Origin of the sequence: Vreelandella indica (assembly GCF_037070225.1) — a bacterium.
GTDB classification, from domain to species: domain Bacteria; phylum Pseudomonadota; class Gammaproteobacteria; order Pseudomonadales; family Halomonadaceae; genus Vreelandella; species Vreelandella arctica.
This window is the reverse complement of record NZ_JBANSO010000013.1, coordinates 57672-113788: the sequence shown is the minus strand read 5'-3', so window position 1 is coordinate 113788 and position 56117 is coordinate 57672. Positions and strand designations below refer to the sequence as shown.

The following is a 56117-nucleotide window of genomic DNA, read 5'->3' as shown; positions in this document are numbered from 1 at the left end:
GGCCAGCGCGACGGTAGTGGATCGCTATGCGGTTCATAACGACCCCGAAGCGGTTGAAAAATTGATGGGCGGCCACTAACCAACGCAAGGAGCGCAACATGACAGATCAAGTATTAGCCGCTATTGACGGCTCCCAGTTTTCAGAAGGCGTCTGCGATTACGCCGCCTGGGCAAGCTTGGCCATGGATGCACCGTTAACCTTTGTGCATGTGGTCGACAATCATTCAGGCGTACCCGAAGAGCAGAACCTTTCCGGCAACCTGCGTTTCGGCGCCCGCGAACGGCTGATGAAAGAGCTTTCCGAACTTGATGAGCAGCGCGCGAAGGTGAATCGCGAGCAAGGCAAGTTGATGTTGGAAGCCGCCAAAGAGCGCGCAATAGAAGATGGGGTCAGCGACCCCGCCACGCGCCAGCGCAATGGCACCCTGGTGGAAAGCCTGTTAGAGCTTGAGAAAGACATACGTTTGCTGGTAGTGGGCAAGCGCGGTGAAACCGCCCACCAAGCCAGTGGGCATCTGGGTTCTAACCTTGAGCGGGTGGTGCGTGAACTGCACCGCCCGATCCTGATGGTGCCGAAAACCTTCAAGCGGCCTGAAAAGATATTGATAGCCTTTGACGGCAGCAAAACCGCCCGAAAAGGCGTCGAGATGCTGGCCCGTTCGCCGCTGTTTGCAGGCACCGAGTGCCATGTGCTGATCGTGGGTGCAGAAACGGCTGAACGCCGCTCCGAGCTTGAGTGGGCGTTAAGCACGTTGCGTGAAGCTGGCCACCAGGCCGAAGGCGCTATTCGTGCTGGCGAGGTAGATGAAGCCCTGCAAGCCTACGAAAAAGAGCACAGCATTGACCTGCTGGTGATGGGCGCCTACGGGCACTCGCGTATTCGCCACTTGCTGGTAGGTAGCACAACCACGGCCATGCTACGTGGTAGCCGCATACCGGTACTGATTTTGCGCTAAGGCTCACTAAACAGCAGCGCATCACCGTTTAGCTCGCATTGCGACTTCTTCTCTGCAGCCGGCCCTCGTAATTTGAGTGGCCGGTTTTTTTGTATTTAATTAGCGTTAAGGTGGCTTATTTAACAATGCTAATGTTGCAATGCGGTTCTATGCTGATAGTCAGGTTGTTATCTATTCACACACTGGAATAGTGCGAGGAGCCTGCCTTGAATATGCCTACCTTAGAGAGAACAGTCCCTGTTGGCTTCGATGAAGCCTCTCCTTCCCATCGTTTTGTCGCCGAGTTGCTGGCCCAAGCCGATATTCAGTTGGATGGCCGACGATCCTGGGACATACAGCTAAAAGCACCCGGTGTTATCGATAGCGCCCTTTCGCGAGGTAACCTCGGGCTTGGCGAAAGCTATATGAAAGGGGATTGGGACGCTGCGCAACTAGACGAGCTGTTTTACCGCTTAATGCGTGCTCAGCTTGGGCAGCGTATCAAGCCTACCCAACTAGTGTATTACTCGTTACGTTCGCGCCTGCTGAATCGCCAAACCGTTAAGCGCGCATGGGAAGTGGGCGAAAAGCATTACGATCTGGGTAATGACTTCTATGCTGCCATGCTTGATCAACGCATGACGTATACCTGCGGTTACTGGAAACATGCTCAAACGTTGGATGAAGCCCAGGAAGCCAAGCTAGATCTCATTTGTCGAAAACTTCAATTGAAACCAGGTATGCGCGTGCTGGATATCGGCTGCGGTTGGGGAAGCTTTATGGCCTACGCTGCCGAGCATTACGGCGTTGAATGCGTGGGCCTTACGATCTCTAAGGAGCAAGCCGAGTTCGGGCAGCGGCTGATCAAAAAAGGCCTGCCGGTTGAGTTTCGCTTGCAGGATTACCGTAATGAGCACGAGCAGTTTGACCGCATTGTCAGCATCGGCATGTTTGAGCACGTGGGGCATAAAAACTATCGTGAATTTATGAGTGTCGCCAACCGTTGCTTAAAAGATGATGGGCTGTTTTTGCTGCATACCATTGGCAAAAATCTAAGTAATACGGTCACCGACCCCTGGATTGATAAGTACATTTTCCCCAATGGGGAGCTGCCCACCATGGGGCAAGTCACGGACGCTGCTGAAGCGCTTTTCGTGGTAGAGGATGTACATAACTTTGGGGCTGATTACGACCGTACGCTGATGGCTTGGCATCAAAACTTTGAGGCTCACTGGCCGACGTTTAAAGACCAGTATGGCGAGGGGTTTTATCGCATGTGGCGCTACTATTTATTAAGCTGCGCTGGTGCTTTCCGCGCTCGGGAAATCCATCTCTGGCAGTTGGTGATGAGCAAGCAGGGGGTGTTGGGGGGCTATCACCGCATCAGTTAATGTATTTTCTCTGGCAATAGCTTGCTAGGCACCCAGCGTAAGAATGCCACCATGCCAAAGAGTTCGATGAGTGATTGAAACACAATCACGACTACCGCGGCCTGCCAAGCGCTGGGTAGCGTCAGGGCGATAGGCAGCATTACAAAGGAGTTACGCGTGCCAAAGCTAAAGGCCAGGGTTCGGGCGCTAGCGGTGGGCAATGCAAACAGCTTGCCTAGCCCTTTGCCCAGCAGTGCCGCGAAGAGTAAAAAACCGATAAAGATAAAGACGACCTGAGCCAACACCTCGCTAAGCTCGATCACAGTGTGAACCTGCGAAGCGGCAATCATAAACACCACCAGCGCCAATAGCGGCACGGGCAGCAGCCCCAGGCAGGCAACGCTGCGTTTAATGCTGCGGCGGCCTTGGGCTAGGTATTCAGTCAGCCAAGCGAGCACTAACGGCGTAATAATAAGGCCGGTAAAGGCACTCAGTAGCTCTTTAGAAAGCGTTAACTGAAACCATTCACTGCCTAAAAACAGCCAAAGATAAATCGGTAGCGCAACCATCTGCACCAGCAGCAGTAGCGGGGTGGCAGCCATCGCCCGGGCGGCATCGCCTTTGCCTAAATGCGTAAAGGTGATAAACCAATCGGTGCAGGGTACTAGCAGTACCAGCAGAACGCCTGCCAGCACTGCGGAAGAAAGCGGTAGCCACAAAACGAAAAGCGCTAAAAAAGCGGGAATGGCGATAAAGTTGCCGGTTAGTAACGCCGCCATAAAGCGCTTGTCAGTGAAGCTGCGGGCAATGTTCAGTAAGGGGATTTGAGTAAAGGTGGCATACAGTAGTATGCCTAATAGAGGCCATACTAACGGCGCTAGGCGCTGAGCAAATCCCGGCGCCCCGATGCCTAGTGCTAAACCCAAGCCAATGAATACCAGATAGAGCCAAGACTGATACTGTTCCATCTGATCGCGCATACTGGATCGTCCTTTGGCTGACGGTTTTGCTAGGGTTTGTACGAAAAGTCGGCGAGCGATGGCTAGACAAGGCAAAAATCAACGAAAAAGCGGAGTTTACAGGGTGTAAATGAGCATTTTGATCGGACTCGCGCACGAGATGATTTTTAACGCCGTATAGACGAGCGCAGGCAGTTTTCGTACAAAGCCTAACGAGAAAGCGCCATGCGTTCACCCACAACGGCGGCACCCAGCCAAAGCGGCAGGCTGACCACTATATAAACCAGCGCCATAGCTGGTTTGCCCACCTGCACCAGATACAGCGTCTCTAAGCTAAACAGCGAAAAGGTGGTAAAGCCCCCGCAAAACCCGGCGACCAGTAACGGTTGCAAACGCGCGAGTGGGCTGTGGGGTGAGCGCGAGAAGGTGGCAGCCAACCAGCCGATTAAACAAGAACCCAGCACGTTGACGATAAGTGTTCCCCACGGGAAATAACCCCCTAATGCCGCCTGCGATAACAGCGAAACGCCGTAACGTAGCACGCTGCCGACGCCGCTGCCGATGCCCACCGCAAGGTACGCTCTCCAGGCACTCATAAGTTCGCTCCTGACAGAGAAGCGCCTGATAACAACCAGCCAAAGGTGACCATGGCTAAGCCAAACAGCAGCGTGGCCCCTACATTCACGCTGGCGCGCAGTTGCTGGCCGCCTTGCCATAGCTCGATGGTCTGCAAGCTAAAAGAAGAAACGGTGGTGTAGCCACCCAGTAAACCGGCGACAGTGAACAGCCATAAAGGTGAGGGGGCGTTGGCGATACCTAGGCTGCCGAGTAGCCAGCCCGCTAGAAACGCGCCGCTGGCATTAACCGCCAGGGTTCCCCAGGGAAAGGCCTTACCGAGATAGCGGGCCAGTAGATTGGAAACCGCAAACCGCCCCATGCCACCCAGCGCGCCGCCGAGTGCGACTAACAGTACGCTTGTTAAGCCATCACTCATGCTTCCCCCTTAGGCGCTCAATAAATAGGCCGCCCAGTTTAGCATGTGCGTTTTATAGCGTCCGAAGCACGCAAGAGCGTTTTAGGGTGTCGCACGTCAATCAGTTGGTGTAGAAAAGGTCGAGAATATAACAACAATGTTGATGCCCCCGCTCAAGGAGAAGTACTCCATGTCAGATCGCGTGTTGGCCGCTATCGATAGTTCTCAGTTTTCAGAAGGTGTGTGTGATTATGCGGCCTGGGCCGCTAAAGCGCTGAATGCGCCGCTTAGTTTTATCCACACCGTCGATAATCATCACGCCCAGGTAACCGAGCCGGATTTAACCGGTAACCTAGGATTAGGTACCCGAGAGCACCTGCTGGAAAAACTCTCGGGTATAGAAGAGCAGCATGCCAAAGTCTCCCGTGAACGCGGGCGACTACTGTTAGACGCCGCCAAAGAGCGTGCGATAAGCGCGGGCGTTGCCGAGCCGCAGTGCTTGCAGCGCAACGGTACGCTGGTGGAAACGTTAGTCGAGAACGAAAAAGAGGTGCGCTTGCTGGTAGTCGGCAAGCGGGGCGAAACGGCGCACCAAGCCAGCGGCCATTTAGGCTCCAACCTTGAGCGTGTGGTGCGGGAAATGCACCCGCCGATTCTTATGGTGCCGAAACAGTTTACCCAGCCGCATAACGTGAGCTTGAGTCAGGCTACATCGCCAGTTGAGGTTTAGGTGGCAGCGGCGGTTACAGCGTCAGCTCTGCTTCCTTGGAAGATGATCCCTTTGCCACTGTTTGAGCGGCGAAATTGATACCCGCGATGATCGCCTTGAGCGATGCACTTACTGTATCGCTGTCCTCGGCTACCGCGCAGAGCCGCTGACCATCGATATTAAGCTGCACAAAGGCAATGGCATTGGCCTCGCTGCTGGCACCGAGAGAGTGCTCGCTGTAATCGATAATGCCTACGCTGCTGCCGGAGTGACGTTGCCACGCATCGGTAAACGCGGACATCGCGCCGTTGCCCTTGCCTGAAAGGCGTAGCGTTTCGCTACCTTGTTGCAGCGTGACTTCAATGCCTTCCTGCTGACCCTTGGAAAGCCGGTAGTCGACTAGCGAGAGCGGTGCTTCCTGGGTGAAGTGATCAAACATCACCTGGCGAATCATTTCGCTGGAGAGTTCGCTGGCGCGTTTTTCGCTCTCTTGCTGCACGTAAGGCGCCAAGGCCAGCATCATCCAACGCGGCAGGTTAATGCCGTAATCGCGTTCCAGCAGGAAGGCCATGCCCCCCTTACCGGACTGGCTGTTGACGCGAATGACGGCCTGATAGTCGCGACCGATGTCATGGGGATCAATGGGCAAATAGGCCACTTGCCACGGCTCGTCGGGCTTCTGGTGCTTGAGTGATTTACGGATCGCATCTTGGTGACTGCCTGAGAAAGCGGTGTAGACCATCTCGCCCACCCAGGGGTGGCGTGGGTGAATCGCAATCCCGGTGCACTCGTTGACGACCTGAATGATTTCATCAGGATTGGAAAGATCCAGCTCAGGATCAATGCCTTGGCTATAAAGGTTCATCGCCAGGGTGACGATATCCATATTACCGGTACGCTCGCCATTGCCCAGCAGGGTGCCTTCTACCCGCTCGGCACCGGCCAGCAGGGCAAGCTCGGCGGAGGCGACAGCGCCACCGCGGTCGTTGTGGGTATGCACCGAGATGATCACACTGTCGCGGCGGCTGATGTGCTGGCAGAAGTACTCAATCTGGTCGGCGTGATGGTGCGGCCCAGCCACTTCCACCGTGGTCGGCAGGTTGAGAATGCATTTGTTGTCCGGCGTTGGCTGCCAAACATCCAAGACTGCTTCGCAGACCTCCAGGGAAAAATCGATTTCGGTGCTGGAAAAGCTTTCCGGTGAGTACTGAAAGCGCCAGTCAATGTCCGGGTAACGGTCGGCGTAGGTCTTAACCCAGGTGGCGCCCTGTACCGCGATATCCACAATACCGGCGCGATCCATCTCAAAGACACGTTCGCGCTGAACCGTTGAGGTGGAGTTGTAGAGGTGAACAATGGCGCGTTTGGCGCCTACCAGCGAGGCAAAGGTCTTTTCGATCAGGTGTTCGCGACACTGCACCAGCACCGCAATGGTGACGTCATCGGGAATTTGATCCTCTTCGATCAGCCAGCGCACGAAGTCGTAGTCCGGTTGGCTGGCCGAAGGAAAGCCCACCATGACTTCTTTGATACCTACTTTAACGATCTGATGCCAGAAGCGCTGTTTCTGCTCAACGGTCATCGGCTCAAGTAACGCCTGGTTACCGTCGCGTAGGTCTTCGCTCACCCAGATCGGGGCGTGATCAAGGTCACGATCCGGCCATTGGCGATTGAAGGCAGGCACACGGGGCGCAGGGCGATATTTGCGATGATCAAAAGCAGACATGGTGGTTTCCTAATCGTAGCTGGGTGATTGAGTCGGCTGCTTGTGGCGACCGTGCTAACGTGTTCACTGCTTTTGGCAGCTTCCTTAGTGTAAAAGGTTTGCCGCGCTAGGTTCTTGCGAAGATAGGGTTAACAAGAACATAATTGGCATAATATATCGTTTTGATTAACTATTTTGGTAGGAGCTGCCTGTTATGTCCGTGTCGCCATTGGTGTTGGATCGTTTCGATCGTCATATCTTGGATATAGTGCAGCAGGAGGGGCGTATCAGTAATCAGGAGTTGGCCGACCGCATTGGGCTTTCACCTTCGCCGTGTTTGCGCCGGGTGAGGGCACTGGAAGAGCATGGCTTAATCCTGCATTACCGTGCCGAGGTAGATTCCCGCCAGCTGGGTTATCAACTGATGGCGCTTTTGCATATTTCCATGGATCAGCACACGCCGGAGCGCTTCGATAATTTTGAGCGCCATATTCGCGAGATACCCAACGTCATTGAGTGTTTGATTATTACCGGTCAGGCGGCGGATTTTCAGCTCAAGATTCTGGTGCGCGATATGGATGACTATCAGCACCTGCTCCTGCACGTGATCAACCGGATTGAAGGCGTGACGGGGGCGCACACCAGCTTTGTCCTGCGGCGGGTCTTTGAACATCGCCCGGTGCCTACCGATCGGCTTTGATAGCCTTAATGCTTTTGGCATGGTCAAAGGTAAGCTAAGCGGTTTAGACTGCTTTTTTTCTACTTATTGGGAGTTTGCACTATGACGATTCAGCGCCACGATACGAAAGCCCGCATGAGCCGTGCGGTGATTCACCAAGGGGTTGCCTATTTGTGTGGTCAAGTGGCTGGCCCTGAGGCCCGTAATGGCGATATTACCGCGCAAACCGAAAGCATGCTGGCGCGGGTAGATGCGCTACTGAAAGAGATTGGTTCAAGCCGTGAACAGTTGCTTAGCGCGACGGTTTACCTAAAAGACGGCAGCGACGTTGCTGCCATGAACGAAGTATGGGACGCCTGGGTACCGGTAGGCTACGCCCCGGCGCGCACCTGCGTGTGCGCACCGCTGCCAGCTGATGAGCTGAAAGTGGAAATTACCGTCACCACCGCCGTCAGTGAGTAAACACCCACTACTCACTTGCCGGGCTTTTCCACCGGAAAGCGGGTGTCGCGCAGGCTGTCTTTGATTTTCTTGAGGTGGGGTAAGAAGTCTTCACCACGCCTCAGGGTCACTCCGGTGGCCAGCGCATCAATCAGCGTTAATTGGATTACCCGCGAGGTCATCGGCATGTAGTGGTCGGTGTCTTCGGGCGTGGCCACTTCAAGCGTGGCAGTACACTCATGCGCTAACGGTGAATTGGGCGCGGTGATGCCCAGAACCACGGCGCCGGCATCCCTCGCCAAGCGGGCAATATCCACTAGTTCCCGGGTGCGGCCGGTGTAGGAGATAATCACTACCACATCACCGGTATGGCAGGCGGCGGCGACCATGCGTTGCATCAGCACGTCTATGTAGGCCATCACCGGCAGGTTGAAGCGGAAGAACTTGTGTTGGGCATCCTGGGCCACTGCGCCAGAAGCGCCCAAACCAAAAATGTGGATCTGTTTTGCCTGGGTGAGGTAGTCGACCATGCGCTCGATGGCGGCCATGTCGATTTCACGCTGTGCTTCGTCTAGTGCGGCTATGGTGGCGCCAAAAATTTTTTGGGTGTACTGGGTGGCGGTGTCGCCGGGCTCCACGGCTCGGGTGACATAGGGCGTGCCTCCGGCCAAACTCTGAGCGAGTTTGATTTTGAAATCAGGGTAGCCTTTGGCGCCAAAGTTGCGGCAAAAACGGTTTACCGTGGGCTCACTAACGCTTGCCGCCTGCGCTAGGCTGGCAATGCTAAGGCTGGTAGCGACCGTCGGGTCCTCAAGAATTACATTGGCGACTTTACGCTCCGAGCGGTTGAGTTCTTCTAAACGTTCGCGTAAGCGGTCAAGTAAGTCATGAGCCATTAACGGCCTCCCTAGGAGAAGTAGAAAGAAGCGGCTGCCATTCGCTGCACCAGGTCACAAAGGCCTCGGCAGGCAGCGGGCGAGCATAAAAGTAACCTTGTGCAGCCTCACAGCCAATTGAGCTTAAATACGCCGCTTGGGCGGAGTTTTCGATGCCTTCTGCCACCACATCGCAGCCTACACTATGCGCAAGCTGGGTAATCGTTTGCGCCAGTTGGCGATCAATGGCGCTGGTTTCCAGATCCATCACAAAGGCACGATCGATTTTGAGTGTCGAAAAGGGCAGCGTTTTAATATACGCCAGCGACGACTGGCCTGTACCAAAATCATCAATAGCGACAGCGATATTCATTTTGGCCAGCTGCGCGAGCTGTTGGCGAGCGTGATCCATATCGCTCATCAGCCCGGATTCTGTCACTTCCAGAGCAAAAAAGCGCTGGGGAATCTGCTGCTCTTCAAGCCGCGCCAGTAGCTGTTGGGCAAAGTCTTTACGCGTTAGCTGGCGTGCGGCCACGTTGACGGCAATATGGAAGTCATCATTGAGCAGCCCTTGCGCCCGCCAAAGGTTGATGTAGCGCATCGCCTCATTGAGCACCCAGTCACCGATGGCAAGAATATCACCGCTGGCTTCTGCCAGTGGAATAAACTCGCCTGGGGAGATAAGACCGAGCTCTGGATGGTGCCAGCGCAGGAGTGCTTCTGCGCCTATAATTTTGTGATCGGCCAGCGATAGTTTGGGCTGGAAAGCGAGCGACATTTCACCTCGTTCGGTGGCGCCGCGTATCGCCTGCTGAATATGTAGCTGATGGCGCTGCTTCTCCTCAATCGCTGGCGTATAGCATTGGATGCGTAGCGACCCTTGGGGCGGCAACGCTAAGGCGGCCATATGCACCAGGCGTTCAGTCTCAAAATGGCCCGTTTCACCGCTAATCCCGATACGTGCGCTAAGGGGAAGCAGCAGCTCATCCAATGCCTGATCTTGCTCAAAGCAGCCCAGTAGCTGTTCAGCCAGTTGCGTCAGCTTGGCTGAATCTGCCGTTGGTGTGATAACCAGGAGTTCGCTGCCACCCCACAAGCCGAGCAGGCAATCAGCGCTAAGCTGTTGTCGCAGCTGCTGGCTAATGTGACGCAGCAATTGGTCGGCGACCTGGTAGCCGTGCAGGCGCACCACATCATCTAATTTATCAAGCGCAATAAACAATACCCCTGTGCCGGAGGCTTGAAGGGCTGCCGCTTGCAATGCCTGGTTTAATCCGCGGCGATTGGGTAATTGGGTAATTGAGTCAGTGCGCGACTGGCTATCAAGCTCTTGGGTGCGTTTAGCGACCGTCAGTTCTAACGTATCGGCCTGCTTGTCGCGTATTTGATAGCGGTGCTCAATGTTCAACGTATTGCGTATACGCTGGAGGACTTCATCCTGCTTAAAGGGTTTGGTGATAAAATCACGAACGCCCAAAGCGAGAGCACGTTGACGGGTGGCGTCGTCGATTTGTGCGGTGAGCACAATGATCGGAGGCATCTGCTCTTTAAAGTGGGCACTCAATTGCTCGATAACCGCGTAGCCATCTAAATGGGGCATACGGATATCCAGCAGTAGCAGGTCAGGCATCTGCAACTGACAGTGGCCAAGCACTTCCCGTGAATCATTGATACCGTGAACATTCTCGAAGCCATACTCGTCAAGTAGGTCGAGCAATAATTCGATATTAACCGTATTGTCATCAATAACTAGCAGGTGTTTTTCGGTAAGGCTCATGGCACCTTCCTTAACACAGTCGGTAAAAACTGGTGAAGCGTACGGCTTAGCTTCTCGATATCGATGGGTTTCGTCAGGTAATCAGCAAAACCGGCGGCTAAACCATAGCGAAGATCGCGATCCATCGCATTGGCCGACAGGGCAATCACATTAATATGCTGGAGTGCGGGGGTGTTCTGTATCTCCGCTAACGCTTGATAGCCATTCATACCGGGTAAATGAATATCCATTAACACTAAATCAGGCGGCGAGTGTCGCATGATTTCAAGCCCTAGTTCTGCACTGGACACCGTCTGAAGCTCAATATTGGGATAGTCTTCTATAATGTCATCCATCAACCGTTGGTTAGTTGGATTGTCCTCAATATAAAGCAGCTGGAAGATGTGCTCAGTCTCGTTGGCGGTCTCTGAGATTTCGCTAGGCAGCATGTTTTCTTGCGGTAGGCTCTGTTCGTTGATAGGTAACGTAAACCAGAAGCTGGATCCTTCTCCTGGTGCACTTTCCACACCGATTCGCCCTTGCATCCGCCCAATGAGTTCGCGGGTGATGGCTAAGCCGATACCCGTACCTTCCGTTGTGCTCTGCTCGGCATCAAGGCGATTAAACGGTTCAAATAGCTCATGTTGGCGCTCGGCAGCAATCCCTTTTCCCGAATCGGTAACGCTAATACATAGCTCATCGCTCTCTTGCGTTACTGCGATTTCGATAGTCCCGTAATGACTATTATATTTAATCGCATTGGAGAGCAGGTTAAGCAGCACTTGTTTGGTGCGGGTGTAGTCTGCGCTGACTTGCCAGTGGGGAGGGTGGGGTGTGCGAAGTAACGTAATACCCGCCGCTTCAATATTGGCCTCAAGCGTACTGCAAGCATCATCAATCACGTTGGCCACTACGATTGCCTCAATGGATAGCGACAGATGACCGGCTTCTATTTTGGCGAGATCGAGTACCTCATTGATTAAACTCAGTAAATGAAGCCCGCTTTTCTCAATTTGTATTACTTGCCGCTGCTGTTTTTCAGTGAGTGGGTCGCGCCGCCCTTTGGCGAGTAACTGAGAAAATCCAATGATGGCATTGAGCGGTGTGCGCAATTCATGGCTCATTGATGAGAGAAATTCACTTTTCGCCTGATTGGCTATTTCTGCTTGATCTCTGGCGTTAGCCAAATCTTTGGTTACCTTTTCGCGCTCAGCCATTTGGCTGTAAAGGTTGATCAGCAGAGCGCAGGTATCGGTAAACGGCTGAAGCCAATCCAGCAGTGCCTGGTTGAGCGGCTGTTTGCTGTTGGCGATGGCAAACATACCGATCAGCCGCTCGCCGCTGAATATCGGCACACCGAGGTAATTATGCAGCGGTGGGTGGCCCGGGGGGAAACCGCCGCGTTTGGTGTGACTATAAACGTCATTGGTCATGATCACTTCGCCAAACGCAAACACGCGGCCAAGTAGCGATTTTGGGTTGGTAAGCGTCATATCGCCGCTACGCAGTCGTTCCATCAGGTGGCGAGACTCTTCACTCCAGGACAGGTCGGTAATCGCATGGATTTTAAGCGCATTGGTGGTCGTGGTGGGCATTACTTCACCGATCAGCGCGTAGTCACTGTCGGTAAGGTCGCGAAGCGCCTCCATTAAGAAGGTCCATAGGCGTTTTCCCGACATTAATGCTTGATAGTCGGTAACGCCCTGGTGGAGCACTTTGAGCAAGTTCTGCTCTTTACGTATTCTGCGGTTGGCGTTGTAAACATCGGTTAAATCGGTGAGTACGCCTAAAAACTCGACCACTTTTCCGTGATCATCGTGGATGGCATTAATCGCGAGATGAACCGGTATGTAATGCCCCTCTTTATGTAATGCCTCGACTTCACGGCCACGCCCAATGACTTTGGGCTCGTGACCAGCAATATAGCGGGCGATAAACGAATCGTGCTGTGAGCTAATGTCTGGGGGCGTGAGTACAGCGACATTTTTTCCGAGTAGCTCGCTCTCTTCATAACCGAGAAGGTTCAGGGCGAAGGGGTTGATACCAATAATCAGGCCCGCGTGATCAATACGTATCTTGGCGGTGGCGCTTTTGTTGAACAGCGCCTCAAAACGGCGCGCGGTATGGGTAAGGTCCACCTGCAACTTATGCTGGTGTAATAGCTCTTCTACTTGACCGGCCAAGCTACCGAGTAACATTAAGTCACGTTCGCTGAAGTCGCGAGGCTGGCGATCAATGATGCACAGTGTGCCTACCGGCATGCCATTTAATGGCCGTAGTGGGTAACCTGCGTAAAAGCGGATATGTGGCAGGTCGCCGACCAGTGGGTTATCTCTAAAGCGCTCGTCGTGAAGCGTATCTTCGATCACCAGTGGCGCATCAAGTGCAATGGCATGGGCGCAGAAAGAGACTTCCCGGCTGGTTTCACAGGTATCAAGTCCCTGATGCGATTTAAACCATTGGCGCTCTTGATCGACTAATGAAACCAGCGCAATAGGCACATCGAACAAGTCACGGGCCAATTGCGTCATCCGCTCAAAAGCCGTGTCGAGAGGGGTATCGAGTACCTGTAAAGCATGCAAAGCCGCCAAACGCTGTGTTTCATTATCAGGTGTTTCTGTGGCTTGCATGACTATTCCAAAGCTGAGAATTAATAAAACATACCATAAGGGTTTTATGCCAATGTATAACTAAATATCGGACATTAACCCGTAAGCTTTAACCAAGCCCAATCAGTTTCATTAACCAACGCCGGTAAGGCGGATAAAGCATGTGGCTAGGTGTGCGTTTTGATTGATAAAAAACACTACGTAAATGACTAAATCGCTCAAAGCCGTGGCGGCCGTGATAGGCGCCCATGCCACTTTCTCCTACACCACCAAAAGGTAAAGATGGCACTGCGTGATGCAGCAGCGTCGTATTAAACACCAGTGCCCCAGAACGAGTGGTTTCCAGCAACTGTTGCTGTAAACCTTTATCGTGAGTAAATGCGTAAAGGGCTAATGGGTGGGGGCGGGCATTCACAACGTTCATAGCTGCCGATATATCACTGACGCCAATCACCGGTAGGCAGCGGTTAAACGTTTCTTCACGCATCACCTGAAGGCCTTGATGGGGATCGATAATCAGTGCAGGCGCATGCGGGCCGTGGTCAATAATTCTACAGCCATGATCGTGGGCTTCTTGGAGCATGGCCTCTTGCCGCTGTTCATGAGCTGCATCAATGGCAGACGTGGCTGCATGATCGTCGGGCCGCTGCTGTTGAATGGCGTGGCTTAACGCCTTAACCAAGCCGCTAATATGGCGGCTCTCTACCAGCACATAGTCAGGAGCAATACAGGTTTGCCCGCCGTTCATGCCTTTGCCGAAAATAATCGCTGCGGCCGCTTGATCCAGGTCGGCATCGCCCGCCACGATAGCAGGCGATTTACCGCCCAGCTCTAGCGTGATTGGAGTTAAATTCGCCGCCGCCGCTTGGGCGACTTGCCGTCCCACCGCGGTAGAGCCAGTGAATATTAAGTGATCAAACGGTAAGCCGCTAAAGCGACGCGCGACCTCCTCATCGCCCTCCACCACGTTGAACTCTTCAGGGGTGAAGTATTGCGGCACTAATCGCTTCAATAGAGCGCTGGTAGCGGGGGAGTGCTTGCTAGGTTTGAGTAACACCCTATTACCGGCTGCAAAGGCGTCAACCACCGGCATTAACGACAAACACCATGGGTAGTTCCAGGGCGATATCACGCCGACAACGCCCAGTGGCTGAGGCGCAATGCGAGCCCGTGCCGGCAGTAGCCGCCAGGGCATGCTGACCGCCCAAGGGCGCATCCAGCGCCATAGATTGAGTCTTGCGTGACGAATGGCGTCTAGTACCGCGCTGATCTCGGCTATGCGTATTTCTACGTCGCTGCGCTGACCAAAATCAGTTTGAATCGCACGGATAATCTCTAGCTGGTGATGCTTGGTCATGCGCGCAAGGCGGGCCAGTCGTTCACGTCGCACCGTTAGCGTCGGGTAGGGCATTTGATCGGCAGCATGACGCTGCGTTTGGAAGTCACCCGTTAGGTCGCGCTTCATGGCCTCTCCTTGTACGCCGCTATCGGCGCGAGTGATAAGCGTGGGTATCAATGTCGGTATAGTTGGTCGGTAGAGATGGTCGCTATAAACGGCTGACGACAATGATTAATGTAAACGGTTAATGCAGTCAGTTAGTGTAAAGTGGTGCTGGCAACTTATATTGCGTTAGCCCCACACTCCCTGGAAGGTGCTATGCCGTTAGATCCACTGTCGCTCACTATTCTACCCACCATTGGGGCCGTCACGGCAAGCCAGTGGGATGCACTCGTCGATAATGATCAGCCCTTTTTACGCCATGCTTTTTTACACGCACTTGAAGCCAGCGGCTCGGTCAGCGTGGCTACCGGCTGGGAGCCTTGTCATCTGAGTGTATGGCAAGGCGAGCAGCTAGTCGCGGCGATGCCCATGTACCGCAAGCATCACTCCTACGGTGAGTATGTGTTTGATTGGGGCTGGGCGGAAGCGTTAGAACACGCCGGTGGTCGTTATTATCCTAAAGCGCTTAGCGCGGTGCCGTTCACACCGGTACCCGGCGTGCGCACGCTGATCGCTGAGCACGCTGATGCCACGGCAGTGCGAGCGTTTCTTGCCGAGGCATGGCGTGAACAGTGCACAAGCCAAGCCCTTTCAAGCTGGCATTTGCTGTTTGCCAATGAAGCGGATGTTACCGCTTGGCAGGCACAGTGCCCAGAGCTTATCACCCGTGAAGGCGTCCAGTTTCAGTGGCGTGATCGTGGCTTTGGCGACTTTGATGGCTTCTTGGCCAGCCTGACCTCAAAGCGACGCAAAATGATCAAGCGCGAGCGGCGCTTAGTCGCTGAGCAAGGCTTAACGGTATCGCGTTTGGAAGGTGAAGCGATTACCTTCGCCGATATGGCACATTTCTATCGCTGCTATGCGATTACCTACCATGAGCGTGGCCGTCCGCCTTATTTAAACCATGATTTTTTTGAACAACTACGCCAAACCATGCCTGACGCGCTAGTGCTGGTACAGGCCCACAGTGAAGGCCGCCCGGTAGCCGCAGCGCTCTATTTTCGTGGCAGTAGCACATTATATGGCCGCTACTGGGGAAGCGAGGTAGTCGCTGACTGCCTCCACTTTGAGGCGTGCTACTACCAGGGGATTGAATACTGTTTGCAGCATGGCTTAACGCTGTTTGATCCAGGCACCCAGGGTGAGCACAAGCTGGTGCGTGGCTTTGCCCCTCAACGAGTGCGCTCGCTGCACTATATTCGCCATCCGGGGCTTGCCGCCGGTGTTGCTCAGTTTTGTCAGGAAGAGGGCGAACATGTCAGCGCCTATCGCGAAGCGGCCCATCAAGCGCTGCCTTTTAAGCAGTGATTTGAACCATCATTACGCCGTCATTTAATCCGACACTTAAACCGATACTAAAACTGTTATTAAAACCGACATTAAAGTAAGGCGCGGCTCGCTGGTGTTGCCCCTTAATGGCATAATGCGCGCCGATAAGCGCTCTTTAGCGGATCAGCGCAGAGGTTGATTCAGCCAGTGCTTTTAATAAACCCAGCCGATATACCAAGGGAGAGCAATGATGCGCAAATGGCTAGTGATAACATTGCTCGCGGTGTTGGCACTGCTTCAATACGAATTGTGGCTAGGTAACGGCGGCTGGAGCGATTTACAGCGTGTGGAGCAGCGTGTGGCGGTGCAAGAAGCGGCCAATGTACCCATGCGCGAGCGCAATGCGCGGCTGGCGGCCGAAGTGACGGATTTAAAAAACGGTTTAGACGCCATAGAAGAACGGGCGCGTAGCGATATGGGCATGGTGCGTACTGATGAACAATTTTTCTGGGTGCCTGGTGTGGCAATTGAGAATGAGCTGATCGGTATCAATGCTGGCTTAGTCGCTCCCCAGGAGCCTGCGCAGTGAGCCAAACCTGGCTAATCGTTCCTGCGGCGGGCCAAGGTCGCCGCATGGGGGCAGACAAGCCTAAACAGTATTTAACCTTGGCCGATGAACAGCCGGTGTTGGCGCATACCTTGGCTCGGCTGCATCACGCCTTTCCCCACGCCCGCTTGGTACTCTGTTTAGATGCTGATGACCGCTGGTTTTCACCAGGCTGGGTACCTTTTGCGGACTGGCAGCGAGTGCCAGGTGGCAACGAGCGAATGGACAGCGTGTTAAATGCGCTGCACGCCATGGCGGCTGAGGGTGATGATGTAGTGATGGTGCATGATGTGGCACGTCCCTGTATTACCGTGAACGACCTGCAGGCGCTCTATCAAGCCGCGTCGACACACCCCGCTGGCGCGCTCTTGGCGATGCCGGTAGCCGATACCATGAAGCGTGCCGATAACCATCGCCTGAGCTCGCGAACAGAACCCCGGGATGGCTTATGGCATGCGCTAACGCCCCAAGGTTTTCGTTACGCGCTGCTGCGGCGTGCACTGGAAACCGCCCGCCAGCAGCAAACACTGGTAACTGATGAAGCCTCGGCAGTCGAAGCCCTGGGCGAATGGCCGCAATTAGTAAGCGGGCGGCGCGATAACCTGAAAATTACCCACCCAGACGACTTGGCGCTGGCAGCTGCGATTATAGCGGCGCAAGCCGCTAACCTGCCTGACAGGCTTTAATCCTTAGGAGCTTAGTAATGCGTATTGGCCACGGATTCGATGTCCACCGTTTCGGCCCCGGCGATCACCTGATGATCGGTGGCGTTAAGCTACCGTTTGACCATGGCTTCGTGGCTCACTCCGACGGCGATGTGCTGCTGCACGCTGTGAGCGATGCGCTGTTAGGTGCCTGTGCGCTGGGCGATATTGGCCGTCATTTTCCCGATACCGACCCAGCGTGGGCGGGGGCTGATAGCCGCGAACTGTTGCGCCATGTGGTCACTCTTGTTCAGGGCCAGGGTTATGGCGTGGTCAATATCGACGCCACATTAATGGCGCAAGCACCTAAAATGGCGCCTCATGTTGATGCAATGCGGGCCATCATTGCCGCTGACTTAGGCGTCGCGCTTAGCCAGGTTAACGTTAAAGCCACCACTACCGAGCGGCTGGGCTTTACCGGGCGCGGTGAGGGTATTGCTGCTGAGGCAGTGGTGCTGCTAAACCGTGCAGAGGCGCTTAATGATTAATATGCCTGTCTGGCAGCGTTGCTTAGATCCTCTGTTCGGCCCGCCTAAAGCCGGTCAATATCGTGCTCAGGCGGAAGACTTCTGGGTTGACGAACAGCTTGATTTTACGCCCGAGGCGCACGGGGAACACCTGTGGTTGCGGGTTGAAAAACGCAACCAATCCACGTTAGAAGTGGCTAAGTTATTAAGTCGGCTTTGTGACGTAACACCCCGTGATATTGGTTACTCCGGGATGAAGGATCGTATTGCCGTGACCCGCCAGTGGCTGAGCGTGCACCTGCCAGGGCGCGATGCGCCGCCTGACTTAGAGCAATCGCTTAATGCCCAGGGCATCACGGTGGTTGAGCAGGCGCGCCATCCGCGTAAGCTTAAGCGCGGGGTTCACCGCACTAATCGATTCGTCTTACGCCTAAGCGGTGAGGCCATAGCAAGCGACGACTTTATCAGCCGCTGGGAAGCGCTTTGTCAGTCTGGTGTGCCCAACTATTTCGGCCCCCAGCGCTTTGGTCATGAAGGGCATAATCTTCAGCGCGCAGAAGCACTACTTAACAGAGGTTGGCGTAAACGGGACGACCGTCAAGGTATGATGCTTTCTACCGCGCGCAGCTTTTTGTTTAACGAACTGCTCAGCACTCGCATTGCGGATGGCACTTGGACGCAACCCCTGGCGGGCGACACCTTAATGCTGGACGGCACGCAAAGCGTGTTTCATATCGACGCCACCGATGCGACGCTTCAGGCCCGCGCCATGGCGCTGGATGTGCATCCAACGGGGGTGCTCTGGGGCGTTGGCGAAGCCGGTCAGGGTGACGCTGCTAGCTATGAAACGTATTTGCAGCAGCAGTATCCCGGCTTGTGTAGTGGTTTGGAGCGCAGCGGGGTTAAGCAGGCACGCCGTGCGCTGCGGATGCGGCTGCTGGAACCACAGCTTACTTGGGAAGCTGACGCCGTACGGCTTTCTTTTTTGTTGCCTCGCGGTAGCTTTGCTACCGCTGTGCTTGGTGAGCTGATAGAGATGAGTGGATAGCGGTGGGCGACGTCGGTCGTCAGAACGGTTATAAGTCGTCAGAATAGCTATAAGACGTTAAAAAGTTTACTAAAAGTGATGGATAGGAGTTGTCACCTTTCGCGTTTATGCTGTGTGCTTATGACGCTGGCGCTAATGACTCTTGTGCATATAACTTGTGCATATAAAAAAGGGAGAGCCACTATGCGGCGACTACTGCTTTCAAATGATGACGGTGTTTACGCGCCTGGGTTGCGTGCGCTACACGATGCGCTGCTGTCGCACGCCAATATGCGCGTGGTGGCGCCTGACCGAGACCGCAGCGGTGCCAGTAATTCGCTTACCTTGTCACGGCCGCTTTCATTGACGGCGCTTGATAACGGCTTTTATAGCGTTGATGGTACCCCTGCCGACTGCGTCTATTTAGGCGTTCACGGCGTATGGGATGAAAAACCTGATTTAGTGATCTCAGGGATTAATCACGGCAGTAACCTGGGCGACGATGTGCTCTATTCCGGCACCGTTGCGGCGGCGATGGAAGGGCGCAACCTAGGCATGACCGCGATTGCCATGTCGCTATGCGGCGAGCGCCACTTCGCTACCGCCGGAAGAGTGGCCGCCACCTTGATTGGCGCCGCGGACCAACTTTCGCTACCGCCGCGTACGCTGCTTAATGTCAATGTCCCCGATGTACCCTGGGAAGAGATCAAAGGCGTTAAAGTTACCCGCCTGGGCTACCGCGGACCAGCCGAAAAACCGTTGCCGGTAAAAGACCCGCGAGGGCGTACCCGCTATTGGATTGCGCCGGTAGCAGCCAATGCCGATGATGGTGAAGATACCGATTTTGCCGCTGTTGAAGCGGGCTTTGTATCGATTACACCGTTACAAACAGACCTGACGCGCCACCCCGCGCTTAACGATGTGCAGGATTGGTTGGATGTTTTTGCCTGATATCTCCCCTGCTGAGCTGCGCGGTCGCGGCATGACCTCCCAGCGTACCCGCGACCGAATGGTCGAGCGCCTCATGCAGCAAGGCATCAACGATGCCCGCGTGCTGGAGGTCATGGCCAGTGAACCGCGTCATCTGTTTGTGGATGAGGCGCTGGCGCACCGCGCCTATGAAGATACCGCCTTACCGATTGGCTTTGGCCAAACGCTATCGCAGCCGTTCATTGTGGCGCGGATGACCGAGCTTGTGCTGCGCGCCGGGCCCCGCCGGGTATTGGAACTGGGCACCGGGTCTGGCTATCAAACGTTAATATTGTCGCGCTTGGTAGAAGAGCTCTACTCCATTGAACGCATTGGTGCGTTGTACGAGCGTGCGGCTGAGCGGTTACGGCGGCTTACGGCCCCCGCCACACTAGCAGTAGCGGATGGAGGCTATGGTTGGCCTGAAGTGGCACCGTTTGATGTTATTTTGCTAACCGCCTGCGCTCATACACTGCCCACATCGCTACTAGAGCAATTGAGTTACGACGGGGTGTTGATCGCCCCCTTGGAAGATCCCGATGGCAGCCAGTGGCTTACTCAGGTAAAGCGCATCGGCAGTGCCTTTGAAAAACGGCGGCTTGAGCCCGTACGTTTTGTACCTTTACTACAAGGAGTAGTGGATTGAAGCGGCAACCCTTGGGAATATTTTTACGTGGCGCAGGGATGGGCGCCGCCGATGCGGTACCCGGTGTGTCGGGAGGTACGATTGCGTTTATTAGCGGTATTTATGAAGAGCTGATTAACACAATCAAGCAATTTGGCCCAAGTGCGATTGGTGTATGGCGTCAAGGTGGCTGGAAAGCCCTGAGTCTCCATCTGAATCTAGCTTTTCTGGTGCCGCTATTGGCGGGTGTTGCGGTTAGTCTATTTAGCGTTGCGCATTTAGCACTGTGGTTGATGGAAGCGCATCCACTGCTGTTAGACGGGTTCTTTTTTGGCCTTGTAGCGGCCTCCGCATTGGTGGTCGGGCAGGCAAGTAGCGGCTGGAAGCTATGGTATCTGCTGCCGTTATTGGTGGGGTTAGTGCTGGCCCAAGCGTTACCAGGCATGATGCCGCTGGTGCTGCTGCTGGGCAACGAGGCGCTGGTAGTGATGGTGGCAGGCTGCATTGCCATCAGCGCCATGCTACTGCCAGGGGTATCAGGCAGCTTTCTATTGCTGACAATGGGGCTCTACGGCACCATCATGGGGGCAATTCGCAGCTTTGATCTGGGCATTATTATTCTGTTTGGAATGGGCTGTGTGGTGGGTTTAGCGTTGTTTTCACGCTTGTTGTCCTGGTTGTTACGGCGCCACCATACCTCGACCATGCAACTGCTACTGGGGTTTATTGTCGGTTCGTTACCGGTTCTCTGGCCATGGCGTGAACTGTTACGCTATCAAATAGGGCCAGAAGGGCAAATGATCCCTTTGGAGCACCGTTATTTGTTGCCCGCTGACTATGCCGTATTGACCGGTGCCTCGGCACAAGTAGCTGGCGTTGTCGCGCTAATGGCCTTGGGGGCACTCATTGTTGTGTTACTCAACCGGCACGCGGATCGTCGGCCCATCGATACCAAGCTTGGCGCTGAAAAGGAGTAAGGTTTATATGCGTAAAGGTTATAGTCTTAAAGTACTGATGATGTCGGCGCTGGCATTAACAATTGCGGGTTGTGCCAGCCAACAAGGCGGAAGCCCTCAAGTGCGTGATTTAAGCCAAGCACGCCAAGCGGTGGAAAACTCACCCCAGTACACCGTTAAAGCGGGCGACACGCTGTATGGCATCGCATGGCAGCACAATTTGGATTATCGCCAGTTGGCGGCAATGAACAATATTGATGCGCCGTACCAAATTCGGCCAGGGCAAACCATTGCCCTGCGCGAAGGCGCCTCAACGTCATCAGTCGCCAGTAGCCAGCCTGCCGCTAATAACAATGGTGGTGGCGCCGTGGCGACCGGACTGAATCCGCAAGCAGCCTCTGTTGCGAGTGATGACCAGGAACTCGACTGGCTGTTGCCCGACGAATCCGCGATTCAACGTAACCAGCGCCTAACCGCTGAACGCGATGCCGTAGAGGCTGCGGAACAAGTGGCTGATTCTTCGCCTAGCAGTGAAGAAAATACCTCTTCCTCCACGCCTGAGCCTGAAGTGGTCGCAGCTGCCGAACCTGAGCCTGCCGCTCAGCCGGAACCTGAGCCAGCGTCAGAACCTGAACCGCAGCCAGTATCAGAACCCGAGCCACAGCCTGAAGCTGCTCCAGCTACACAAAGTGCCAGCGTTGACCGCTCTTCGCGTACCTATACGCCTGCTGAAACGATCAATTGGCAATGGCCTGCCGATGGCAACGTCGTCGGGGCATTTGGACAAGGCGATAGCATCACTGCCGGGATTGATATCACCGGTGAAAAGGGGCAACCTGTTAAAGCAGCTGGGCCCGGTATTGTGGTTTATGCGGGCAGCGGCGTCAGGGGTTATGGCAACCTCATCCTTCTCAAGCACAACGACCAATTCCTGAGTGCGTATGCGCATAACGATAGCTTACGGGTCAGTGAAAATGACGTGGTAGAAGCGGGTGAAGTGATTGCGACGATGGGGGATAGTGACGCAGAAAATGTCCGATTGCACTTCGAGGTTCGCCGTGATGGCCAGCCTCAAGATCCCATGGACTTTCTGCCTTCCCGCTAATGCACTCACCGGTAGCGTGGAAGGCCAGCGTTTAACTTGGAAGTTGCCCGAATCGCTGTATTCGAGCGTCATATAACAATTGTCACATAACAATATGGTGTGCGCCTTAGAGCGCACCCCTTTGACTTTCTAAATGGCGGGTAGGCGAAACACGGGGGTAAGGCCATGAGTATGTTGGAGAAAGATCTACAGGAGGTTGACCTGGAGGCTGCTGAGGAGGCACTTGATAATACCGATGATGACATCGCGGTAGAAGAAGATGCTTTTGAAAAAGCGCTAGGGCGTGAGGATCGACAATCGACCCAAAGCTTGGATGCAACGCAAATCTACCTCAACGAAATCGGCTTTTCGCCATTATTAACGCCAGAAGAGGAAGTATATTACGGCCGATTAGCGCGTAAGGGCGACCCGCTGGGACGCTCACGGATGATTGAGTCCAATTTGCGGCTGGTGGTGAAGATTGCCCGCCGCTACCTTAACCGCGGCTTAACGCTGCTGGATTTGATCGAAGAGGGTAATTTGGGCTTGATCCGCGCCGTTGAAAAGTTTGACCCCGAACGGGGTTTTCGTTTTTCAACGTATGCCACTTGGTGGATTCGACAAACCATTGAGCGCGCGTTGATGAACCAAACGCGTACAATCCGTTTGCCGATTCATGTGGTCAAAGAGCTCAATATCTACCTGCGCGCGGCGCGCGAATTGACCCAGAAGTTTGACCATGAGGCCACTGCTGAAGAGATCGCCGAGCACCTGGACAAACCGGTCGAGGTGGTCAAAAAGATGCTCGGCCTCAATGAGCGCGTATCGTCCGTTGATTACCCGATGGGCGGTGAGAGCGATAAGCCGCTGATCGATACGTTGACCGACGATGAGGTGCAGGGGCCTGAAGCGCGTCTGGTGGATGGCGATGTCAAAGAGCACGTTGATCTTTGGCTTGATGAGCTGAGCGAAAAACAGCGTGAAGTTGTCGTGCGCCGCTTTGGCTTACGCGGCCACGAATCCGCCACCCTGGAAGAAGTGGGCGCCGAAATCGGTTTAACCCGCGAGCGAGTTCGCCAGATTCAAGTCGAAGCGCTGAAAAAGCTGCGTCGTTCGCTGGAAAAACAGGGTCTCTCGTTAGAAGCTTTGTTTGAAACTTAAGTGTTTGAAGCGCAACAAAGGTGATTATTAAACGCGCCTTCCCTCTAAGCCGAGCAAGTACCTATAGGTGCTTGCTCGGTTTTTTATCGCTGACATTTTTTGTTAATAAGCATTTATTGCTGAATCAGGTAAGTGAGAAAACCTATGCGCCCCCTTGTGGCCGATATTGATCTGGACGCGCTGCGTCACAACTATCAATTGGCGTGCCGCTGTGCGCCCCAAAGCCGCTCAGTGGCCGTTATCAAAGCTGATGCTTACGGGCATGGTGCGCTAGCGTGCGCTCAAGCGCTGGAGGCCCATGCTCCCGCGTTTGCCGTCGCCTGTATCGAAGAGGCTCTCGCGTTGCGTAAAGGTGGCATTACGAAGCCTATCGTTCTGCTTGAAGGCATCTTCAGTACTGATGAGTTGGCGCTGGTGGACACCCACGGTTTCTGGATCGCGGTGCATAGCCAGTGGCAGGTTGATGCACTGTTGGCGGCCACGCCACGCCAGCCCATCCCGGTATGGTTAAAAGTCGACTCCGGCATGCACCGCCTGGGCTTTGCCATTGAAGAGGCCGCTGCCATCTGGCGCCAGCTTCTTGCTGCGCCGAGTGTGGCTTCGCTGCACCTGATGAGCCATTTTGCCACTGCCGATGCTCAGGATAGCCGTTATTTCACTCAGCAAATGGCACGGCTCCAGGAGTTGACCAGTGAGCTAGAAGCGCCGCTATGCCTAGCCAACTCACCGGCGACCTTGGCGTGGCCGGTGGCACATGGTGACTGGAACCGGCCAGGCGTCATGCTCTACGGCAGCGACCCCTTAGAAGTCGCCAATGACATCACCCGGCAACTGAAGCCAGTGATGACTCTGCGCTCTGAAATTATCGCCCTGCGAGAGCTAGAAGAGGGCGAGCCCGTGGGCTACAGCGGGCGCTGGCGTGCGCCGCGGCGTTCACGCATTGCCGTGGTTGCCTGCGGCTACGGTGACGGCTATGACCGCCATGCCCGCGATGGTACGCCAGTGCTGGTAAACGGCCAACGCTGCGCGATTGCCGGTAAAGTCTCTATGGATATGCTCACGGTGGATGTAACAGACGTGCCCGATGCCGCCATTGGCAGCGAAGTCGTATTATGGGGTAGCGCTAGCAACGGCGAAGTACTGCCGGTGGATGAAGTGGCCCGTTACTGCGATACGATCAGCTATACCCTGCTGACGGGGGTACTGCCCCGGGCGCCTCGGCGTTATCATGGGCGTTCTGATTAAACGGTTGTTTTTATGTCAAAATCACGTTATCCACGTTCGTTTGCCCACCCGCGTTACTGGCCCACTTGGCTCGGGATTGGTGCCATGTATGTTGCCGCCTGGCTGCCCTGGCGGCTAAAAATGAGTATTGGCAAAGGGCTTGGGTTGCTCGCATGGCGCTTTGCCAAGCGGCGGCGGCGCATTACCGACACCAATATAGCGCTGTGCTTTCCCGAAAAGAGCGCCGAACAACAGCGGCAACTCGTCAAAGAGTCATTCATCGCTAATGGCATTGGTCTCGTCGAAACCGCGACGGGCTGGTGTCGAAATGGCGAAAGCTTACGCCACCGAGTTGCTTATATTGGCGAAGAGCACATGGCCCGTGCTCAGGCGCGAGGCAAAGGGGTGGTCATTATCGGTGTTCACTTCTCATCGCTCGATTTAGGCGGTGCCTTACACGCGCTATTTTTCTCTGCTGACGCTGTCTATCGCCCGCATAACAACCCGCTGTTTGAGCGCTTTATGACTCGCGCTCGTGGACGCAACTTTGGAGTCGCGATTGACCGTTACGATCTGCGTGGGGCTGTGCGGCAGCTTAAGGCAGGCCGGATGGTGTGGTACTCGCCGGATCAGGATTTTGGCCGCGATGTCAGTGTGTTTGCACCGTTGTTTGGTCAGCAGGCTGCGACGATTCGCTTAACGGCCAAGCTTGCGCGTATGACCGGCGCGTCGGTGGTGCCGATGATGTTTCACCGCAACCCCGATAATGCGACGTACACCATCGAGAGCCTGCCAGCGTTAGAAGGGTTTCCGAGCAATGACGAGGTAGCCGATGCGACCAAGGTCAATCAGTTTATTGAGCAGGCCATTCGCAAGCACCCGGAGCAATATCTGTGGCTGCATAGACGCTTTAAGACCCGCCCCGAAGGCGAGCCCAGTGTTTATTGATCCCATATAAGCGCCACAAAAAAAGCCAGCGTTAGCTGGCTTTTGGCATTCAGCGGCGACGCTTAATCCAAGTTGCGGGAGTAAAATATCTCTAGCATCTCTTTACGCAAACGGCTCTCAATATCACGTGCTTCTTCAAAGGTAATATCGCGGCGAGACGTACCGAACAGGTAGTTATCCAACTCGAAGTCTTTGAGCAGCATCTTGGTATGGAACATGTTTTCCTGATACACGTTTACATCCATCATCTGATACGCATGCTTGGTATCGTCAGCAAGGTAGTCTTGGATGGAGGTAATGCCGTGATCGATAAACAGCTTCTTGCCGTCTACGTCACGGGTAAAGCCGCGTACCCGATAATCCATGGTGACGATGTCGGAGTCGAAGCTGTGGATCAGGTAGTTCAGCGCTTTAAGCGGGCTGATATGACCACAGGTCGAGACATCAATGTCCAGACGGAAGGTGCTAATGCCGTTGTCAGGATGCGACTCAGGATAGCTGTGCACCGTAACGTGACTCTTATCTAAGTGCCCAACCACCGTTTCTGGCAGTGGGCCGGGGCCCGGCTTAATCTGCTCAGGCGCGGCGTCATCCAGCTCATGCTCGGCAATCAGGATCGTCACGCTTGCGCCGTGGGGCTCATAGTCCTGGCGGGCGATATTCAGCACGTGAGCGCCGATGATATTGGTGACGTCTTTAAGAATCTGCGTCAAACGTTCGGCGTTGTAGAGCTCATCGATATAGTCGATATAAGCCGCACGCTGCTCTTCGGTTTTGGCGTAACAAATGTCGTAAATGTTGAAGCTCAAAGAGCTTGTCAGGTTGTTAAACCCGTGGAGTCGGAGATTATCTGTCATGTCCGAGCCTCCTTATGGCAGGTGAAGACACCCCGACGAGCCAGCGCCGGAACCAATAAGACGTTGCCACCATCGCTGCGGTGTAACCCCACCCGATAAAGCAGGGCGGTGACAGCACAAGTGAAGGTAAAACAAGCGGGCGTATTATGCCCGTCAAGGCGATTGCTTGCATCCGACTGAACTATTTTTTTTGCCACCGCGGTTGGGTAAGCGGCGGCGCTAGTCGAGGGAGCCAAGCGCTGCCCGTGCAAACAGCCGCTCAAGCCTCGATAATCTCAAAAGAGTGAGTGATCTCTACGCCGCCATTAACCAGCATGATCGACGCGCTGCAGTACTTTTCAGCAGAGAGTTCAACGGCGCGCTGAACCTGCTTCTCTTTCAATGCATGCCCAGTCACTACGAAATGAACGTGGATCTTGGTAAAGACGGCGGGCACTTCATCAGCGCGTTCGGCGTCAAGTTCCGCGACGCAGTCGGTGACATTGGCACGCGCTTTATCGAGAATGTTCAAGATGTCAAAAGCGGTGCAACTGCCCATGCCCATCAACAGCATTTCCATGGGGCGGGGCCCTGTATTGCGGCCACCGTGGTCGGGCGGACCGTCGATGACAACGCTGTGCCCGCTACCGGATTCCGCCACAAATTGACGGCCTTCTGTCCATTTTACCCGTGCTTTCACGCGGCTCTCCTCATCTAGGCGACGAAAGGTAAGTCGCGCAGCATAACATTTCTTGGCCTGCGCGCCTCTTCTCAGGGGCTCTTCTCAATGCCCCTGTTTTTCATCACCGGCATTATTAATCATGGTCAGTGTAAGGCATCTCCCAACCGCCTTCGCAAATGGCTCGCTTATCCGCCACTTCCGGATTGTAAAGATAGACCCAGGCACGACCAAAGCGGGTGGCTATTTGCTGGCGGTCATACTCGCCTTGCGTGGGTGCGTCGATACGGTAGTCCTCTAGCCGGTCTAGCTGGGCCAGCTGGCCAACGCTGACCTCATAAACCTCTATAGTGACGCCTTTGGATGGCTGCCATTTTGCGCCGGGGTAGGGGCCGATATCGTAGAGCGTGAGGGCGCGGGTGGTGTCGCTCCCCAGTCGCCTGGCGCCGTTTAACCAGTGGGCGTTGTTGAACCCCTGCTTCAGCGTGCCATAGACCGCTACGCGGGGCGTATCAGCGATTGCCGCACGTAAATAGTCTGGATGCATCGGCTAGTCCTTCCCGCGCGGTCGTGGGAATTGGAGCTGGCTTTCCAATGCCGCCAGCCGTTCAGGCGTGCCCACATCGACCCATTGCCCCGTGTAATGTTCCCCACTCACCCGTTGGTCATCAATAGCGGTCCTGAGCAGTGGCGCTAATGCAAAGGCGCCCTGAGGCTGCCCGGCTAACAGCGCTGGGTGAATCACACTGATGCCCGCGAAGGTCAACCGCTCCGTGCTGGTTTGATTAACGCGCCCTCCCGCTAGCCCAAAATCGCCGTCGGGGTGGTGGGAAGGATTATCTACCAGCACCAAATGCGCTAAATCATCGCCTTGCAGCGCTTGTACGTTGGGCAACGCTTCACACCAGACATCGCCGTTAATAAGTAGAAAAGGTGCTTCACCCAGCAGCGGTAGGGCTTGCTGAATACCGCCACCGGTTTCCAAAGGCTCTGTTTCACGGCTCCAATGAATACGCAGCCCAAAAGCATCGCCATTACCCAGGGCATCAATAATCTGCTCGGCACGGTAGCTGACATTAATGACGACTTCATGAATCCCCGCTTCGTGAAGACGCGCCAGATGATGCACGATGAGCGGCTTACCCGCGACGGGTAACAGGGGCTTGGGGCAGTGATCCGTGAGCGGTCGCATCCGCTTGCCGAGCCCTGCGGCTAAGATCATTGCTTTCATTACGTCATTTCCGCTAGTCGTTTCATGAGGGCGGGGCGAAAGGTGAGCGTGACCCACTCAGTGAAATCAGTCTGCTCGGTCAGGAACGAAAGACTATCCTCCAGATGATCCAAAAAGTGCGGCAAGCGCTCAAGATAGCCACTTTTTTGATCGCGTAGCGTTAAACGGCAAAATATGCCCAGCACTTTCAGCGAGCGCTGAGCGGCCATGGCATGGCACTGGATTAGGAAGGTGGCAAAATCGACCCGGCTGGGAAGACGACCATCACGGCGGGCCTGCTGATAAAATGCGCTGACGAAGTCGCTAAACTCCTCATCGCTAAAGCGGCAGTAGCGCCCCCGCAACAATGAGATAAGGTCGTAGCTTAGCGGGCCTGCCACCGCGTCCTGAAAGTCGATCATGAATAAACGCTGGTCGTGTACCATCAGGTTCATAGCATCGAAATCGCGGTGCACACTGACCACCGGCTGGGCCAGCGCTTGCTGAATAAGCTGCTCGCGCAGGGGGTGCCAGCTTTCGGGTGGCGGTAGCTTCAGCCAAGCACCCAAGCACCATTCGGGAAACAGATCGAGCTCCCGGCCAAGCAGCGCCCTATCATAAGCGGGCAGTGATTCGGGGCTGGCGCGGTTTTGCAGCTCGGCGATGAGCGTTAGGGCCTGCGCATGGTACGCCTGTGTGGTAGCGTCGTCGGTAAACAAGTTTTGTAGCGGTGTGTTGCCCAGGTCATCAAGCAGCAGGAAGCCGTCCGCCAAGTTGGCGGCATGCACCTTGGGTACCGCCAAGCCTGCGCTGTGCCAACGTTGGGCGATGGCGACAAAAGGGTGTGAGTCCTCCTGTTCAGGCGGGGCATCCATTACTACCTGGGTAGAGCCGTCGGGTAATGTGAGGCGAAAATAACGCCGGAAACTTGCATCGCCCACGGCGGATGAAAGCGTAATATCGGCCTTGGAAAGGCCGTTTTGTTGGGCAGCCCACGTGGTGAGGGCGTTAATCCGATAAGAGGACATGCAAGCTCCTTGCTGGTCGGGCATCATGCGGGCTGTATAATACCGATTCTGGATGCCAAGGATAACGAACATGGGCAAGCGATTTTCGCGCACGTTGCCAGTTGCGCATACGCTGATGGGCAGTTTGCTTGCTGGCGCCTCGTTTACGGCGGTGGCTCAAGGTCAAGACATGCCCGCGGAAGCGTTAGACTGGCAAGCCTGGGGGGAAGAAGAGGCGGCCAATCAATTGTGCCGGGGGCGCTACGTGATGCCCAGCTACCGCTTACCCGCGGAAGAGAACCCGGAAACCCTCTCACTTGAGGCCAGCGACGTCGATTACGCCGCCAATGGCGAGGCGTTGTTGCGCGGTGATGTGGTGCTTCGGCGCGGCAATGAGGAAGTAGAAGCGGAGCGTGTCTTTTTACCCGCCGACCGTGAGCAGGTCGATGCTGAAGGCAATATCGCCATACGTGACGGACGTGCATTGGTGCGCGGCGAGCAGGCGATGCTCAGGCTAAATGAAGACCGTGCGACGTTGGGTAATAGCCATTATGTGCTTTACGACCAGCACCTGCGCGGTGAGGCCGCTCAGTTAGAGCAAACCGGGGAAAGCGAGTACCGCTTGCAGGACGCCAGCTTCACGACCTGTGACCCAGGCGCCAATAGCTGGGAATTGGTCAGCAGCGATATTCGATTAAACCAAGCCGAAGGCTTTGGCACTGCGCGCCATGCCCGACTGCATGTTAAAGATGTTCCGGTGTTTTACTGGCCCTGGTTGCGTTTTCCCATTGATGATCGTCGTCACACCGGGCTACTTTCCCCGTCGATAGGCTTTTCATCAGATGGTTTTGATTACGCCCAGCCCTTTTATTGGAATATCGCCGCTAACCAAGATGCGACCATCACGCCGCGCTGGATGAGCGACCACGGGTTGCTGATGAACGGTGAGTACCGTTACTTGTTTGAAGAGAGTGCGGGCATCGTCGAAGGCGGCTATTTAAATAGTGATAACGGCGGCTCCGGCGGTGGAGAAAATCGCTTTGAAGGTGAGGATCGTTGGTATGTGGATGCCCGCCATGCAGGGCGGGTAAACGAGCGTAGCAATTACCGGCTGCGCTATGGTGCGGCCAGCGACGGGCGCTATTTTGATGACTTTGGTGGCGAGTTCGGTGAAAGTGATCGCGCCAGCATGGAGCGCTTGGCCCAGGTCGATTACCGTGGCCAGCGCTGGCAGTTAGATGCCCGTGCCCAAGGCTTTCAGCGTCTGGAAGACCCGCTCAGCGATAGCGATAAGCCCTTTTATCAACTGCCGAGCCTGAGTGCCAACGCGAACTGGCAGTTCGACAACGGCCTCTACACCCAGTGGCGCTCTAATGCGACCTATTTTTGGCGCGATGTGGATGAGCGCCGTGTGCCGGAGCGTGAGGCGGCCACCGGTAGCCGATTGCACCTTACGCCTGTTGTTGGCTGGCGCTTTGAACGGCCTTGGGGCTATTTAGAGCCGCGTACTGAACTGTGGAACACCGCCTATGAGTTGGATTATGGCGAGCGAGAAACGGAGCGGGGCGACTCGCCCAGCCGCAGCATTGCGCTGACCTCAATCGATAGCGGGTTGGTCTTTGAGCGCGAGCTGGCCCTCGGCGGGCGCGACTATCGCCAAACCTTGGAACCGCGTCTGAACTACGCCTACGTGCCACGTACCGATCAAACTGAGCTGCCGGACTTTGACAGTCGAGAACGTGTGTTCTCCTGGGATCAGCTCTGGTCCGCCCAGCGCTTTTCCGGCACTGACCGCGTGGGTGATCTCAACCGGCTCTCTTATGGCGTGCAGTCGCGCCTACTTGAGGATGCGTCCGGTCGTGATCGACTTTCGTTTGGGGTCGGGCAGAGTGTTTACTTTGATGATCGCCGAATCGATAGCGAAGGCGATGCGGATACGCTGCCGGATCGGCCGGAAGAAAACCCCAACGTTAATCCTGAAAGCTACTATCAGGCCACCCGGGATCGTTCACCACTAGTGACCCGCCTTGATTGGCAAATTAATGATCGCTGGAGCAGTGGCTACGAATGGCTCTACGATGATCACCGTGATCGCACCGAACGCTCAAGCGTTGATGTACGTTATCGCCATCCCGAAGGGCACGTAGTGAACCTTGGCTACCGTTGGGAGATCGAAGGATTTGACCCGGGTGTGTTGCAGGGCGACGACGGCTTTCGCGACTATAACCGTGAAGAGTGGGATCTGTCGTTTGCCTGGAAAGCCAGCACTAGCATTGATTTGATCGGTCGCTACCTTCACGATCAAACCAATGACCGCTCGCTTGAGCAGCTGGCAGGCGTGCAGTGGAATAACTGCTGTTATGGCCTGCAGCTTGTTTGGCGTGAATGGGTCGATGACGATGATACTGCCCGCATTGATGATGATTTTAATGATCGCGGGCTTTTTTTACGCTTCGTATTTCGTGGTTTAGGCGGCGTTGGCCAGAATGCGGACAGCTATTTTGAACAGACCATTCCTGGCTATCGTCCGACTGCCCTGTAAATGACTTCCATAGAATGGCTAATGAAAGAGACGTTTGTAATGAAAATGAGAAAGCCCTTGCTAGGCCGAATGAAACAGCTCTCTGCGGGTAGCCTACTCGCCCTCTGCGTTGGCGCTGGCCTTGCGTTGGCGCCGCTGACACTCCAGGCGCAGAATTTCCAATCCACTCAGCGTCAGGCATTGGATAGTGTCGTGGCCGTGGTCAATAACGATGTGATCATGCGCAGCGAATTGGATGATCGTATGGCGCAAATTGAGCAGCAGGCCCAGACGCAGGGCGGTAATCTTCCTCCCCGCTCCCAGCTTGAGCGGCAAGTGCTTGAGCGTATGGTGATGGAAGAGATTCAGCTACAAATGGCGGAAGATGCCAGTCTGACGATTGATGATACTGAGCTAAACGGTCAGGTGCGCTCGATTGCCGAATCCAACGGTATGACGCTGGATGAGTTTGCTGATGCCGTGGAAGCTGACGGCATGACGCTGGCGAGCGTGCGCGAAGATATTCGCCGCGAAATGCTGATGCGTCAGGTGCAGCAGCGCCAAATCAGTAATCGTGTGACGGTTAGTGATCGTGACGTTGAGCGTTTTCTTGACCAGCAGCAGGGGCAGGCCGGCGAGCAGAACTTCATTGAAGAGACGCGGGCCCGCCACGTATTAATCGAGCTGACGCCTAATCGCGATGAAAACCAGGCGCGAGCGCGAGCCGAAGAAGTGCGCCAGCGCTTGTCTCAGGGAGATGATTTTGCCTCCGTGGCGCGCGAGTATAGCGATGACAGCGGCACTGCACTCAACGGGGGTGAGCTTGGCTGGGTGCGCCCAGGGCAAACTGTTCCTGCGTTTGAGGAAGCAATGCGTGACCTAGGCGTTAACCAGATATCCCAGCCGGTGCGCTCTCAGTTCGGCTACCACGTGATTGAGGTGGAAGAGCGTCGCCGCCAGAACGTTACTCAGGAGAGTCAGCGCGAGCAGGTTCGCCAAGCGATCTTCCAGCGTCGCGCGAACGAAGAGCTTGAAACCTGGCAGCAAGAGATTCGCTCACAGGCTTTTGTTGATGTTCGTCTCTAATGGTAGCTGGGACTTCAAGGGCTGATAGCGCGCTGCCGGTGGTCATCACCACCGGCGAACCAGCGGGCATCGGTCCTGAACTAACGCTAATGCTTGCAGCCGGGGGGGGGCTTCCTCCAAATACCGTGGCCATTGGCGATCCGGAAATGCTGCGCCAGCGCGCAATTGCGCTGGGGCTGGATGTTACGGTGGTAGAGTGTTCGGTGGGTGAGTGCCCAAGTGGCGACAATGCCTTACCTGTTTGGTCCGTCGCTCTTAATGCCCCTTCCTCGCCAGGTGTGCTTAATCCAGCTAACGCCGATTACGTACTTGCCACCCTGGCAATGGCGGTCGATGCTTGTCAACACGGCCTCGCCGCTGCCATGGTGACCGCACCGCTGCACAAAGGCGTAATTATTGACGGCGGTCACCCTGGCTTTACCGGCCATACCGAATGGCTGCGTGATGCCTGTGGCGTTGATGACGTCGTGATGATGCTGGCCACCGACGCGGCGCTACATGCGGCATCGCCAAGCTGGCAGGGTAGTGGCGATTTACGTGTTGCTCTGGTGACCACACACTTGCCTCTGCGCAACGTCGCCGACGCTATCACCTTTGAGCGGGTCACCTGCATTAGTCGCTTACTGGCGATTGGTTTGCAGCACCAGTTCGGGATTGCTAAACCGCGCATTGCAGTGTGTGGCTTAAACCCGCATGCCGGTGAAAATGGCCACCTGGGCCACGAAGAGCTGGATATTATTATTCCCGCGCTTGATGCCCTTCGCGCTGAGGGAATGGATATCCTTGGCCCGTTGCCCGCCGACACACTATTTACCCCGCGGCACTTGGCAGGTGTCGATGCAGTGTTGGCGATGTACCATGACCAGGGCTTGGCAGTGTTAAAATATGCAGGCTTTGGTCAGGCTGCCAATATTACCCTGGGCTTGCCATTGGTACGCACTTCGGTCGACCATGGCACCGCGTTGGATCTGGCTGGCAAAGGCGTGGCAGACCCCGGCAGCCTGAAAGTCGCTATCGCCCTTGCACGCCGTCTATCTACCCAGCGGTTGTCTGCTACTGTCTAGCGTTTGCTGCGAAATACTCCCGATTGAATCCGCACTCCAAGGAACACCGTTTGATGTCTACTGTGCCCCAACACCGCGCTCGTAAACGCTTTGGTCAGAACTTTTTGCGCGACCTTGGCATTATTTCGCGGATCGTTCGTGCCGTTGGCCCGCGCTCGACGGATCGCCTTGTCGAAATTGGCCCAGGGCAGGGTGCACTGACCGAGCCGCTGCTGGAAGCGGCAGGGCATTTAGAAGTCATTGAGCTCGACCGCGATCTGATCCCTGGCCTGCGCGTGCAGTTTTTTAACTACCCCGACTTTGTGATACACGAAGGCGATGCGCTGAAGTTTGATTTTGCCGCGCTGAAAGGCGATGGGCCTGCGCTGCGCGTGGTGGGTAATCTGCCTTACAACATCTCCACGCCGCTGATAATTCATCTATTGGCCGCAGGAAGTGCGATAGAAGATATGCACTTCATGCTGCAAAAAGAAGTCGTTGAGCGCTTGGCTGCTGAACCGGGCGGTGCTGATTGGGGGCGTCTTTCGGTCATGGCGCAGTACTACTGTAGTGTCGAGCAGCTATTTATTGTGCCGCCGGAAGCCTTTGTGCCGCAGCCCAAGGTTGAGTCGGCCATTGTGCGTTTAACGCCTCATGCGACCCTGCCTCATACAGCAGAAGACCCCACGCTGCTGTTTGAGTTGGTAAAGCTCGCGTTTGGACAGCGGCGCAAAACGCTGCGCAATAACTTTAAAGGGCGCGTGAGCCCTGAAATCCTTGAAGAATTAGGTATTGATCCTATCCGCCGTCCGCAAACACTGACGGTCGCCGAGTACGTGGCGATTGCCAATCGAGTCGCCGCCGATGAGCAGGCGAGCAGTGAGCGGGGCAGCCAAGCGTGAGTGGTCTAACTATCGAGGTAAACGTTGCGCCTAGCTACCGTGCCGATGAGTCCAATGATGCGGAGTCGCGCTACGTCTTCAGCTATACCATCACCGTCCATAATCAAAGCCCCCATAGCGTGCAGCTCATGGCGCGCTACTGGAAAATCACCCAGGGTAGCGGCGAGTGCCAGGAAGTGCGCGGCAAAGGCGTCGTCGGGCAGCAGCCGCTGATTGGCCCTGGCCAGAGCTTTCGCTATACCAGCCGTGCCATTCTTCAAACGCCGGTGGGAGTCATGGAAGGCGCCTATACGTTGCTAGACACATCTACGCAACGCGCGTTTGAAGTGGCTATCACACCGTTTAGGTTGGCGGTACCGCTCCAGCTTCACTAGATGTCTGCGTTAACCTGCTCTCCAGATGATCGCAAAGCCGCAGGGCCAGCTGCACTAGCGTTAATGTAGGGTTGGCGTGCCCCGCGCTGGCAAACACGCTGGAGCCCGCCACGTAGCAATTTTCCTGGGCAAATAGACGGCAGTCGGGGTTAACGATACCCGTCTCGGCAGCAAGGCTCATGCGCGTGCCGCCCATGTGGTGACGTCCAGCTAGTTCGCCTTCCGTGGGCAGTTGCACAGGCGTATCGGCAAGCCAATCAGCCATCTGTAGTCTGCCCACCTCATTGTCACGTAGGTATTCACCCAGCAGCAGCATGCTCTCGCGAATGGTGCGGCGATCCAGCTCAGACTGCTGCCATACCAAGCGGCTGCGGGGAACGCCCAGTTCATCCAGCTCATCGCTCAGTTCGATACGGTTCTCAAAGCGCGGCTCCTGTTCCCAGGCGGCTCTTAATACCACGCCATGGATTACCTGCCCTTGGGCTTGCCAGACACGTATCCGCCCCGCCAGCGTAGGGGCTTGATCAGCGAGCTCATCAATCAGCGCCTGAGTGGTTTCAGTGTTCATACGGTGCAAGCGCAGCCCACAGTTGAGTATTTGACGTGAATCGAGGGATGCAGCAGTGGGGGAGAGAAACACGTTGTATTCGTCGTCTAGCCCCAGCGCCGCTGGCTTGAACAACAGTGCCTTGCCCACCGTGGCGTGAGGGTGCTCCATCCAGTAGCGCCCCAGCGTGCCCGCCTGCGGTATTAGCTGTCCATTGGCTTGCTGGTTGCACCACAGCAACAAACGTGAGTTTTCGATACCGCCGCAGGCGAGCACAAAATAGCGCGCATGTACCAAGCGGTAGTCCCCTTGGTAATTCTTGAAAGTGGCACTGGTGACGTGGCCATCTTGGGTTTCCAGTGCCACTAGGTTGGCCGTTAAGCAGCACTCAAGCGTCATCGAATCGCGCAGCGTAGCGGCAAATTTATCTTTCAGCCGTGTCGGGTTGCCCAGAGAAAAATAGATGCGTTTAAACCCAGCCCCAGCGATGGATTGGTCTGCGGGCGTCGTCGCCAAGTCGAGTAACTTAGCGGCAGAGCGGTAGTAGGGTGAAAGCGCATCACGGCCAATGGGCCAAGCTGTCTCGCTGGCAGCTGATTTGGCGGTGAAGTCATAGCGATCCAACGGACGACAGACGCCTCCCCAGTGATTGGTCGAGCCACCTAAATGGCGTAGGCGAGCGCCATATAAAGGAATATAAGGGTCGCCGATGGTTTCACCCCGATAACAATCCTGGGAGCGTTCGCTGTAGTCCGCATCGCCACCTTCGCACAGCAGCACGCGATGCCCCCGCTCCGACAGGGTGACCGCCATGGAAATACCTGCTGCACCCGCGCCGATAATGCATACATCCACGGCGTCACGCTGTTCGCTAATAGCCTCAAAATTGATATACATCAGCGGTCACTAGCCTTAAGCAACCAACCGTTCACCACCACCGAAGCGATAGGTGGGGAAGTTTTAGCGGTAAAGGTCTGGGCGATCGGCAACAGTGTTGTACCGGGCAGCACTACAGCGCCGATGCCCGCCAGGGTAACCACCCGTAGTAGCCCACGCCGCGTATGATCCATAGCCATATGAGTATCGTTTTCCTTAACAGTAGTGACGAGGCAGCCATGCTTATGAAAGGCGATTTCGCTGCTGGACGTGTCTCTTGAGAGCGCCTGCGCGCATTTTTATAGTGATCCACGTTCGCTACTTTCACCAGTGTTAATCATCAAGATAAATAACCGACGGCAGGCAGAACAGGCAAGTGAGGTGGTAGTATTTAGCCCATTCATTTCATTAAAAAGGCCTCACGCATGAGCACCTATGCGATCGGCGATTTACATGGCTGCCATGCTGAATTCGTAGCGCTGCTGGAGAAACTCAGTTTTAACCCTGCGCGGGATACGCTTTGGCTAGTCGGCGATTTGATTAATCGCGGCCCCGGTTCTTTAGCGTGCTTGCGGGAGGTGCGCGCGCTCGGTAGCGCCGCAAAAAGCGTATTGGGCAATCATGACTTCCATTTGCTGGTCGTGGCCCGTGGTGGCGGTAAGCTTAAAAAAAATGACACCCTGAGCGATATTCTTGGTGCCCCTGACCGGGAGGAACTGCTGGATTGGCTTCAAAGCCAGCCCCTTAGCGTGTTTGAGCACCGGATACTAATGACCCATGCCGGGCTGCTGCCCCAGTGGAGCGTTCCTCAGGCCGAAGCGCTCGGGCGGGAAGTTCAGGCGGCGCTAGCGAGTGAAACATCAGGGCAGTTTTTAACCCAGCTATTCGGCAACCAGCCGGACATCTGGCGCGACGATCTAGAAGGCATGGACCGGCTACGTTTGATTGTGAATGTGTTCACTCGGATGCGCTTTATTGATGCCCAAGGGCGTTTAGAGTTTGCCGCGAAAGAGGGGCTTGATAGTGCCCCAGAAGGTTTTCTACCTTGGTTTCAATACCCGCGTGCCGATGATATTCAACTGCTGTTTGGCCACTGGGCTGCCCTTGAAGGGGAGACTCCTCAGGCGCAGGTGCCCGTCGAGGCGCTTGATACAGGCTGTGTTTGGGGCGGGCGATTAACCGCGCTAAACCTGACCAATGGCGAGCGCACTAGCGTGCCCAGTCAGCAGCGGGGGAGATAGGGAAAACAATGGAAAAAAGTGACACTAACAAACGGAGTGACCCCCGTTTAGCAGGCCTACAGGTTTATCGTGTAGGCGGCGCGGTGCGTGACGCTTTGCTGGGTTGGTCGGTTGTCGATAATGATTGGGTCGTGGTGGGGGCGACGCCAGAGGCCATGCGCAAGCGTGGTTTTAAGCCAGTGGGTCGCGACTTCCCGGTTTTTTTGCACCCAGAAACAGCTGAGGAGTATGCCCTTGCCCGCACCGAGCGAAAGTCTGGCCACGGCTACGCAGGGTTTGATGTTCACGCCAGCCCCGATGTCACGCTGGAAGAGGATTTGTTACGCCGTGACCTAACCATCAATGCAATTGCCCAGAGCATTGAGGGGGAGTTAACCGACCCGTTTAATGGGCAGGGCGATATTGAACAGCGTGTGCTGCGGCATATCTCAATGGCGTTTAGCGAAGACCCGCTGCGGGTACTGCGTACTGCGCGCTTTTTAGCCCGCTATGCATCGCGGGGATTCACCATAGCCGATGAAACCCTGGCATTGATGCGCCAAGTGAGCCACAGCGGTGAACTTGAGCATTTGGCCGCCGAGCGGGTGTGGGTGGAAACCGAAAAGGCGCTGGGCGAACCAAGCCCGGACGTTTATTTCACCACCCTAGAGCGCTGTGAGGCGCTGCCCATCTGGTTTCCCGAACTTATGGGGTCGGTGTTGCCGCAAGGTTTAGCTGCGCTGGGTCAAACGCCCCAAAGCAGCACGCTAGCAGTGGCCCACTGGCGCTACGCGCAGTTGGTGTCACCGCTCACCGCCGAACAGCGTGATGCCTTAGCAACGCGGTTAAAGTTGCCTAACGCCGTGGCCCAGCTTGCCCGTCATACCGCGCTCACTTATGCGCTGCTTACCGCGCCACTGGATGGCCCGAATGTGCTGCATTGGCTGGAGCGGTTGGATGGCTGGCGCAAGCCCGAGCAGGTCGAGGCGCAGTTGGCATTAGTGAGCGTGCTGGCGCCGGAGCAAGTGAAGCGGCTTGGCAGCGCTTGGCTAGCGGCTCGCGAGGTGGGGCCGCAGGCGTTAATGGCGGAAGGATATCAGGGGGCAGCGCTGGGTGAGGCAATACGCGTGCGGCGGGGGCAAGTCGTGGCGGTGGCACTTGAGTAGCTGGTTATCGACGGGCCGCTGCCAAGCGAGGAAGCTCGTCTGACTGAGAGATCCAGCGGCCACGCCAGCTAAAATCAACCGCCCAGAGGCGTTGGCTGCCTAGTTCGAAGGTTTTCCATAGCGAAGCGTAAGAGGTGTCACACAAGGGGTGGCGTTCAGTGGGTAGCAATTCAGCAAGCGGCTGCAGCACGAACGCATTATGAGTGATTTCGCTGCGTGGCAACGTGACATCATCGATGGTGCCGCAGAGGCTGCCCACGGTAAGCAAGTCGATATCCAACGCGCGGGGGCTGAATTTAGCAGTGTCGGGAAGGCGACCGTGTTCTATTTCCAGCTGCTTACTCCAAGCCTGAAGCTCCCCGGGTGACCAGTCACTGTGAAAGGCTACTACCAAATTATAGAAATTGCGGCTGTCGGTAAAACCCACTGGCTCGCTTTCAAAAACACGTGAGATTTGCAGCGAGCCAAAGGTCTCCGCGAGCGCATCAAGGCAGTAGCGGATATGCCGAGTGGGATAAATATTGCTGCCTAAGCTGACAGTAACCAGCTTCATGCGCTGGGCTCCTGCGTTACCTCTGGTAAGGCGCCGCGGGTAATTTCCAAACCGACGCTGATAGCGTTGGGCACTGCACCGGGTTTACGCACGGTCAGGCGCAACCAGCTAATTGGGAATTCTGTGCGCAGGCATTCTGCGAGGCGTTCGGCGAAAGTTTCGACCAGGGCGAATTGATGATCATCGGCAAATGTCTGAATGCGCTGACAAATGGCGGCGTAATCCAGCGTGAGGCGTAAATCATCGGTGGCTGCCGCTGAGCGAATGTCGGTCGCCAACGCCAAATCTAAGCTCAGAGTTTGTTGAATCGAACGCTCCCAGTCATAGACACCGATAACTGTGTCGACGGTTAACGCTTCAATCAAAATGCGATCCATCTGCCTTCCCCCAGCTGCAACAAGCGGGCGATTGTACGTTAGGATGGGGCTAAACGACAGCGACCCAGGCTATCGAGACGGTCTATAAAGCGAGCAGAGCGCCATGGTATGGATAGTAGTAGGTTATTTAAGCGGCAGTTGGTTGGCAGCGCTGAGCGTTTGCCGCCTCGCGGGTGTGGGTGACCCACGCCAACATGGCTCGTTTAACCCTGGGTTTTCTAACGTATTGCGCCTTTATGGCCCCTGTTTAGCGGCCGTTACTCTGCTGCTAGATGCCTTAAAAGCCATGCCCGCTGTTTTAGGGGCCAAGCTTATGAACTGCCCAGTATGGTTGCAAGGGCTGGTTGGGCTGGCCGTGCTGCTTGGACACAGTTTTCCCTTATGGCATCACTTTCGTGGCGGAAAGGCAGTTGCCAGCGCGTTTGGTGTACTGCTGATATTGGTGCCCAATGTGGCGCTATTAAGCGCCGTCATTTGGGCGCTACTGGCGTGGCGGCTAAAGACGGCGGCGATGGCATCGCTGGTCAGTGCTTTGGTGGCGCCGCTAATATGCGCTTGGCTAGCGCCTGCGTATTTTGTGGTAGTCGGTGGCTTTAGCCTGCTGGTGCTGGCCCGGCACGGGCTCAATATTCGTCGACTGCGACGCGGTGAAGAGCCGCCATTTCGCGGCTCCTAGAGCGCAGCTAGCTGTCAGCGGCAGCCGGGGGTGTCAGTTGATCCAGCGGCCAACGGGGTGTCGCCTGCATGAGGCCGGGGGTATCGCTTTCGCCTGCTGCAAGGCGTTGAGCACCCACGTAGGCAATCATGGCGCCATTGTCGGTGCAAAAGCGCCCGCGTGGGTAGTAGGCGCGGGCTTGGCGTTTTTCACACTCAGCGTGCAGTCGTTCACGCAGGCGATGATTGGCGCTAACCCCACCCGCCACCACTAAACGTTTCAAACCGGTTTGATCCAGCGTCCTGCGGCACTTAATGACCAGCGTATCAACCACGGCTTCTTCAAAGGCACGGGCTACATCGGCACGTGCTTGGTCGTCGAGTTCCCCGGCTGCTTCCAATTGGCGAATAGCGGTCATGGTGTGGGTTTTTAAGCCGGAAAAACTAAAATCGAGCCCTGGTCGGTCGGTCATCGGGCGTGGGAAGCGAAAACGCTTGGGATCCCCTTGTTCCGCCAGTTTGGCGACTTGAGGCCCACCTGGGTAGGCCAAGCCCAGCATTTTGGCAGCTTTATCAAACGCTTCACCCGCGGCGTCATCCACCGATTCACCGAGCAACTGATAGCGGCCCAGTCCTTGCACTTCGACCAGTTGGGTATGCCCGCCGGATACCAGCAGTGCCACGAAGGGGAACGCAGGCGGCTCGTCTTCCAGCATCGGTGCCAGTAAGTGGCCTTCCATGTGATGCACGCCCAGTACGGGAATGTTTAACGCTCGTGCCATGCCGTGGGCGGTGCTGGCGCCCACCATTAATGCACCGACTAAGCCCGGGCCAGCGGTATAAGTAATACCGTCCAGGTCATGACGCGTTAGCTTGGCATCGCTGAGCACTTGCTCAATCAGCGGGAGCAGTTTGCGGGTGTGATCGCGAGAAGCGAGTTCGGGGACCACGCCGCCAAATTCGGCGTGCATGGCGATTTGACTGTAGAGCGCGTCGGCAAGCAGCCCTTTGCCGCCGGTTAGCGAAGTGTCATAAAGCGCAATGCCCGTTTCGTCGCAGGATGTCTCAATGCCCAGAACACGCATAAAAGGGGACTCTCAAAGGATGTGCAAAAAATATAAAGGTGAAAATCACAAGGTCAGTAGTCTAGCATTGTCGCTGCAAACGAGCGTAAGCATTTGCAAAGATGGCCAGCGACGACTAGACTACTGTGCGCTGTAAAACTGGGTCGTACACCGCGTTCTAGATCGTAATATCGCAGTGTACGTACTATCCGAACTCAAGACTCCTTAAGGTAGGTGAGTGCTTAATGCCTTCTGTAAAAGTACGTGATAACGAGCCGTTTGACGTCGCCCTGCGTCGCTTCAAGCGTTCTTGCGAAAAAGCCGGTGTTCTTTCTGAAGTACGCCGCCGCGAGCACTATGAGAAGCCGACTGCTGAGCGTAAACGCAAAGCGGCAGCTGCCGTAAAACGCCACGCTAAGAAAGTCCAGCGTGAGCAAAAGCGTTTCGAACGGCTCTATTGATCCGTACCCGAGGGGGCCGGAGCAGTTAGCTGGTCGTCTCAAGAGGGATGCCAAGCGGCCGCCACTAGGTGGCCGTTTGTTTTTGACTGTCGTTTTTAATGCTTTCGTTGGTTAAGACCGTCGCTGTTTATGATGATCTGATCTGGTAATGGGTCTGATGACCTTAGGCAGTGTTTTTAAAAACTGGTTTTGAAAACAGATTTTAAAAACAGGGCTTTTAAAAACAGTCTCGAAAGTTAGCGCTTTGCGCGAGGATGCCCGTAGTTCATGGCAGGCCAAATTCCACAGCGTTTCATTGATGACCTCTTAGGCCGCGTTGATGTGGTCGAGGTGGTCGGTGAGCGTGTGCAGCTTAAAAAAGCCGGCCGTAACTACTCCGGGCTATGTCCCTTTCATCAAGAGAAAACCCCGTCGTTCACCGTCAGCGCGGATAAGCAGTTTTATCACTGCTTTGGCTGCGGCGCTAATGGGAATGCACTACGCTTCTTGATGGAGTACGACAAGCTGCCGTTTCCCGAAGCGGTAGAGCAGTTGGCCGGGCGCTTGGGTATTGAGGTGCCTCGCGAAGGGGCTGACGACCCGCGTGCTCAGCAACGCGAAAAGAAGCGCAAAGAGGGCGTTAACCTGCTCGAACTCGCCGCCAGTTTTTATCGCGAGCGATTGAAGATGCAGGAAGGGCAGCCCGCCCAGCGTTATTTGACGGGTCGTGGGCTCTCGGGTGAGGTGATCAAGACCTATGGTATTGGTTATGCCCCGAGCGGTTGGGAGGCGCTGAAGCAGCATCTCAGCGAGCGCGGTATTGGTGAGCCGGTTCAGGTGGAGTATGGCCTGCTGATTCATCGTGAAGATACCGGGCGTACCTATGACCGCTTTCGGGATCGGGTAATGTTTCCGATTCGTGATCTGCGCGGACGTACGATTGCGTTCGGCGGCCGGGTAATGGGCGATGATCAGCCCAAATACCTCAACTCGCCGGAAACGCCCGTGTTTCATAAGGGGCGTGAGCTTTACGGCCTGTATGAAGCGCGCCAAGCCTCTAGCAAGCTTGAGCAGCTTGTCATGGTCGAGGGTTACATGGATGTGGTGGCGCTGGCGCAATTCGGTATTCATAACGCCGTGGCGACGCTGGGTACCGCCACCACGGAAGACCATTTAACTCGCCTGTTTCGACTGGTGAGTCGTGTGGTGTTCTGTTTTGACGGCGACCGTGCGGGAAGGCGGGCGGCGAGTCGGGCGTTGGAAACCGCGTTGCCGCAAATGATTGATGGCCGTGAAGCGCGCTTTCTGTTTCTACCGGAAGGTGATGACCCGGATACCCTGGTGCGCCGTGAAGGCACCGAGGCGTTTCAGGATCGCGTCACTTGTGCGATGCCGCTGTCGGAGTTTCTGTTCGAGCAGGCGGCCCAAGGGCGCGACTTAAATACGGTGGAAGGACGCGAGCGATTTGCCAGTCAGGTGCTTGAAGCATTGAACAAAGTGCCTGATGGCATGCTCAAATCACTACTGCTTGAGTCATTGGCGCAGCGTAGTGGGTTGGCGCAGGAGCAGTTGAAGGTATTGCTCGAAAAACGTGCCCAGGCGGCACAGCGCCATCTTGCCCAGGGGCAGCCAGAACAGAGTGAAATAGACTCGGCTTCAGGGAGTCCCAGCGCGGTCAAATTGGCGTCTACTCAGCCATCGCGCTCCCGCTCTCAGGTGCTTTCTCCTGTCGGGCGTATTGTGCAGCTTCTGCTACATGAGCCTAATTTGGTTGCAGCGCTACCTGATCATTTGGAATGGCTGCCAGAAGATGACGATACGCCGCTATGCCGAGAGCTGGTTGAACTGCTCAAAGCAGGGCGTTACCGCAGTCCGCAGGTGGTGTTGGCGCATTTTCAGGGCAGTCAGCAGGGGCAAGCTTTGGCAGCCTTCGCTAAGCGCGAATTGTTGATTCCAAAGGCAGATAGGGAAGCAGAGCTGAATGGCTGGGTGGAACATCTGCAGCATGTTCAGCGTCAGCGTTCTCCGCAAGAGGAGTACGCAGCGTTGCTGGCGCAGGAGCGCGCCGGACAAAAGTTAGATAAGGAGCAGCGCCAGCGTTTGGCAAGCTTGGTAATGGAGCTTGCACAGCGCCAATAAGGCGGTGTTTTGAGCGATGGGGTTGAATTCCTGCCGTATCAACACCAAATATAAGGTCAGCCACCGAGCGTTGGCCTAACCGAACAACCTAACACACCTGAATGACCGCGCAAATACGTCGAGCTGGAAAATTTCCTGCTTTTTACGCTATACTGTACGGCTTGTTGAGTTTAATCGATTCAGCGCTCCAGGTGTTTCATTCTTCTTCGTCGAGATAGGGTTTCTATGGCTGGAAATGCGCAGCAGCAGTCGCGTCTGAAGGAGTTGATCGCACGCGGCAAGGAACAGGGCTACCTGACCTATGCCGAGGTCAACGACCATCTACCCGAGGATATCGCCGACCCGGATCAAGTGGAAGACATCATTGGCATGATCAACGACATGGGTATAAGTGTCGCTGAAGAAGCGCCAGATGAAGACACTTTGATGATGTCGGATCAATCCACGGACGAGTCCGCTGCGGAAGAGGCCGTAGCGGCCCTTGCCGCCGTGGAAAGCGATGTAGGCCGCACCACTGACCCCGTCCGCATGTACATGCGTGAAATGGGCACGGTTGAGCTTCTTACCCGTGAAGGCGAAATTGAAATCGCCAAGCGGATCGAAGAGGGCACCCGTGAAGTGATGTCGTCTCTGGCCTATTTGCCGGGTGCCGTCGCGTCTATTCTAGACGCCTACGACGCTACCCAGGATGAAGAAGCGCCGGGGCGTCTTTCGGATCTATTTTCTGGTTTCATCGACCCGGATGAAGGTATTCCTGGTGTAGCAGAGGCCGAAGTGCCTGAGCCGGAACCCGAGCCCGAGATTGACGACGACGTTGATAGTGATGATGAAGAAGACGAAGACTCCACCGCCAGCGAAGGCGGTCCGGATCCCGAAGAAGCGCGTGCGCGTTTTGAGCAGATTCGCGAGCAGAACGCTTTAGTCGAAGCGGCGTTTGCCAAGCATGGTCGCGGTAGTGCCGAGCTAAAGGCCGAGCAGACTCGTCTAGCCGTGCTTTTCTCGCCGATCAAGCTGGTCCCCAAGCACTTTGAGCGCCTGGTTGGCCAAGTGCGTATCAGTGTCGAGCAAGTGCGTGCCCAGGAAAAAGCGGTCATGCAGCTGTGCGTGAAAAAAGCCAAGGTGCCGCGCAAAACCTTTATCAAGTCGTTTCCGGGTAACGAGTCACGCAAAACGTGGCTGGATGATTTTCAGGCAGCGCAGAGCAAGTACGCTGACCGTCTTGAGCCGCTGCGCGCCGATATCGCTCGTGCCCAGCGCAAGATCGCCTTTGAAGAAGACATGGTGCAGCTCTCGGTTGCCGATCTCAAAGAGGTAAACCGCAAGCTCTCCATTGGCGAAGCGAAAGCGCGTCGCGCCAAGAAAGAGATGGTTGAAGCTAACTTGCGCTTGGTTATCTCGATTGCCAAGAAGTACACCAACCGTGGTTTGCAGTTCCTGGATCTCATTCAGGAAGGCAACATCGGTCTGATGAAAGCGGTCGACAAGTTCGAATACCGCCGTGGCTACAAGTTCTCGACCTATGCCACGTGGTGGATTCGTCAGGCAATCACCCGTTCGATTGCTGATCAGGCGCGCACCATTCGTATTCCGGTGCATATGATTGAGACCATCAACAAGCTCAATCGCGTTTCGCGTCAAATGCTGCAGGAAATGGGTCGTGAGCCGACGCCGGAAGAGCTCGGCGAACGCTTGGAAATGCCCGAAGACAAAGTACGCAAGGTGCTCAAAATCGCCAAAGAGCCGATCTCCATGGAGACGCCGATTGGTGACGATGATGATTCACACCTGGGCGACTTTATCGAAGATGGCACCATGCTGCTGCCGATCGATATGGCCACCGGTGAAGGCCTTATCGAAGCGACGCGTAACGTATTAGGTGGCTTGACTGCACGCGAAGCAAAAGTGCTGCGTATGCGTTTTGGTATCGATATGAATACCGACCATACGTTGGAAGAGGTAGGCAAGCAGTTTGACGTGACGCGTGAGCGAATCCGTCAGATTGAAGCCAAAGCGTTGCGTAAGCTGCGTCACCCCAGCCGCTCTGAGCCGCTGCGTTCATTCCTTGATGAGTGATCGATAGCTGCTAATACCTAAATAGTGGCTAAGACCTAAAAAGCCCGCCGTTCACTGAACGGCGGGCTTTTTTATGTTTGGTCTAGTGTAATGGGTCTGCCAATAGAAAGCGTTATGCAGGCGTTTGGCGTTGTGTCTTATAAATGCGCCGAGCCAACAGCAGCAGCTCCAGTGTGGCGATCAAAATCAAGCTGTAACCGAGAAGCTCCACGACTTCTTCAGCGACACTCTTAAAGGTGCCTGAATAGCTATCTTCGAGTATTAATTGCCAAAACTCTTGCCGGCCATACAGGCGCGAGAAGATATACGTGGTCAGTACGCCCGCTGTAAACAAGCCAAAGGCGAAAGTATTGCTGTAATGGGCAAACTCAACGAGGAAGCGATTACGTTGCTTAACCACCCAAAAGAGTGCTGGGAAAATGATCAGCGCTACTAGCACTTTCCAAGTGTTATCAGCGACATAGTTATCCAGGAAATGATCTTGCTCGCGCACCAGTGAGGCCGCTACAAACGCGAGTAGCAGCAGGCTGACGGTGGGCCATACCCTAAGCACCTGGCGAATATAAAGCAGCATGGCGCAGCAGGTGGCCAGCACGAGTGTTTGCGTAAACTCGGTAAAACCCAATTCAGAAAACCGCACTGAGGGAAGATAGAGCGCTTCAAGATAGGCGCCTTGGGCAATTGCCCCAATGAAAAATACGTATAACACTGCACGTATTAAAATAGTTTGAAACCCTATTGGCCAGGGAGGTGAAGAAGACATACCGACATCCATTGTGGGTAAGCAGCGTCGTAACGTGCATATGCAAACATGCAGGGGTGAATGTTCATTATATCGTCACACTTCTGTGTTCGCACGTCGATATTGTGGTTATTCGCTCGACGTTTGGTCATCGCCCCTGCAAAGTGTTAAATGGGCAGGCAATAACAACGTTGTGAGGGAGTATCGGCATGGCTATTAGTGTGTTTGATCTTTTTCGTATTGGTATTGGACCCTCCAGTTCCCATACGGTCGGGCCGATGCGCGCTGCGCGTGATTTTGCCATGGCGCTCGAAGACGCCTCCGTCACGCGAGTCGTGGTAAGACTTCATGGCTCACTGGCCGCCACCGGCGTGGGTCACGGTACTGATCAAGCGGTGATCATGGGACTGATGGGGGAGGCGCCCGAAAGCATCGACCCCGACACTATTGCATCGCGATTAAAACAACTTGATGAGAGCGAACCACTGTTGCTTGCCAATGGCCAGCAAATCGCCTTTGAGGTTGGCAGCGATGTGGAGTGGGATGAAACCTGCCTGCCGTTTCATCCTAATGCCATGGTGTTGAGCGCTTACTGCCATGGCACACTGATAGCGACGAACACATATTACTCACTAGGCGGCGGCTTCTATGTTGATCAGGCCAAGGCGGATCAAGGCGAGGTGGGTGAGGACAGTACGCCGCTGACATATCCCTTTAATACGGCGGAGGAGCTGCTCGCACTCTGCCGGCAGCATCAACTGCGCATTAGTCAGTTGATGCTTGAAAACGAGAAGGCTTGGCGTAGCGAATCGGCCATTCGTGAAGAGCTGCTGACTATTTGGCAAGCGATGAGTGACAGCATTGACAATGGCCTGCGTGCCACAGGGCATTTGCCTGGAGGGTTAAATGTGCGCCGCCGTGCGCAGTCTTTGCATCAGCAATTACTGAGTCCGCCAGAAAATCAGCGCCTGATTGTGTCGAGTTTTACTGTGATGGATTGGGTCAATGTATTTGCGCTGGCGGTGAACGAGGAGAACGCCGCTGGGCGGAGGATGGTCACCGCACCGACTAACGGGGCGGCGGGCATCGTGCCAGCCGTATTGGCGTACTATTTGAAATTTGAGCCCGACGCTAGCGAGGCGGATGTAGTGGATTTTCTGCTCACAGCCGGGGCAGTCGGCATTTTGTGTAAAAAGAATGCTTCCATCTCGGGCGCTGAAGTAGGCTGCCAAGGCGAGGTGGGCTCCGCCTGTGCAATGGCGGCCGCTGGGCTTGCCGAAGTGCTGGGCGGCACGCCGGGCCAAGTGGAAAACGCTGCTGAGATCGGCTTGGAGCATAATCTGGGGTTAACCTGCGACCCGGTGGGCGGCCTTGTCCAAGTGCCTTGTATAGAGCGCAATGCGATCGCCTCCGTCAAAGCCATTAATGCCGCGCGTATGGCGCTGCATGGCGATGGCGAGCACTTTATATCGCTGGATAAAGTGATTCGCACCATGCGCGATACCGGCCGCGATATGCAGGATAAGTACAAAGAGACCTCTAAAGGCGGGCTCGCCGTTAATGCTATTGAGTGCTAAGCAGCGGTTTCTTAACTAAGCGAGTCCTTGGGCAAGACGCTAGCAATATTGGCGACCAGATAATCTACCAACTGGCGTATTTTAGGCGATAGATGGCGGTGGCGAGGGTAGACCGCCCACACAGCGGTATCGTGGTGCTGAAAAGGCTCCAGCACGGCGACCAGCTCGCCGCTGGCTAAGTAGGGGGCCACGTAGTAGTCCGGCAACTGGGCAAGCCCCAACCCCTTGCGCGCGGCGTCCAGCAGCGCCGGGCCGGAATTGCCGCTCCAGCATCCCTCGACACGGACTTCCCGGCGTTGGCCGTTCACTTCAAATAACCAGTTAGGTCGTGAGCCAATCAAGCAACGATGTTGGCTAAGTTCAGCCAGGGTATGCGGGCGCGGCGCTTGGCGAAAATAGCTCTGCGAGCCGACGATATATTCGCGCCGGTCGCATAGGCGCCTAGCGATTAGGCTGGAATCCTTTAACACCCCCATTCGAATGGCAATGTCGTAGCCCTCTTCAATCAATTCCACCGGCCGGTTAGTGAAGTGCATATGCACGTCCAACTGAGGGTGTAGACACTGAAAGTCGTTAACCAGCGGGGCAATAAAACGCTCTCCAAACGTAGTGGCCGAGGTGAGTTTAAGCAAGCCGTTAGGCTTGCCTTGCAGTTCGCTAAGCGCTTGTTCAGCATCGCGCAGCCCATCAAAAAGATGACGACAGTGCTCAACGTAAGTAGCCCCTGCATCGGTCAGGCGGATTTGCCGCGTGGTGCGGTAGAATAATTGTACGCCCAGCTGATTTTCGAGCTGGCTGACCAAACGACTGATATGCGAAGTGGATACTTTTAAGTGGCGGGCAGCGGCAGAGAACGTGCCCAAACGCACTACCTCGACAAACGCTTCGATACGGCTCCAGTGCTGCATGTTGATTCCTTAGGTCGACGGCGATTGTTGCTGAGTGACAATAATCTTATGAGTGTATCCCGCTTTATCTACTGCGCCTAGCTGACCTACACTGCTCGCATCGTTGGCGTATCAATGGAGTGTATAGCTTATGTCTAAATTCTTATCTCAGTGGTCGCGCGGTGCGCTGGCCGTTGCTATTAGTGCTGGCTGTGCCGCTAGTGCTCAGGCAGAGCTACCTACGCAACAGCAAGAACAGGCTCCCGGCTGGTTTCGTATGATGGTTGGGGAGTATGAAGTCACCGCTCTCTACGATGGTCATACAGCGATTGATACTTCTTTGCTAAAAGGCATGGAGCAAGAAGAGATTCTTCGCCATCTGGATGCGCTATTTATTGATGCGGAAAGCGGTATGCAAACCGCGGTTAACGCTTTTCTTATTCATACTGGCGAGAATCTGGTGTTGGTCGATGCCGGGTCTGCCGCCTGCTTTGGCCCCTCGCTTGGTCAGGTAGAGAGCAACCTCCGCGCATCAGGCTACTCGCCAGAAGATGTCGACACGGTGTTGATGACCCATTTACATCCGGATCATGTGTGCGGTTTAGCCAATGAGAGTGGCGAGGCGGTTTATCCAAACGCTGAGTTACGTGCCAGCCAAGCCGATGCTGGTTTTTGGTTGGATGAGGAGCGTGCGGCAGCGGCGCCCGAAGGTAATCGAGCGTTCTTTGAAATGGCCCAAGACGCGGTAGCGCCTTATCAGGAAGCGGGTCGCTTCAACCCCTTTACAGCAGGTGATGAAGTGCTCATGGGCATTGTTGCTCAAGATACTCATGGCCATACTGTTGGTCACTCAAGCTTTATGCTCAATAGCGATGATGACGCCATGCTGGTATGGGGAGACGTAGTGCACAGCTACGGCGTGCAGTTTGCCGACCCTACGGTGGCTATTGAGTTTGATTCTAATCCAGAGCAAGCCGTGCGCACGCGGGAAAGTGTGCTCGAAAGCGCCGTTGAAGATAAGCACTGGATCGCCGGTGCCCATATGCCTTTCCCTGGTATTGGACATATCATAGAAGATGAACAAGGGTATCGCTGGCTGCCAATTGAATTTGCCCCGGTAGCAGCTGACGAGTAACGCATTCGTAATAGTGGTTGAAGTAATGAACATTGAGGAGCCGAAATGAAGTCACGCGCAGCTGTTGCACTAGAAGCGGGTAAGCCGCTCGAATTAGTTGAGATTGATGTTGAAGGCCCAAAAGCGGGCGAAGTACTGGTTAAAATGGCAGCGACTAGCGTCTGTCATACCGATGCCTACACGCTTTCTGGAGCTGATCCGGAAGGTAATTTTCCCGCCGTATTGGGTCACGAAGGGGCCGGCGTCGTTCAAGAAGTAGGCGAGGGCGTTACCAGCCTTAAGCCGGGCGACCATGTGATCCCGCTCTACACCGCCGAGTGCGGCAAATGTAAATTCTGTTTGTCGGGTAAAACCAACCTGTGCGGCAGCGTGCGCGCTACCCAGGGTAAGGGGGTCATGCCTGACGGTACCTCGCGGTTCTCCCTAGACGGTAAGATGCTTCATCACTACATGGGCACCTCTACGTTCAGCGAGTACACGGTGTTGCCAGAAGTCTCCCTAGCGGTGGTGTCTAAAGAAGCCCCTATGGATAAAATCTGCCTGCTGGGCTGCGGTGTGACTACCGGCATCGGTGCAGTGCTGAATACCGCCAAAGTAGAGCCGGGCGCTACGGTGGCGGTGTTTGGCCTTGGTGCGATTGGTCTTGCTGTTATTCAGGGTGCGGTGATGGCCAAAGCGGGTCGAATTATTGCCATTGACGTTAACGCTGATAAGTTCGAGCTGGCCAAGCAGTTTGGCGCTACCGATTTTGTGAACCCGAAAGAGTATTCAGACCCGATCCAACAAGTCATTGTCGATATGACCGATGGCGGTGTCGACTACTCCTTCGAGTGTATCGGCAACGTTAACGTGATGCGTTCGGCGCTGGAGTGCTGCCATAAAGGCTGGGGCGAATCGATCGTGATTGGTGTCGCCGGGGCCGGTGAAGAGATTTCGACACGGCCGTTTCAACTGGTCACCGGGCGCGTCTGGAAAGGATCCGCCTTTGGTGGCGTCAAAGGGCGCAGCGAGCTACCGGGTTACGTTGATCGTTATATGAACGGTGAGATCAATATCGACGACTTCATTACCCACGATATGCCGTTTGAGAAGATCAACGAAGCGTTTGATTTACTGCATGCGGGTAAGAGCATTCGTACCGTACTGCATTACTGAGTATCATTGCTGAAACTGATAGCTAGCACGTGTAAAACGCGGCGGGGAGACCTGCCGCGTTTGCTGCATTTAAAGGAACCTGCCCATGAGCATGAGTGAAACTTTAGAACTGGTGTCCGCTAACCGTAGTTTTGGTGGCTGGCATAAGCGCTACCGCCATTACTCCCGTGCGCTGGATTGCGACATGGTCTTTGCCGTTTACCTGCCTCCCCAGGCGGAAAACGAGCGCGTACCGCTGCTTTGGTGGCTCTCGGGGCTAACCTGCAATGACGAAAACTTTATGCAGAAAGCGGGCGCTCACCGTATTGCCGCCGAATTGGGTGTGGCGATTGTCTGCCCTGACACCAGCCCCAGAGGCACGGATTTGCCTGGCGAACACGAAAGTTTTGATCTGGGATCCGGGGCTGGGTTCTATGTCAACGCGACTGAGGAGCCTTGGAAGTCTCACTATCGCATGTACGACTATGTGATTGAGGAGCTGCCTTCGGTAGTACGCCAGCACTTCCCGGTGAATGGTCGCGAATCCATTAGTGGCCATTCGATGGGTGGGCATGGCGCTTTGATTCTGGCACTACGTCATCCAGGTCGTTTCCGCTCAGTATCGGCTTTTTCACCGGTGGTGAATCCAATGAACTGCCCCTGGGGGCAGCAAGCCTTTACTGCCTATCTAGGTGAAGATCAGTCACGCTGGCGTCAGTACGACGCCTGTGAACTGGTGGCTAATGGTGCATCCCGTCAGCGACTGTTTATCGACCAGGGCGAAGCGGATCAGTTCTTAGAAGAGCAGCTTCAGCCTGAGCGTTTAGAAGCCGTTTGTGAAGAGCACGATCATCCGTTAACACTGCGCCGTCAGCCGGGCTACGATCACAGTTACTTCTTCATTGCCTCGTTCATTGAGGATCATCTGCGCTATCATGCAGACCACCTCATGAAGCGTTAAGGATTACTGGATGCTCAATCGTTCGCTGCGCCGTTTTATGCGTCTGCTATGGCGGATTGTATGGCGCAGCGTATTAGCGTTTGTGCTGCTATCAGTCGCGCTGGTAGTGCTGTTTCGCGTTGTTCCTCCACCGGGCTCGATGGTGATGGTTGAGCGCAAAATACAGAGTTGGATCCATAGTGAGCCGATTCGACTACAGCGCGAGTGGCGCGGTTGGGATTCGCTCTCTGACAACGCCAAACTGGCAGTGATTGCCGCAGAGGATCAGCGCTTTCCGCATCATAGTGGATTTGATCTTGTCGAATTACGCCGCGCGCTGCAGGCCAGTCGGGACGGCGGAAGGCTACGCGGTGCCAGCACCCTGAGCCAGCAAACGGCGAAAAACGTGTTTCTATGGACCGGCCGAAGCTGGACGCGCAAGGGGCTAGAGGCGTGGTTCACGCTGCTGATTGAGATACTCTGGAGTAAGCAACGTATTCTTGAGGTTTATCTCAATGTCGCTGAGTGGGATCGCGGCGTGTTTGGGTTGGAGGCAGCGGCTCAGCACTATTTCGGCGCCTCTTCCCATTCCCTTACCGAGCGCCAAGCCAGCTTGCTGGCCGCTATTTTACCCAGCCCGTTAACGCGTAGCGCCGCAAGGCCCGATGCTCAGGTTGAGCGGCGCAGCCAGTGGATACGCCAGCAGATGCGTAACTTAGGCGGAGCTGATTATCTGCAACAACTATAGTTTAGGATGCTGATATAAAAGCATTGATAGCCGATTAGGTCATATTTTTATTCACATGACCTAATGGTATTGCCTAACGGTATTTGGCGTCATCAATTTCCGCCAATGCTTCTAAATTTGGGTAGGAAAAGTAGTAGCCTTGCTGCATCGGAATACCCAATTCAACTAGGCAGCGAGACTCTTCACGGGTTTCAACGCCCTCAGCAATTAGCTGTGTTCCCAATGTGCTTGCTAGCGCCACTAGGCTACGAAGTATGGCTTGTCGACGCTTATCACTATCGCATTCCATTACCAGGTCGCGGTCAAGTTTCAGCGTATCTGGCCGCAGGTCTGTCAGTAGATCGAGGTTGGCATAGCCATTACCAAAGTCATCCAGTGACGTGGTAAAGCCCATCTCACGGTAACTTTCGATAATCCGACGCATATGCCCACGATCTTTAACCCGCTCAGTTTCGGTTATTTCAAAATTGAGCTGCTCGGTAGGCCAGCCAACACGGTGCGCTGTTTCAAGGGTGGCTTGAATGCACGCTCTTGGTTCGTAAACCGCATTGGGTAGAAAGTTAATCGAGAGCTTTTCCTGCATACCCAGCTTGCTGGCTAGCTCTATGGCCTTGATACGGCACGCCTGGTCAAAGCGGTACATCAAATCCTTTGTCACTTGCTCAAGTATTGAAAAGGCAGATTCACCATTGGGCCCGCGCACTAACGCTTCGTAGTAAATAATTTCTCGCTGACTAACATCGACGATTGGTTGAAATGCCATCGTAAATGCAAAAGGTACCGGTGAATCGCAACGGTTACAGTGTCCGTTCACCCTGGCACAGTGGTGTTGTACTGACATGTTTATCCAAACCCTGTTCTACAAAACCTTGTTATCGTCTAGTCGCCCCATGGGCGGGTTTTCGAATCACCATCACTACCCCTGTGATGGCAATCACCATTCCCGCAAGCCCCAATAGGGGTAGACGTTCGTCAAATAACCACCACGCCTGAAGCGCCGTGACGGGTGGCACAAGATAAAAAAGACTCGCTACCCGCGAGGCTTCCCCCTTTTTAATCAAGGCCATAAGTAACAGGATAGCGGCAATTGAGAGAATCAACACCAGCCAAGCAAGGGTAAGTACAAAAGTACTACTCCATTCCACCTGGCGTGTCTCAAATAGCAGTGCACCACTCCCTAGTAGGACACCTGCCGCCAAGTATTGGATAACCGCCCCAGAAAGCAGCGGCATACTGGTGCAATATCTTTTCTGATAAAGCGTACCCAACGAAATGCCCATTAAAGCGGCAGTGACGCATAGTAAAGCGCTAATACCGAAGCCATCAAAAAGGGATTCACCAATCTCTAGCTTACTGCCGAGGACTAAGCAGATTCCGATTAAACCCAGGCTTAACCCCACCCACTGAAGCCGTGTCAGCTTTTCCCCTAATAGTGGCCCGGCAAAGGCGGCAGTTAAAAGCGGCTGAAGACCGACAAGCAGCGCCGCTAGCCCGGCCGGCATACCTAAGTAAATGCCATAGAAGACACCACCTAAGTAAGCGCCGTGAACTAGAAAGCCCGATATGGCGATGTGTGTCCATAACCTAGGTGATGTTGGCCAAGGAATGCGCATTAAGAGCGCCAACGGAATTAACAGCAGTAAGGTCAGCACGAAGCGTATGAACAGAAACGTGAAGGGTTCGGCATAAGGCAGGCCAAATTTGGCGCCAATAAAGCCTGTGCTCCAAAGAAGAACAAAAATAGCGGGCATAGCAGCCAAGCCCGCAGAAGAGAGGTCGTTATATTTTAAACTGTTGAATTTATTGGTCATTATTTTTCCGTAGTGGCGTGTTTAGATCATTTATTTGATACATATAGTTCTTTTTGTTACTAACTTTTACATAATAAATTGAACCTGCTTGAATCAGGCGCGTCACAGTTGGCACATACATAACGCAATATTGAGGTTTGTTACTATGCAACGTATGACTGCTCTGTTCTCCGCTGCCCTGCTCGCTACTGGTTTAATGACGGCTACTGCTCATGCCCAGCAAGATCAGGATTCAGCACAAGATCCAATGGCAACTCAGCAAGCAGCACCTGCCCAGGATTTCTCTGACGATCAGCTCCAGCAGTTCGCCGATGCTTCTCAAGAAATTGCGGTTATTTCTCAAGAATATACCCAGCGTCTGCAGGAAGCGGAAGATGAATCAGCGCAGCAGGAAGTGCGCACTGAAGCTAACGACCGCATGATCGAAGTGGTCGAAGACAGCGGCTTAGATGTTGATACCTTCAATGCAATTGGTCAATCTATTCAGCAAGACCCAGAAATGATGCAGCGTGTTCAGGAAATGGCTAGCCAATCCTAAGCTGAGTCATTGATATCAGCTGATAGCCTTCTAGTGTAGCTAGTTTACTAAATTAATTAGCCACGTAACTATCAGTTCGGCTTCGGCCACCAAAGCCCGGTGCTTATTGCATCGGGCTTTTTCATGTTGGCTTCTTCAATAATGAATCTTTTCAACAAGGTCGCCTTATTGTGCATCGTGGGTTTACCTTACCTAGCCTACCCGCCACACTTTACGTTATATGTTGATTATTCAGTCAATTGACCGGCAAGCCTAAGGAGTCCGTATGGATGTCGAACTGCTAGA

The 56117-nt window shown here is 54.9% G+C and carries 57 protein-coding genes and 1 pseudogene (2 of these 58 cut by a window edge); 36 read left to right on the top strand and 22 right to left on the bottom strand.

Going from position 1 to position 56117, the window contains the following annotated elements:
- The 3 genes from V8L71_RS11060 to cfa form a co-directional block, all read left to right on the top strand.
- A protein-coding gene (locus V8L71_RS11060) for a SulP family inorganic anion transporter (RefSeq protein WP_101145195.1) crosses the window boundary here: on the top strand, window positions 1-79 show its end. 1412 nt of this gene lie to the left of the window's left edge; the window shows 79 of its 1491 coding nt (coding positions 1413-1491); the start codon falls outside the window, past its left edge; the stop codon is at window positions 77-79.
- A gap of 19 nt (window positions 80-98) precedes the next feature.
- Window positions 99-956, top strand: coding sequence for a universal stress protein (locus V8L71_RS11055; protein ID WP_101145196.1), 858 nt, complete (start codon window positions 99-101; stop codon window positions 954-956).
- Between the two features lie 206 nt (window positions 957-1162).
- Window positions 1163-2326 carry a cyclopropane fatty acyl phospholipid synthase gene (gene cfa, locus V8L71_RS11050; protein ID WP_101145197.1) on the top strand — a complete coding sequence of 388 codons (1164 nt, stop codon included), beginning with the start codon at window positions 1163-1165 and terminating at the stop codon, window positions 2324-2326.
- Here cfa and V8L71_RS11045 read toward each other — a convergent pair.
- From V8L71_RS11045 to crcB (V8L71_RS11035), 3 genes are all read right to left on the bottom strand, one after another.
- On the bottom strand, window positions 2323-3285 hold the full coding sequence (locus V8L71_RS11045) for an arsenic resistance protein (protein ID WP_101145198.1): 963 nt from the start codon (window positions 3283-3285) through the stop codon (window positions 2323-2325). The two genes, cfa and V8L71_RS11045, sit on opposite strands and share 4 nt — an antisense overlap.
- A gap of 188 nt (window positions 3286-3473) precedes the next feature.
- Window positions 3474-3860 (bottom strand): fluoride efflux transporter CrcB, encoded by a 387-nt coding sequence (gene crcB / locus V8L71_RS11040; protein ID WP_101145199.1) that lies wholly within the window; start codon window positions 3858-3860, stop codon window positions 3474-3476.
- A complete protein-coding gene (crcB, locus tag V8L71_RS11035) occupies window positions 3857-4258 on the bottom strand; it encodes a fluoride efflux transporter CrcB (RefSeq protein WP_101145200.1) in 402 nt (133 codons plus the stop codon). The genes crcB (V8L71_RS11040) and crcB (V8L71_RS11035) overlap by 4 nt, the downstream gene beginning before the upstream one ends.
- A gap of 169 nt (window positions 4259-4427) precedes the next feature.
- On the opposite strand from crcB (V8L71_RS11035), the pseudogene V8L71_RS11030 reads away from it, so the two are divergent.
- Window positions 4428-4940: pseudogene (locus V8L71_RS11030) on the top strand (universal stress protein); the annotation flags it as partial.
- Window positions 4941-4980: 40 nt separating this feature from the next.
- Here the strand turns inward: V8L71_RS11030 and V8L71_RS11025 are convergent.
- Window positions 4981-6672 carry a 2-isopropylmalate synthase gene (locus tag V8L71_RS11025; RefSeq protein WP_336274143.1) on the bottom strand — a complete coding sequence of 564 codons (1692 nt, stop codon included), beginning with the start codon at window positions 6670-6672 and terminating at the stop codon, window positions 4981-4983.
- Between the two features lie 193 nt (window positions 6673-6865).
- Here V8L71_RS11025 and V8L71_RS11020 point away from each other — a divergent pair, with 193 nt between their 5' ends.
- Both V8L71_RS11020 and V8L71_RS11015 read left to right on the top strand, forming a co-directional pair.
- Window positions 6866-7351, top strand: coding sequence for an Lrp/AsnC family transcriptional regulator (locus V8L71_RS11020; protein ID WP_008956313.1), 486 nt, complete (start codon window positions 6866-6868; stop codon window positions 7349-7351).
- Window positions 7352-7432: 81 nt separating this feature from the next.
- On the top strand, window positions 7433-7792 hold the full coding sequence (locus tag V8L71_RS11015) for a RidA family protein (protein WP_101145203.1): 360 nt from the start codon (window positions 7433-7435) through the stop codon (window positions 7790-7792).
- Window positions 7793-7803: 11 nt separating this feature from the next.
- Here the strand turns inward: V8L71_RS11015 and V8L71_RS11010 are convergent, their stop codons facing one another.
- From V8L71_RS11010 to V8L71_RS10995, 4 genes are all read right to left on the bottom strand, one after another.
- Window positions 7804-8667, bottom strand: coding sequence for a MurR/RpiR family transcriptional regulator (locus V8L71_RS11010; RefSeq protein WP_008956315.1), 864 nt, complete (start codon window positions 8665-8667; stop codon window positions 7804-7806).
- Window positions 8657-10423 carry a GGDEF/EAL domain-containing response regulator gene (locus tag V8L71_RS11005; protein WP_336274142.1) on the bottom strand — a complete coding sequence of 589 codons (1767 nt, stop codon included), beginning with the start codon at window positions 10421-10423 and terminating at the stop codon, window positions 8657-8659. The genes V8L71_RS11010 and V8L71_RS11005 overlap by 11 nt, the downstream gene beginning before the upstream one ends.
- A complete protein-coding gene (locus V8L71_RS11000) occupies window positions 10420-13032 on the bottom strand; it encodes an ATP-binding protein (RefSeq protein ID WP_336274141.1) in 2613 nt (870 codons plus the stop codon). The genes V8L71_RS11005 and V8L71_RS11000 overlap by 4 nt, the downstream gene beginning before the upstream one ends.
- An 88-nt stretch (window positions 13033-13120) precedes the next feature.
- Window positions 13121-14476, bottom strand: a complete 1356-nt coding sequence (locus V8L71_RS10995) for an aldehyde dehydrogenase family protein (protein WP_336274140.1) — start codon at window positions 14474-14476, stop codon at window positions 13121-13123.
- 192 nt (window positions 14477-14668) lie between these two features.
- Between V8L71_RS10995 and V8L71_RS10990 the strand changes: the two genes are divergently transcribed.
- The 12 genes from V8L71_RS10990 to lpxL all read left to right on the top strand — a co-directional run bounded on the left by V8L71_RS10990 (window position 14669) and on the right by lpxL (window position 25553).
- The gene (locus V8L71_RS10990) at window positions 14669-15820 is read left to right on the top strand and encodes a GNAT family N-acetyltransferase (protein WP_336274139.1); all 1152 of its coding nucleotides are present in this window, start codon (window positions 14669-14671) and stop codon (window positions 15818-15820) included.
- A 211-nt stretch (window positions 15821-16031) separates the two neighbouring features.
- A complete protein-coding gene (gene ftsB / locus V8L71_RS10985; RefSeq protein ID WP_336274148.1) occupies window positions 16032-16370 on the top strand; it encodes a cell division protein FtsB in 339 nt (112 codons plus the stop codon).
- Entirely contained in the window at window positions 16367-17074 is a 708-nt protein-coding gene (gene ispD, locus V8L71_RS10980; RefSeq protein WP_336274138.1) for a 2-C-methyl-D-erythritol 4-phosphate cytidylyltransferase, read from the top strand. The genes ftsB and ispD overlap by 4 nt, the downstream gene beginning before the upstream one ends.
- A gap of 17 nt (window positions 17075-17091) precedes the next feature.
- Window positions 17092-17580, top strand: coding sequence for a 2-C-methyl-D-erythritol 2,4-cyclodiphosphate synthase (ispF, locus tag V8L71_RS10975; protein ID WP_336274137.1), 489 nt, complete (start codon window positions 17092-17094; stop codon window positions 17578-17580).
- On the top strand, window positions 17573-18607 hold the full coding sequence (truD, locus tag V8L71_RS10970; RefSeq protein ID WP_336274136.1) for a tRNA pseudouridine(13) synthase TruD: 1035 nt from the start codon (window positions 17573-17575) through the stop codon (window positions 18605-18607). The genes ispF and truD overlap by 8 nt, the downstream gene beginning before the upstream one ends.
- Before the next feature lie 183 nt (window positions 18608-18790).
- Entirely contained in the window at window positions 18791-19537 is a 747-nt protein-coding gene (gene surE, locus V8L71_RS10965) for a 5'/3'-nucleotidase SurE (RefSeq protein WP_008956324.1), read from the top strand.
- The gene (locus V8L71_RS10960; protein ID WP_101145212.1) at window positions 19524-20201 is read left to right on the top strand and encodes a protein-L-isoaspartate(D-aspartate) O-methyltransferase; all 678 of its coding nucleotides are present in this window, start codon (window positions 19524-19526) and stop codon (window positions 20199-20201) included. Before surE ends, V8L71_RS10960 begins: the two co-directional genes overlap by 14 nt.
- On the top strand, window positions 20198-21157 hold the full coding sequence (locus V8L71_RS10955; protein ID WP_008956326.1) for a DUF368 domain-containing protein: 960 nt from the start codon (window positions 20198-20200) through the stop codon (window positions 21155-21157). Before V8L71_RS10960 ends, V8L71_RS10955 begins: the two co-directional genes overlap by 4 nt.
- Window positions 21158-21164: 7 nt before the next feature.
- Window positions 21165-22241 (top strand): peptidoglycan DD-metalloendopeptidase family protein, encoded by a 1077-nt coding sequence (locus V8L71_RS10950; protein WP_101145213.1) that lies wholly within the window; start codon window positions 21165-21167, stop codon window positions 22239-22241.
- Between the two features lie 165 nt (window positions 22242-22406).
- The gene (rpoS, locus tag V8L71_RS10945; protein ID WP_035558949.1) at window positions 22407-23381 is read left to right on the top strand and encodes an RNA polymerase sigma factor RpoS; all 975 of its coding nucleotides are present in this window, start codon (window positions 22407-22409) and stop codon (window positions 23379-23381) included.
- A gap of 144 nt (window positions 23382-23525) precedes the next feature.
- On the top strand, window positions 23526-24626 hold the full coding sequence (gene alr, locus V8L71_RS10940) for an alanine racemase (protein ID WP_101145214.1): 1101 nt from the start codon (window positions 23526-23528) through the stop codon (window positions 24624-24626).
- A gap of 12 nt (window positions 24627-24638) precedes the next feature.
- The gene (gene lpxL, locus V8L71_RS10935; RefSeq protein ID WP_336274135.1) at window positions 24639-25553 is read left to right on the top strand and encodes an LpxL/LpxP family Kdo(2)-lipid IV(A) lauroyl/palmitoleoyl acyltransferase; all 915 of its coding nucleotides are present in this window, start codon (window positions 24639-24641) and stop codon (window positions 25551-25553) included.
- Window positions 25554-25615: 62 nt separating this feature from the next.
- Here lpxL and speD read toward each other — a convergent pair whose 3' ends face one another.
- The 5 genes from speD to V8L71_RS10910 all read right to left on the bottom strand — a co-directional run bounded on the left by speD (window position 25616) and on the right by V8L71_RS10910 (window position 29306).
- Window positions 25616-26410: an adenosylmethionine decarboxylase gene (speD, locus tag V8L71_RS10930; RefSeq protein WP_336274134.1), complete on the bottom strand. Its 795-nt coding sequence runs from the start codon at window positions 26408-26410 to the stop codon at window positions 25616-25618.
- 259 nt (window positions 26411-26669) lie between these two features.
- Window positions 26670-27089: an OsmC family protein gene (locus tag V8L71_RS10925; protein ID WP_008956332.1), complete on the bottom strand. Its 420-nt coding sequence runs from the start codon at window positions 27087-27089 to the stop codon at window positions 26670-26672.
- 115 nt (window positions 27090-27204) lie between these two features.
- Window positions 27205-27615, bottom strand: a complete 411-nt coding sequence (locus tag V8L71_RS10920; protein ID WP_336274133.1) for a gamma-glutamylcyclotransferase family protein — start codon at window positions 27613-27615, stop codon at window positions 27205-27207.
- A 3-nt stretch (window positions 27616-27618) separates the two neighbouring features.
- Window positions 27619-28299 (bottom strand): N-acetylmuramate alpha-1-phosphate uridylyltransferase MurU, encoded by a 681-nt coding sequence (gene murU / locus V8L71_RS10915; RefSeq protein ID WP_336274132.1) that lies wholly within the window; start codon window positions 28297-28299, stop codon window positions 27619-27621.
- Complete coding sequence (locus tag V8L71_RS10910) at window positions 28299-29306, bottom strand: aminoglycoside phosphotransferase family protein (protein WP_101145219.1); 1008 nt, start codon at window positions 29304-29306, stop codon at window positions 28299-28301. The genes murU and V8L71_RS10910 overlap by 1 nt, the downstream gene beginning before the upstream one ends.
- Window positions 29307-29376: 70 nt before the next feature.
- On the opposite strand from V8L71_RS10910, the gene V8L71_RS10905 reads away from it, so the two are divergent.
- The 5 genes from V8L71_RS10905 to apaG are packed head-to-tail and all read left to right on the top strand — an operon-like array spanning window position 29377 to window position 35211.
- Window positions 29377-31827 carry an LPS-assembly protein LptD gene (locus tag V8L71_RS10905; RefSeq protein WP_336274131.1) on the top strand — a complete coding sequence of 817 codons (2451 nt, stop codon included), beginning with the start codon at window positions 29377-29379 and terminating at the stop codon, window positions 31825-31827.
- A 39-nt stretch (window positions 31828-31866) separates the two neighbouring features.
- Complete coding sequence (locus V8L71_RS10900; RefSeq protein ID WP_101145221.1) at window positions 31867-32892, top strand: peptidylprolyl isomerase; 1026 nt, start codon at window positions 31867-31869, stop codon at window positions 32890-32892.
- On the top strand, window positions 32892-33956 hold the full coding sequence (pdxA, locus tag V8L71_RS10895) for a 4-hydroxythreonine-4-phosphate dehydrogenase PdxA (RefSeq protein WP_101145222.1): 1065 nt from the start codon (window positions 32892-32894) through the stop codon (window positions 33954-33956). Before V8L71_RS10900 ends, pdxA begins: the two co-directional genes overlap by 1 nt.
- A 53-nt stretch (window positions 33957-34009) precedes the next feature.
- Window positions 34010-34837, top strand: a complete 828-nt coding sequence (gene rsmA, locus V8L71_RS10890; RefSeq protein WP_035558921.1) for a 16S rRNA (adenine(1518)-N(6)/adenine(1519)-N(6))-dimethyltransferase RsmA — start codon at window positions 34010-34012, stop codon at window positions 34835-34837.
- Window positions 34834-35211, top strand: a complete 378-nt coding sequence (gene apaG, locus V8L71_RS10885; RefSeq protein ID WP_008956340.1) for a Co2+/Mg2+ efflux protein ApaG — start codon at window positions 34834-34836, stop codon at window positions 35209-35211. Before rsmA ends, apaG begins: the two co-directional genes overlap by 4 nt.
- Here the strand turns inward: apaG and V8L71_RS10880 are convergent.
- Complete coding sequence (locus V8L71_RS10880; RefSeq protein ID WP_336268471.1) at window positions 35180-36655, bottom strand: FAD-dependent oxidoreductase; 1476 nt, start codon at window positions 36653-36655, stop codon at window positions 35180-35182. The genes apaG and V8L71_RS10880 overlap by 32 nt on opposite strands.
- On the bottom strand, window positions 36655-36834 hold the full coding sequence (locus V8L71_RS10875) for a hypothetical protein (RefSeq protein ID WP_336268472.1): 180 nt from the start codon (window positions 36832-36834) through the stop codon (window positions 36655-36657). Before V8L71_RS10875 ends, V8L71_RS10880 begins: the two co-directional genes overlap by 1 nt.
- Before the next feature lie 225 nt (window positions 36835-37059).
- Between V8L71_RS10875 and V8L71_RS10870 the strand changes: the two genes are divergently transcribed.
- Window positions 37060-37875 (top strand): symmetrical bis(5'-nucleosyl)-tetraphosphatase, encoded by an 816-nt coding sequence (locus V8L71_RS10870; RefSeq protein WP_176304452.1) that lies wholly within the window; start codon window positions 37060-37062, stop codon window positions 37873-37875.
- An 8-nt stretch (window positions 37876-37883) separates the two neighbouring features.
- Window positions 37884-39020: a tRNA nucleotidyltransferase/poly(A) polymerase-related protein gene (locus tag V8L71_RS10865; RefSeq protein ID WP_336274130.1), complete on the top strand. Its 1137-nt coding sequence runs from the start codon at window positions 37884-37886 to the stop codon at window positions 39018-39020.
- 4 nt (window positions 39021-39024) lie between these two features.
- On the opposite strand, the gene folK is transcribed toward V8L71_RS10865, so the two are convergent.
- A complete protein-coding gene (folK, locus tag V8L71_RS10860) occupies window positions 39025-39573 on the bottom strand; it encodes a 2-amino-4-hydroxy-6-hydroxymethyldihydropteridine diphosphokinase (RefSeq protein ID WP_176304454.1) in 549 nt (182 codons plus the stop codon).
- Entirely contained in the window at window positions 39570-39950 is a 381-nt protein-coding gene (folB, locus tag V8L71_RS10855) for a dihydroneopterin aldolase (protein WP_336274129.1), read from the bottom strand. Before folB ends, folK begins: the two co-directional genes overlap by 4 nt.
- Before the next feature lie 103 nt (window positions 39951-40053).
- Between folB and plsY the strand changes: the two genes are divergently transcribed.
- Window positions 40054-40626 (top strand): glycerol-3-phosphate 1-O-acyltransferase PlsY, encoded by a 573-nt coding sequence (gene plsY / locus V8L71_RS10850; RefSeq protein WP_336268475.1) that lies wholly within the window; start codon window positions 40054-40056, stop codon window positions 40624-40626.
- A gap of 7 nt (window positions 40627-40633) precedes the next feature.
- Here the strand turns inward: plsY and tsaD are convergent, their stop codons facing one another.
- A complete protein-coding gene (gene tsaD / locus V8L71_RS10845; protein WP_336268476.1) occupies window positions 40634-41689 on the bottom strand; it encodes a tRNA (adenosine(37)-N6)-threonylcarbamoyltransferase complex transferase subunit TsaD in 1056 nt (351 codons plus the stop codon).
- Between the two features lie 224 nt (window positions 41690-41913).
- Here tsaD and rpsU point away from each other — a divergent pair, with 224 nt between their 5' ends.
- The 3 genes from rpsU (at window position 41914) to rpoD (ending at window position 46320) form a co-directional block, all read left to right on the top strand.
- Window positions 41914-42129: a 30S ribosomal protein S21 gene (gene rpsU / locus V8L71_RS10840; protein ID WP_008956349.1), complete on the top strand. Its 216-nt coding sequence runs from the start codon at window positions 41914-41916 to the stop codon at window positions 42127-42129.
- A gap of 267 nt (window positions 42130-42396) precedes the next feature.
- Complete coding sequence (dnaG, locus tag V8L71_RS10835; RefSeq protein ID WP_336274128.1) at window positions 42397-44247, top strand: DNA primase; 1851 nt, start codon at window positions 42397-42399, stop codon at window positions 44245-44247.
- 225 nt (window positions 44248-44472) lie between these two features.
- Window positions 44473-46320 (top strand): RNA polymerase sigma factor RpoD, encoded by a 1848-nt coding sequence (gene rpoD, locus V8L71_RS10830; RefSeq protein ID WP_336274127.1) that lies wholly within the window; start codon window positions 44473-44475, stop codon window positions 46318-46320.
- A 112-nt stretch (window positions 46321-46432) separates the two neighbouring features.
- Here the strand turns inward: rpoD and V8L71_RS10825 are convergent, their stop codons facing one another.
- Window positions 46433-47083: a hypothetical protein gene (locus tag V8L71_RS10825; RefSeq protein WP_298967565.1), complete on the bottom strand. Its 651-nt coding sequence runs from the start codon at window positions 47081-47083 to the stop codon at window positions 46433-46435.
- 188 nt (window positions 47084-47271) lie between these two features.
- On the opposite strand from V8L71_RS10825, the gene V8L71_RS10820 reads away from it, so the two are divergent.
- A complete protein-coding gene (locus V8L71_RS10820; RefSeq protein WP_101145234.1) occupies window positions 47272-48639 on the top strand; it encodes an L-serine ammonia-lyase in 1368 nt (455 codons plus the stop codon).
- An 11-nt stretch (window positions 48640-48650) separates the two neighbouring features.
- Here V8L71_RS10820 and V8L71_RS10815 read toward each other — a convergent pair whose 3' ends face one another.
- The gene (locus V8L71_RS10815; protein WP_101145235.1) at window positions 48651-49547 is read right to left on the bottom strand and encodes a LysR family transcriptional regulator; all 897 of its coding nucleotides are present in this window, start codon (window positions 49545-49547) and stop codon (window positions 48651-48653) included.
- 130 nt (window positions 49548-49677) lie between these two features.
- On the opposite strand from V8L71_RS10815, the gene V8L71_RS10810 reads away from it, so the two are divergent.
- From V8L71_RS10810 to mtgA, 4 genes are all read left to right on the top strand, one after another.
- Entirely contained in the window at window positions 49678-50661 is a 984-nt protein-coding gene (locus V8L71_RS10810; protein ID WP_336274126.1) for an MBL fold metallo-hydrolase, read from the top strand.
- Between the two features lie 45 nt (window positions 50662-50706).
- On the top strand, window positions 50707-51816 hold the full coding sequence (locus tag V8L71_RS10805; RefSeq protein ID WP_035558881.1) for an S-(hydroxymethyl)glutathione dehydrogenase/class III alcohol dehydrogenase: 1110 nt from the start codon (window positions 50707-50709) through the stop codon (window positions 51814-51816).
- An 85-nt stretch (window positions 51817-51901) separates the two neighbouring features.
- Complete coding sequence (fghA, locus tag V8L71_RS10800; RefSeq protein WP_179916035.1) at window positions 51902-52756, top strand: S-formylglutathione hydrolase; 855 nt, start codon at window positions 51902-51904, stop codon at window positions 52754-52756.
- 10 nt (window positions 52757-52766) lie between these two features.
- Window positions 52767-53483 (top strand): monofunctional biosynthetic peptidoglycan transglycosylase, encoded by a 717-nt coding sequence (mtgA, locus tag V8L71_RS10795; RefSeq protein ID WP_336274125.1) that lies wholly within the window; start codon window positions 52767-52769, stop codon window positions 53481-53483.
- Window positions 53484-53556: 73 nt separating this feature from the next.
- Here the strand turns inward: mtgA and V8L71_RS10790 are convergent, their stop codons facing one another.
- Both V8L71_RS10790 and V8L71_RS10785 read right to left on the bottom strand, forming a co-directional pair.
- Complete coding sequence (locus V8L71_RS10790) at window positions 53557-54324, bottom strand: EAL domain-containing protein (protein ID WP_489686893.1); 768 nt, start codon at window positions 54322-54324, stop codon at window positions 53557-53559.
- Between the two features lie 31 nt (window positions 54325-54355).
- Complete coding sequence (locus V8L71_RS10785; RefSeq protein ID WP_336274124.1) at window positions 54356-55294, bottom strand: DMT family transporter; 939 nt, start codon at window positions 55292-55294, stop codon at window positions 54356-54358.
- 145 nt (window positions 55295-55439) lie between these two features.
- Here V8L71_RS10785 and V8L71_RS10780 point away from each other — a divergent pair, with 145 nt between their 5' ends.
- Window positions 55440-55832 (top strand): DUF4168 domain-containing protein, encoded by a 393-nt coding sequence (locus V8L71_RS10780; protein WP_101145241.1) that lies wholly within the window; start codon window positions 55440-55442, stop codon window positions 55830-55832.
- A gap of 265 nt (window positions 55833-56097) precedes the next feature.
- Window positions 56098-56117: the 5' portion of a DUF294 nucleotidyltransferase-like domain-containing protein gene (locus tag V8L71_RS10775; RefSeq protein ID WP_176304469.1), read on the top strand. Its footprint extends 1891 nt past the window's final position; the window shows 20 of its 1911 coding nt (coding positions 1-20); the start codon lies at window positions 56098-56100; its stop codon lies beyond the right edge, outside the window.

Coding starts and splice junctions, on each gene's coding strand:
- V8L71_RS11055 (WP_101145196.1), top strand. CDS start 99: ATGACAGATCAAGTATTAGCCGCTATTGACGGCTCCCAGTTTTCAGAA.
- V8L71_RS11045 (WP_101145198.1), bottom strand. CDS start 3,285: ATGCGCGATCAGATGGAACAGTATCAGTCTTGGCTCTATCTGGTATTC.
- crcB (WP_101145199.1), bottom strand. CDS start 3,860: ATGAGTGCCTGGAGAGCGTACCTTGCGGTGGGCATCGGCAGCGGCGTC.
- crcB (WP_101145200.1), bottom strand. CDS start 4,258: ATGAGTGATGGCTTAACAAGCGTACTGTTAGTCGCACTCGGCGGCGCG.
- V8L71_RS11025 (WP_336274143.1), bottom strand. CDS start 6,672: ATGTCTGCTTTTGATCATCGCAAATATCGCCCTGCGCCCCGTGTGCCT.
- V8L71_RS11020 (WP_008956313.1), top strand. CDS start 6,866: ATGTCCGTGTCGCCATTGGTGTTGGATCGTTTCGATCGTCATATCTTG.
- V8L71_RS11015 (WP_101145203.1), top strand. CDS start 7,433: ATGACGATTCAGCGCCACGATACGAAAGCCCGCATGAGCCGTGCGGTG.
- V8L71_RS11010 (WP_008956315.1), bottom strand. CDS start 8,667: ATGGCTCATGACTTACTTGACCGCTTACGCGAACGTTTAGAAGAACTC.
- V8L71_RS11005 (WP_336274142.1), bottom strand. CDS start 10,423: ATGAGCCTTACCGAAAAACACCTGCTAGTTATTGATGACAATACGGTT.
- V8L71_RS11000 (WP_336274141.1), bottom strand. CDS start 13,032: ATGCAAGCCACAGAAACACCTGATAATGAAACACAGCGTTTGGCGGCT.
- V8L71_RS10995 (WP_336274140.1), bottom strand. CDS start 14,476: ATGAAGCGCGACCTAACGGGTGACTTCCAAACGCAGCGTCATGCTGCC.
- V8L71_RS10990 (WP_336274139.1), top strand. CDS start 14,669: ATGCCGTTAGATCCACTGTCGCTCACTATTCTACCCACCATTGGGGCC.
- ftsB (WP_336274148.1), top strand. CDS start 16,032: ATGCGCAAATGGCTAGTGATAACATTGCTCGCGGTGTTGGCACTGCTT.
- ispF (WP_336274137.1), top strand. CDS start 17,092: ATGCGTATTGGCCACGGATTCGATGTCCACCGTTTCGGCCCCGGCGAT.
- truD (WP_336274136.1), top strand. CDS start 17,573: ATGATTAATATGCCTGTCTGGCAGCGTTGCTTAGATCCTCTGTTCGGC.
- surE (WP_008956324.1), top strand. CDS start 18,791: ATGCGGCGACTACTGCTTTCAAATGATGACGGTGTTTACGCGCCTGGG.
- V8L71_RS10960 (WP_101145212.1), top strand. CDS start 19,524: ATGTTTTTGCCTGATATCTCCCCTGCTGAGCTGCGCGGTCGCGGCATG.
- V8L71_RS10950 (WP_101145213.1), top strand. CDS start 21,165: ATGCGTAAAGGTTATAGTCTTAAAGTACTGATGATGTCGGCGCTGGCA.
- rpoS (WP_035558949.1), top strand. CDS start 22,407: ATGAGTATGTTGGAGAAAGATCTACAGGAGGTTGACCTGGAGGCTGCT.
- alr (WP_101145214.1), top strand. CDS start 23,526: ATGCGCCCCCTTGTGGCCGATATTGATCTGGACGCGCTGCGTCACAAC.
- lpxL (WP_336274135.1), top strand. CDS start 24,639: ATGTCAAAATCACGTTATCCACGTTCGTTTGCCCACCCGCGTTACTGG.
- speD (WP_336274134.1), bottom strand. CDS start 26,410: ATGACAGATAATCTCCGACTCCACGGGTTTAACAACCTGACAAGCTCT.
- V8L71_RS10920 (WP_336274133.1), bottom strand. CDS start 27,615: ATGCATCCAGACTATTTACGTGCGGCAATCGCTGATACGCCCCGCGTA.
- murU (WP_336274132.1), bottom strand. CDS start 28,299: ATGAAAGCAATGATCTTAGCCGCAGGGCTCGGCAAGCGGATGCGACCG.
- V8L71_RS10910 (WP_101145219.1), bottom strand. CDS start 29,306: ATGTCCTCTTATCGGATTAACGCCCTCACCACGTGGGCTGCCCAACAA.
- V8L71_RS10905 (WP_336274131.1), top strand. CDS start 29,377: ATGGGCAAGCGATTTTCGCGCACGTTGCCAGTTGCGCATACGCTGATG.
- V8L71_RS10900 (WP_101145221.1), top strand. CDS start 31,867: ATGAAAATGAGAAAGCCCTTGCTAGGCCGAATGAAACAGCTCTCTGCG.
- pdxA (WP_101145222.1), top strand. CDS start 32,892: ATGGTAGCTGGGACTTCAAGGGCTGATAGCGCGCTGCCGGTGGTCATC.
- rsmA (WP_035558921.1), top strand. CDS start 34,010: ATGTCTACTGTGCCCCAACACCGCGCTCGTAAACGCTTTGGTCAGAAC.
- V8L71_RS10880 (WP_336268471.1), bottom strand. CDS start 36,655: ATGTATATCAATTTTGAGGCTATTAGCGAACAGCGTGACGCCGTGGAT.
- V8L71_RS10875 (WP_336268472.1), bottom strand. CDS start 36,834: ATGGCTATGGATCATACGCGGCGTGGGCTACTACGGGTGGTTACCCTG.
- V8L71_RS10870 (WP_176304452.1), top strand. CDS start 37,060: ATGAGCACCTATGCGATCGGCGATTTACATGGCTGCCATGCTGAATTC.
- V8L71_RS10865 (WP_336274130.1), top strand. CDS start 37,884: ATGGAAAAAAGTGACACTAACAAACGGAGTGACCCCCGTTTAGCAGGC.
- folK (WP_176304454.1), bottom strand. CDS start 39,573: ATGAAGCTGGTTACTGTCAGCTTAGGCAGCAATATTTATCCCACTCGG.
- folB (WP_336274129.1), bottom strand. CDS start 39,950: ATGGATCGCATTTTGATTGAAGCGTTAACCGTCGACACAGTTATCGGT.
- plsY (WP_336268475.1), top strand. CDS start 40,054: ATGGTATGGATAGTAGTAGGTTATTTAAGCGGCAGTTGGTTGGCAGCG.
- tsaD (WP_336268476.1), bottom strand. CDS start 41,689: ATGCGTGTTCTGGGCATTGAGACATCCTGCGACGAAACGGGCATTGCG.
- rpsU (WP_008956349.1), top strand. CDS start 41,914: ATGCCTTCTGTAAAAGTACGTGATAACGAGCCGTTTGACGTCGCCCTG.
- dnaG (WP_336274128.1), top strand. CDS start 42,397: ATGGCAGGCCAAATTCCACAGCGTTTCATTGATGACCTCTTAGGCCGC.
- rpoD (WP_336274127.1), top strand. CDS start 44,473: ATGGCTGGAAATGCGCAGCAGCAGTCGCGTCTGAAGGAGTTGATCGCA.
- V8L71_RS10825 (WP_298967565.1), bottom strand. CDS start 47,083: ATGTCTTCTTCACCTCCCTGGCCAATAGGGTTTCAAACTATTTTAATA.
- V8L71_RS10820 (WP_101145234.1), top strand. CDS start 47,272: ATGGCTATTAGTGTGTTTGATCTTTTTCGTATTGGTATTGGACCCTCC.
- V8L71_RS10815 (WP_101145235.1), bottom strand. CDS start 49,547: ATGCAGCACTGGAGCCGTATCGAAGCGTTTGTCGAGGTAGTGCGTTTG.
- V8L71_RS10810 (WP_336274126.1), top strand. CDS start 49,678: ATGTCTAAATTCTTATCTCAGTGGTCGCGCGGTGCGCTGGCCGTTGCT.
- V8L71_RS10805 (WP_035558881.1), top strand. CDS start 50,707: ATGAAGTCACGCGCAGCTGTTGCACTAGAAGCGGGTAAGCCGCTCGAA.
- fghA (WP_179916035.1), top strand. CDS start 51,902: ATGAGCATGAGTGAAACTTTAGAACTGGTGTCCGCTAACCGTAGTTTT.
- mtgA (WP_336274125.1), top strand. CDS start 52,767: ATGCTCAATCGTTCGCTGCGCCGTTTTATGCGTCTGCTATGGCGGATT.
- V8L71_RS10790 (WP_489686893.1), bottom strand. CDS start 54,324: ATGTCAGTACAACACCACTGTGCCAGGGTGAACGGACACTGTAACCGT.
- V8L71_RS10785 (WP_336274124.1), bottom strand. CDS start 55,294: ATGACCAATAAATTCAACAGTTTAAAATATAACGACCTCTCTTCTGCG.
- V8L71_RS10780 (WP_101145241.1), top strand. CDS start 55,440: ATGCAACGTATGACTGCTCTGTTCTCCGCTGCCCTGCTCGCTACTGGT.